Below are 56,144 nucleotides of genomic sequence, written 5' to 3' on the forward strand. Positions count from 1 at the left end.
GGTCCTTCACACCTGATGCCGGCAAAACGCGTGAACGCCAACCAAAGGCGGCAGCCAATCTAAGAGCCAGACACCAGGTGAAAAGGATTCAACCACCGCACTACGCGGCACCTCACCTTCACACTGAGGCAGCCAATCTAAGAGCCAGACACCAGGTGAAAAGGATTCAACCACCGCACTACGCGGCACCTCACCTTCACACTGACGCCCAATCTAAAGGTTGCGCTACACGCGACCGTGCCCACGACGTCCGTCGCGGGCCTGTCATCCCGCCGCAACCCGGAAACGGGCGGTCCAGGGCGGGTTCGCTGTCAGCGTGAGGCGCCCACCCACAAGGCCCCGCCCTGGTGAGTACCGTTGGGGGCATGGCTGACGTGCCTTTCGGCTTCTCCGCCGGCGACGACGACCCCGAGCGCGACAAGCGCAAGAAGGATCCCGACTCCGGATCCGGGGGGCCCGGCGACCCGTTCGGCATGGGGTTTCAAGGCGGATCCGAATTCGACATGTCCCAGCTGGGGCAGATCTTCAGCAAGCTCGGCGAGATGTTCAGCGGCGCCGGCAGCGCGATGGCCGGCGGCAAACAATCGGGACCGGTGAACTACGACCTGGCCCGCCAGTTGGCGTCGAGCCAGATCGGTTTCGTCGCGCCAATTCCGGAGAAGACCTCCGCGGCGATCGTCGACGCCGTGCACCTGGCCGAGACCTGGCTCGACGGCGTGACAGCACTTCCCGCGGGCACCAGCAAATCGGTGGCCTGGACGCCGACGGACTGGATCGACAACACCCTCGACAGGTGGGAGCGGCTGTGCGACCCGGTCGCCGAACAGATCTCCACGGTGTGGGTGTCGGCGCTTCCCGACGAGGCGCGCACCATGGCTGGTCCGCTGCTGTCGATGATGACGCAGATGGGCGGCATGGCGTTCGGCTCACAGCTAGGTCAGGCGCTGGGCAAGCTGTCGCGAGAAGTGTTGACCTCCACCGACATCGGGCTGCCCTTGGGCCCCAAGGGCGTGGCCGCGCTGATGCCCGATGCGGTCGAGTCGCTGTCGGAGGGTCTCGAGCAGCCGCGTAGCGAGATCCTGACGTTCCTGGCCGCCCGCGAGGCCGCACACCACCGCCTGTTCAGCCATGTGCCGTGGCTGGCCAGCCAGCTGCTCAACGCGGTCGAGGCGTTCGCCCGGGGGATGAAGATCGACATGAGCGGCATCGAGGAACTGGCGTCCGGCCTCAACCCTGCCGCGCTGACCGACCCGGCTCAGATGGAACAGCTGCTCAACCAGGGCATCTTCGAACCGAAGGCGACGCCGGAGCAGACCGCGGCGCTCGAGCGGCTGGAAACGCTGCTCGCGCTGATCGAGGGTTGGGTGCAGACCGTCGTCTCCGACGCGCTCGGCGACCGCATCCCCGGCACATCGGCGCTCGCGGAGATGCTGCGCAGGCGCCGCGGCACCGGCGGGCCCGCCGAGCAGACGTTCGCGACCCTGGTCGGCCTGGAGTTGCGTCCGCGCAAGATGCGCGAGGCCGCCGCGTTGTGGGAGCGGTTGACCGAGGCCGTCGGCTCCGACCGCCGCGACGCGGTGTGGCAGCACCCCGACCTGCTGCCCAGCGCAAAGGATCTCGACGAACCGGCCGGGTTCATCGACCGGATGATCGGCGGCGACACCAGCGGGATGGACAGCGCCATCGAGGAGGCGATCGCCGATCTCGAGAAAGACATCCAAAAACCTGAGAACGGCAAGGACGAAGACCGCTAGCTCGGTTCGGGTGTAGTCCGTCGCGCCCAGCGCCACCACGCGCACCCGAATCGCGCCTGTGGATAACCGGCGGTGACCGGGCCGGGGCGTGGCACGCTCGATCGATGACGCGCTATGCGTTGAGCGCCGCGACGCCGGTGCTGATGCGGCCCGACGGTGCCGTGCAGGTGGGCTGGGATCCGCGGCGCGCCGTCGTGATCCGTCCGCCGGCCGGACTGACCACGACGACGCTGGCCGACATGCTGCGTCGCCTGCAGTCCGGTGCACGGGTGGCCGACCTTGCGGCGCTCGCCCCCGACGGCGCGGTCGTCGAGAACCTGCTGAAATCGTTGGTCGACGCCGGTGTCGTCACCGTGGCCGCCTGCCGGCGTGGCCGTTCGGCCGCGGTCCGCATCCACGGGCGCGGGCCGTTGTCGGATCTGCTCGCCGCGGCGCTGCGTTGTTCGGGTGCGCGCCTGAGCCTCAGCACCCGTACCGACACCGGTGCGCCGTCGGAGCCGACCGATCTCGTGGTTCTCACCGACTACCTGGTGGCCGATCCGCGTATGGTGCGCGAACTGCATGCGGTCGGAGTCGCCCACCTGCCGGTGCGTGTGCGCGACGGTGTCGGACTGGTCGGGCCGCTGGTCCTTCCGGGTGTGACGAGTTGTTTGGCCTGCGCGGACCTGCATCGCAGCGACCGGGACGCGGCGTGGCCTGCCGTCGCGGCGCAGCTGCGCCACACCGTCGGCAGCGCCGACCGGGCCACGGTGCTGGCCACCGCGGCGCTGGCGCTCAACCAGGTCGACCGGGTCCTTGCCGCGGTGCATGGCGGCGTCGACGTCGACGACTCCTCCGAACCGCCGCCGACGCTGGACACCACGTTGGAGTTCGACGTCAACGTGGGTTCGGTGGTGGCACGGCGGTGGTCGCGCCATCCCCGCTGCGCATGTTGACATCGGCCGTTGGCAAGTCGTTGCGCTGCGGGCAACCGCGTCATGGATGATGGTCTGGTGAGTGAGATCAAGCGGGGCCGGGCCGCGCGCAACGCCAAGCTGGCGAGCTTGCCCGTCGGTATGGCCGGACGGGCCGCCTTGGGCTTCGGCAAACGATTGACCGGACGGTCGAAAGACGAGGTCAACGCCGAACTGATGGACAAGGCGGCTCAGCAGCTTTTCACCGTGCTCGGCGAGCTCAAGGGCGGGGCGATGAAGGTGGGTCAGGCGCTGTCGGTGATGGAGGCCGCGATCCCCGAGCAGTACGGCAAGCCGTACCGCGAGGCGCTGACCAAGCTGCAGCGCGAAGCCCCGCCGCTGCCCGCCGCCAAGGTGCACCGGGTGCTCAACGCGCAACTGGGCACCAAGTGGCGGGAGCGGTTCGCGTCGTTCGATGACCAGCCAGTGGCGTCGGCCAGCATCGGCCAGGTCCACAAGGCGGTGTGGTCGGACGGCCGCGAGGTCGCGGTCAAGATCCAGTACCCCGGCGCCGACGAGGCGCTGCGGGCCGACCTGAAAACGATGCAGCGCATGGTGGGCGTGCTCAAGCAACTGTCTCCGGGCGCCGACGTCGACAGTGTGGTCAAAGAGCTCATCGAGCGCACCGAGATGGAACTCGACTACCGGCTCGAGGCCGACAACCAGCGCGCGTTCGCCAAGGCCTACGAAGGCCACCCGCGCTTCGTGGTCCCCCGCATCGTGGCCAGCGCGCCCAAGGTCGTGATCCAGGAGTGGATCGAGGGTGTGCCGATGTCGGTGATCATCCGCGAGGGCACCCAAGAACAACGAGACCTGATGGGCACCAGGCTTTTCGAGCTGACCTACGACGCACCTCGCCGGCTCGAGATGATGCACGGGGACACCCATCCCGGCAACTTCATGCTGTTGCCCGACGAGAAGATGGGCGTCATCGACTTCGGCGCGGTGGCCCCGATGCCCGGCGGTATTCCGATCGAGATCGGTTTGGCGACGCGTTATGCGCTCAACGACGACTACGACAACCTGCTCACCACGATGCAGAACATCGGCTTCATCCAGAAGGGTGAGCAGGTGTCCAAGCGCGAGATGGACGACATGATGCGCCAGTACGTCGAACCGCTCGAGGTCGAGGTCTTCCACTACAACCGCAAGTGGCTGCAGCGGATCACGACCGCCAACATGCGTCCCGAGCGCGCCGCAGGCCAGATCAAAGCCGCCCGGCAGATGGACATCCCGGCCAAGCTCGCGATTCCGATGCGGGTGATCGCGTCCAACGTCGCGATCGCCTGCCAGCTCGATGCGCACGTTCCGGCCAGAAGGCTTGCCACCGAACTGATTCCGGGTTTCGCCGACGAAGCCGCCTGACGCCCCGCGCCCCCGTGCGCGTCGGATGCGCCCAGCCCGCCCTCGGTACGGATCGTGAATCTGACGACGCATTTCGTGGGTTGAGCGTCGCCAGATTCACAATCGAGCGCGCGCAGGTCGCCCCGTGTGCGGCTATGCGGCTGCCGGGTTCCCGACGCCGTTCTTGCGCGGCCGGCCACGTGGGCGCTTGCGCGCGATGACGGTGCCCCGTTCGAGGATCTCGCCGCCCCAAACACCCCACGGCTCTTGCCGTTCCAGCGCTGCGGCTAGGCACTCACGCCGGATCGGGCACCCTGCGCACAGCGCCTTGGCGCGTTCGAGTTCGACGGGATTCTCGGCGAACCACATATCGGGATCGCCCCTGTGACACGGCACCGCCAGCTTCGTCTTCTCTCGGCATGTCCCGAGTGACATGTCCAGTCCTTCCCTGGTCGTGGGTTTCGAATCTTTTCCTTGCTGGATCCGGGAACCAGGGCTTTGACGTGGTGTCCAAAAGACCAAGGCCACGGATCCGACTGCGGGTCCGTGGCCTTTTCGGCGAAATCGTGGGCTTACCTAGGTGGTGCCCCGATCGACGGACGACACAGTCGCGGCGGCGGCGCGGCGCTTGCGCTGCGGGGTGATGGCAGCGGCGGCACCGGCGGCGTGCGCGGCGGCGAACGCGGGATGCGCCGCAGCGGCGGCGACATGGAGGGTCCGCGTCATGCCAGCAACGGCTACGCCGGTGATCGCGTAGTTGCTACCCATGATCTCGGTCCCTCCTTTCGCACAAAAAGACACCCAAGCGGTGTGATGTTGAGGCTAAGCGTAACAGCGGCGGCTGACAATTGATTTTTTTGACCAGCGGGTTTGGCGCGATCTTTACGACGTTTGGCCGTGTGTGTCGCCGGCCTGTCCTCGCCCCGCCTACCGGGTCCGGCTCTTGACGAGGGCGAGCACGTCGGAGCCGTACTGCTCGAGCTTGCGTGCCCCGATGCCCGGGATCGCAACCAGCGCGGCGTCGTCGGTGGGCAGCGTCTCGGCGATCGCGATCAGTGTGTTGTCGGTGAACACCACATACGCCGGCACGCTCATCTCCTTGGAGGTGCGCAATCTCCAGTCCTTGAGGTCGCTGAGCAGCTGCTCGTCGATGTCGGACGGGCAGGTTTCGCAGCGGCGCAACATGATCGCGGCCGGTGCGGTCAACACGCTGTTGCACACCCGACAGCGGGGGGTGGCGCCGCGCGCACGTCGGGGTTTGGTCGGCGTATCGCTGGTGTTCGACGACTGCGGCGCGATGCCGTTGAGGAACCGCGACGGTTTGCGGCTCTGCCGTCCGCCGGGAGCCCGGGCGAGCGCCCAGCTGAGCGCCAAATGCACACGGGCCCTGGTGATTCCGACGTAGAGCAGCCGGCGTTCCTCTTCGACCGCCTCGCTGTCGGGACCGTGTGCGAGGGCGTGGGAGATGGGCAGCGTGCCGTCGGCGAGTCCGACCAGGAACACCGCATCCCACTCCAAGCCCTTCGCCGCGTGCAGCGAGGCGAGCGTGACGCCCTGCACGACCGGAGAATGGCGCGCGTCGGCGCGCTGGCGCAGTTCGGCGAGCAGTGCGCGCAGGTCGAGGGTGGGACGCAGCGCAACTTCCTCGTCGACGAGTTCGGCCAGCGATGTCAGCGCTTCCCATCGTTCCCTCGCCTTGGTGCCCGGCGGCGGCTCGACGGTGAGCCCGAGCGGTTCGAGCACCGTCCGCACGACCTCGGGTAGGGGTCCGTCGAGGTCGCGTTCGGCCGCGCGCTGCAACGCCACCAGCGACTGGCGGATCTCCTGACGGCTGAAGAACCCTTCACCGCCGCGCACCTGGAACGGGACGCCGGCTTCGGTGAGCGCCTCCTCGTAGACCTCCGACTGGGCGTTGATGCGGTAGAGCACCGCGATCTCGGCCGGTTCGGTGCCGGATTCGAGAAGCCGTTTGATGTTCTTGGCCACCGCCTTGGCCTCGGCGACCTCGTCGGGATATTCGGCGAACCTGGGCGCGGGGCCGGGATCGCGCTGCCCGACCAGGTGCAGCTTGCTGCCCGCCATCCGGCCGCGCGCACCGGCGATGACCCGGTTGGCCAGCGACACCACCTGCGGGGTCGAGCGGTAGTCGCGTTCCAGGCGGACCACCGCCGCGTCGGGGAAGCGCCGGGAGAAGTCGAGGAGGTAGCGGGGGGTGGCGCCGGTGAAGGAGTAGATGGTCTGGTTCGCGTCGCCGACGACGGTGAGGTCGTCGCGCTCGCCGAGCCAGGCGTCAAGCACCCGCTGCTGCAGGGGCGTCACGTCCTGGTACTCGTCGACGACGAAGCAGCGGTAGCGATCGCGGAACTCCTGGCCCACCGCGGCGTCGTTCTCGATTGCCGCGGCGGTGTGCAGAAGCAGGTCGTCGAAGTCGAGCAGCGTGGTCCCGTCGCTGCGGGCCTTGAGCGCCTCGTAGCCGGTGTAGACGGCGGCCACCTTCGCCGCGTCGAACGGGATGTCGCGGCCGACCTGTGCGACCGCGTCCGGATAGTCCTCGGGACTGATCAGCGACGCCTTGGCCCACTCGATCTCGCCGGCGAGGTCACGCACGTCGTCGGTGCTGGTCGACAGCCGGGCCCGGTTGGCGGCTTGGGCCACCACCGCGAATTTGGTGTCGAGGAGTTCCCACGTGGTGTTGCCGACGACGCGGGGCCAGAAGTACGACAGCTGGCGGCGCGCGGCGGCGTGAAACGTCATCGCCTGCACCGAACCGGTGCCGACGCCGCCGAAGGCCGCGTCGAGCGCACGCAACCGGGCCCGCATCTCACCGGCCGCGCGCTGGGTGAAGGTGACCGCGAGAACCTGCCCGGGAGCGACGTGGCCCGCCGCGACCAGGTGGGCGATGCGCCTGGTGATCGTGCGGGTCTTACCGGTGCCCGCGCCGGCGAGCACGCACACCGGACCGCGCGGGGCGAGCACTGCCTCCCGCTGCTCGTCGTCGAGGTCGTCGACGGTGTCCGGGCGGCTACCCACCGAAGCGACCTCTACCGACATGCGGTCCATCTTGGCAGGGGCCGGTGACAAATGACCGGTACGGCGTCGGGCATGTTCGGTTCATCGGATACGTTGAACGCCTTATGAGCGCAGCACAGACTCCCGTGATCATGTACACCACCACCTGGTGTGGCTACTGCGTGCGTCTGAAGAAAGCGCTGCAGGCCGAGGGCATCGCGTTCGCCGAGGTCGACATCGAGAAGGACCCCGCGGCTGCGGAGTTCGTCGCCAACGCCAACGGCGGCAACCAAACCGTGCCGACGCTGAAGCTGCCCGACGGTTCGACCTTGACGAACCCGACCGCGCGCGAGGTCAAGGCGAAGCTCGGCGGCTGAGCGATCAGTCGAGCGCGGCCCAGGACTCGATGATCTCCCGCGCGATCGAGATCGACCCGGGCAGCAGCAGCCGTGACGGCGAGTCGCTGCTCCAGTCGCCGTGGTCGAGGGCCTCGCGGATCTCGGCTCGGGTGAACCAGCCGGCCTCGCCGATTTCGCCGTCGTTGAACGACATCTCCTGCTCGGGGTCGCCGATGGCGTGGAACCCGACCATTAACGACCGCGGAAACGGCCACGGCTGGCTGCCCAGGTAGGTCACGTCGGTGACCGTCAGCCCGATCTCTTCGGAGATCTCGCGGGTCACGCAGGTCTCGAACGACTCACCGGCCTCGACGAAGCCGGCCAGGATCGAGAACAGCCGCTCGGGCCACACCGCCTGGCGGGCCAGCACCGCGCGGTCATGTCCGTCGTGCACCAGGCAGATGACCGCGGGGTCGATACGGGGAAACTCCTCGCGACCGCTCACGGGGTCGACCCGAGCCCAGCCGCCCCTGGCGGATTTGGTCGCGGAACCGTCCACGGGGCTGAACCGCGCGCCGTCATGCCAGTTGAGCAACGCCGTTGCGGTGGCGACGAGTTGCGCGCTGACGTCGTCGAACACCTGCCCGGCCCGACGCAGGTCGAGCACCTCGGTTTCGGTGTGGGGGTCCTCCGGTCCCTCGAGCGCACCACGGATCCCCCACACATGCCTGCCGTCGTTGAGCCGGCCGAGGAAGACCGCGTTCTCGGGCGGTCGATCGCCCAGCTTGGATGCCTCGCCGAGAACGACGCTGCCGTCGGCGATCAGCACCTGGTTGCGGCGGTCGACGCGCAGCACCAGCGCGTCGGGCCATCCGGCCATAGCGGCGTCGATATCGGTACGCAGGGCGTCGGCGCGGTCGGCGCCGACTCGGGACAGCAGCGGTACGTTGCGGAGACGAAACGGCGTCATCTTTCGGCAGTCACTCGGCATCCGCATTGCGGATGTAGAGCAGCCGATCGCCGGGCTCGACCGTGTCCACCTCCGGTGAGTCCACGCGCAGCAACTCGCCTCCGCGGACGACGCCGAGGACGATGTCGTGCAGGTGCCGTGGGGACCCGCCCACCTCTTTGGGCGTCACCTCCCGCTCGGCGATCGCGAAACCGGCGTCCGGCGTCAGCAGATCTTCCATGATCTGCACGACGCTGGGGGTCTGGGTGGCTATGCCGAGCAGTCGGCCAGCGGTTTCCGACGACACCACCGTCGAGTCGGCGCCCGATTGCTTGAGCAGGTGCTGGTTGTCGGACTCGCGGGCCGCGGCGATGATCTTGGCCTTGGGCGCCAGTTCGCGCGCGGTCAGGGTGACCAGCACCGCGCTGGCGTCGTCGTCGGTGGCGACGATGATCGACTTCGCGTGCTGAGCGCTGGCCAGGCGCAGAATGTCGGCCTTGGTCGCGTCGCCGTGGACAGTGACCAACCCGGCGCTGCGGGCCCGTTCGAGAGCACCCGCGTTCTCGTCGACGACGACGATGTCGGCGGGTGCGACCTCGTCACCGACCATCGCGGCGACCGCAGTCCTGCCCTTGGTGCCGTAGCCGATGACGACGGTGTGGTTGCGCACTTTGCTCCTCCATCGCTGGATCTTCAATGCCGCGCGCGACTGGCTGGTCAGCGTTTCGACGGTGGTGCCGATGAGAACGATGAGGAAGGCGACACGCAGCGGGGTGACCACCAGGACGTTGATCAACCGGGCTTCGGGGGTGAACGGGGTGATGTCGCCGTAGCCGGTCGTCGACAGCGAGACCGTCGCGTAGTACAGGCAGTCCAGGAACGACAACTGGTTGTCCTGAACGTCGCGGTAGCCGTCGCGGTCCAGATACACGATGAGCACGGCGGCCATCAGTGCCAGCGTCGCGTAGACGACGCGGCGGATGATCCGCTCGGTCGGGCTGATGAACGGTTCGGGGATCCGCAGGATGTCGACGAGCCGCGAGTCGGGCTGTGTAGTCAGGTCCTGCTCGATAGCGGCGAGCCGGCGCCGCAACCTACCTTTTGCCACGAGGACCCGTTACCGGTCCCGCAGGGGTGTGCACGCCACAATGTAATCATGACCTCTCCCCCGCCCGAACTGCAGCAAATGGCCAGCCCGTCGCGCGCCTACCGGATGGCGGCCGGCCTGCTGGGTATCGGGACGTTGCACTTCGTCGCGCCCAAGCCGTTCGACGACATCATTCCCGCCGAGCTGCCCGGCAGTCCGCGGTTCTACACATACGCCTCGGGCGTCGCCGAGCTCGGGGTGGCGGGCCTGCTGCTGGCGCCGAAGACGCGACGCTTCGGTGCGTTGGCCGCGGTAGCGCTGTTCGTCGCGGTGTTCCCGGGCAATGTCAACATGGTCCGGCTGTGGTGGGACAAGCCGCTGCCGATGCGGTTGGTCGCGATCGCGCGCCTGCCGCTGCAGATTCCGATGATCGTCCAGGCCGTGAAGGTCTACCGCGAGTCGTAAGCCTCCCAGGCCGTTAGGCCGCCTCCAGCAGGCCCGCGAGTTCGTCGACGCCGGGCAGGGTCTCGGGGGTGACGGTGACACCGCTGCGCACATAGTGAAACGCCGCCCGCACCGACTCGACCGGACATCCGTGCAGCGCGGCCCACGCCAACCGGTACACCGCGAGCTGAACCGCGTTGTGTTGTAGGGCTTCCGCGGTGCTCGGCGGCTCGCCCGTCTTCCAGTCCACCACGGTGGCTCCGCCGCCGTCGTCGACGAACACCGCGTCGATACGTCCCCGGACCACCCGGCCGCCGATCACCATGTCGAACGGCACCTCGACGTCGACCGGGGTGCGCGCCGCCCACGGCGACACCGCGAACGCCGCCTGCAACTCGGCGAGTTCCTCGGCCACGGCGGCGTCATGATCGACCGCACCCGGCAGGTCGTCGAGGTCGAACAACCGCTCGGCGTGATAGAAACGCTGCACCCAGTCGTGAAATGCCGTGCCCAGCACTGCATGTGGATCTGGACGCGTCGGCAGCCTACGGCGCAGCCGCTGCGCGACGGCTTCGGGGTTCTTGCCGAGCTCCACCATGGTGCTGACCGACACCTGTAGAGGAAGCGGCGGCGGCGACGGTTCGACGGCCCGGGTGCGTTCGGCGATGAGCGCGTCGACATCGGACTCCCACCCTTCTGCGGAGTCGAGGGGTTCGTCATCGTGGGCGTTCGCCATCGCCTCGGCCACAAGCGTCGCCCCGCGCGCCACGTCGGCGCGGCACACACCCGCAGGATCCGCGGGCCAGACGGCTTCGACCACCTTGTCCCGCAACGGGTTCGGTTCGCCATCGGGTGGGGCGGGTGCCCAGTGTTCGATCACACCGCAGGGCTCGCCCTCGTCGGCGGACTTGTCGATGATGTCTTTGAGCTCGCAGAGGAACTCCGACGGGCCGCGAGCCTTGCTCTCCGAGGCTCCCCAGTGGTGGCCCGACAGGAACAGGGTGTCCTCGGCGCGGGTGAGCGCCACGTAGAGCAAGCGGCGTTCCTCGTCGATGCGGCGCTGTTCGAGGCTTCTCTTGTGCTCGCCGATCACGTCGGACAATCGCTTGCGGTCGTTGACGTCGCTGGTGTCGAGCACCGGGACGCCGTGCTCGGAGAGCGTGGCCCGGTCGCCGCGCAGCAGCGGAGGGAGGTCGCCGGCGTCGGTCAGCCAGGTGCGGGCGGTGCCGGTCGAAGGAAAGACGCGGCCGCTGAGGTGCGGAACGGCGACCACCTGCCATTCGAGTCCCTTCGCCGCGTGGATGGTCATGATCTGCACCCGGTCGGCCGCGACAGACCCTGTGGCCGGGGCCAGGCCGTTCTCCACCTCTTCGGCGGCGTCGAGGTAGGCCAGCAGACTGGTGACATCGGCGCCGGGACGGTCGGCGAAGTCGGCCACCACATCGGCGAACGCGTCGAGATGTTCGGTGCCCGTCCAGCCCGCTGTGACGGGGCGGCGCGCGCGTACCTCGGTGTCGATGCCGAGCGCGCGGCGCACCTCCGCGACGAGTTCGGGAAGCGGGTGCGACAGATGCGCCCGTAAAGCGGTCAGCTCGCGGCCCAGCGCGATGATCCGCGCGTACCCCGTCGGCGAATATGCCGCAGACGCACCGGGATCGGTGACCGCTTCGGCGAGGCATGCGGAATCGGCGTCGGGTGCCGCCTGCGCGGCGATGCGTTCGGCGGCCCCGGCGGTGGCGTCGGTTCTGTCGTCGAGTTGTACAGCGCGCCGCCACAGCGCGGTGATGTCGCCGCCGCTCAGCCGCCAGCGCGGCCCGGTGAGGACCCGCATGGTCGCACTGCCCGCGCTCGGGTCGGCCATCGTCCGCAACATCGCCACCACGTCGGCGACCTCCGGCACACCGAGAAGGCCGGCCAGCCCGACGACTTCGACCGGCACCCCGCGGGCGATGAGCGCTTCGGCCATCGGGGCGGCGTCGGCGTTTCGGCGCACCAGCACGGCCGTCGTCGGCGCCGACACCCCGTCTTCGCGCGACCGCCCGAAGATGTCGGCGATATGGCCGGCCAGCCACTCCCGTTCGGCTGCAACGTCGTTCAGCAGGGCACACCGGATGGTGCCCAACGGGGCGTCCGGCCTGGGCAGCAGTGAGCGCACCGCCACCGAACGACGCCGCGCCTGCGCCGACACCGCGTTGGCCAGATACAGCGCACGCGGCGGATTGCGCCAGCTCGTGCGCAGTTCCAGGGTGGGCGCCGGCGTGCCGTCCGAACGGGGGAAGTCGGTGGTGAAGCGCGGCAGATTGGTGGCCGACGCACCGCGCCACCCGTAGATCGACTGGATGGGATCGCCGACCGCGGTCAGCGCGAGGTCGTCGTCGGCTCCGCCGCCGAACAACGACGACAAGGCGACCCGCTGCGCATGCCCGGTGTCCTGGTATTCGTCGAGCAATACCACCCGATACCGCTGGCGCAGTTGCTCACCCACGTGCGGGAAGTTCTCGGCCAGCCTGGCCGCCGACGCCATCTGCATGCCGAAGTCCATCACCTTGTCGGCCCGCATCCGCTGGTGCAGGGCGTCGATCAGCGGGACCAGCTCGGTGCGCTCGGTTTGGGTGGCCAGCAGCCGCAGAAGCCACTGGCTGGGGCCCCGGTCGCGTTGGTACGGACCGGCGGGCAGCGTATGCACCAACCGCTCGAGCTCGACGTGTGTGTCGCGCAACTGGTCGGTGTCGACAAGGTGCTCGGCGAGCTGACCTGCGAGCCGCAGCACCATCGACGTCACCGCCGCCGGTGTCTTCTCGGTGTGCAGTTCGGGGTGCCCGCACACCACGCGGAAGGCCAATTGCCACAGTTCGGTTTCGCTCAGCAGCCGGGTCTCGGGCTCGACCGGCAGCAGCAGGCCGTGCTCGCGCAGCAGGTTACCGGCGAAGGCGTGATACGTGCTTACGGTCGGTGGCTCGTCGGTGAAGGGAGTGCCGCCGAGAAGGCCGGCGCCCGCGAGCCGGGCCAGTCGGGTGCGGACCCGGCGCAGCAGCTGGCCGGCGGCCTTGCGGGTGAAGGTGAGGCCGAGAACCTCGCCGGGATGCGCGTACCCGTTGGCGACCAGCCACACCACCCGCGCGGCCATCGTCTCGGTCTTGCCCGCGCCGGCGCCGGCGATGACCACCAGAGGCCCGGGCGGGGCGGCGATCACGGCGGCCTGCTCCTCGGTCGGCGCGAAAAGGCCTAGGGCCGCGGCGAGTTCGTGTGGACTGTATCGCGCGGTCATGGCTGTCCTCCGGTCCCGGCCTGGGCGGGACACATCGTACGCACGGGACAATGGCTGCATCCGTCGTTGATCCGCGCGACGAACTCCGGGCCCTGGGTGGCCGCCGCTACCGCGCGCACCGTGTCGCGCCACTCGGTGCACTTCTCCGGGGTCAGCGCGTCCTGAGTGCGCTCGGTAGGCCCCGATGCGCAGGTTTTGCCGAGATAGACCAAGCGGCCACCACCCGGAGAGTCCCCTTGTCCCAGCAGACCTTCCGCGATGGCCAGCTGATACATCGCCAACTGGGCGTGGTTCTGCGCGTCATCCTTGGTCACCGGGCTCTTGCCGGTCTTGAGGTCGACCACGACGAGCCGGCCCTCGCTGTCGCGTTCGAGGCGGTCGACACGTCCGCGCACACGCACGTCGGGCCCACCGTCGCCACCCTCGATCACGACACCGTCGACACCGACCTCGCTGCCGACCTCGGTGAGCTGGCCGCGGGTCTGCGCGCGCCACTGCTCAAACGTCGCCAACATCGCACGGTGCCTGTCGAGTTCGTTATCGGCGTACCACCGCGACTCGAACGGCAGCTTGGGCCAGATCTTTTCGAGCTCGTTGACCATCTGGCTCTCGGTGCGCCCCGGATCGGCGACGAGGGCGTGCATCAACGAGCCGACCGCCGAGCGCACATCGCGACCGTCGGCGCCGCCGTGCCGCTCCAGCAGCCAGCGCAATGGGCAGTCGGTGAGCATCTGCAGCGTCGACGGCGACAATGTCACGGTGTGGCCGTCACCGCTCCACAATGGCTCCTCGCTGGACAGCGGAGTCATCGACTGCCACTGCGCCGGGTCGGCACCGGGCACGCCGGCGGCCGCCAGCCGCGCCAGCAGTGTTGCCGCGCAAGCCCTTGCGGTGTCGTCGACCGCATCGTCGGACGCGCACACCACGGCGCGCAGTCGGCCGACCAACGCTGCGGGGGCCAGTACGCGCGGTGTGCTGACCGGCTCGGTGAGCTCACAATCGCGGTCGTCCGATAATGCGGCCAACTCGTAGCAGAACGCCGACGGGAGCAGCGACTCGTCACCGCTATCGCTGTCGACTGCCGTCACCAGAAGACGGCTGCGGGCACGACCCATCGCGGCGATGAGCAACCGGCGTTCCTCCGCCAACAGCGGCGCCCGGGTCGACACCCTTGCAGCGTCCTGGGTGACGCCGTCGAGCAGGTCGACGAGCTGCTGGGTGGCCAACACCCCGCCACGCGGAACGGTGTTGGGCCACAGGCCTTCCTGCACACCGGCGATGACGACGAACTCCCAGTCGCGGCCCATCGCGGCGTGGGCGCTGAGCACGGCGACCGCTTCGGCATCCACGCGCTCGTCGCGGGCGGACGACCCGAGACCGGCGACATGGTCGAGCAACCCGCGCAGCGTCGCGCCCGCGGTGCGGTTCACGTACTGCTCGGCGACGTCGAAGAGCGCGGTGACGGCGTCGAGGTCCCGGTCGGCCTGCGCGCCGGACACACCGCCGCGTTCGCTCGCGGCCAGCCAGCGTCGTTGCAGCGCGCAGCGCTGCCAGGCCTGCCACAGCGTGTAGCGCGGATCGGCGCCCGACTCGGCACTGCGCCGGGCCGCCACCAGCACCTTGCGCACGCGATCCAAGGACCGGCCCAGGTTCTCGGGCAATCCGTCGACCCCGTGCTCCACCGCCTCGACCAGCAGATCGCCGAAGTCTCGTGGCGGTTGCGAGCCGTCGATGCGTCGCAGCGCGCGCCGGAGTTGGCGCAGCGACACCGGATCGACGCGGCCGATCGGTCCCGTGACGAGCGACACCGCCTGCTCGGCGTCGAGTCCCTGCGACGTTGCCGCCAGCACGGTGAGCAGCGCCTGCACGGCGGGTTGGTCGCCGAGCGGTGTCGCGGGCGACGACGTGTCCACCGGGACTCCGGCCGCGGCCAGTGTGCGGGCCAACGCCGCACCGAGGCGGGGCATCGAACGTACGACGACGGCCATCTGGGACCACGGGACGCCGTCGACGAGGTGCGCCCGTCGCAGCGCGTCGGTGATCATCGCCGACTCCGCGTGCGGAGAGGCGGCGATGCGCACGGCCAGCGCGCCTGTTGGGCCGGGCGCCCCGGTCAGCACGCGCCCCTCGTCGGCACCGGGCAGTCGTCGTGCGACGTCGGTGATGGCCTCGGCGATCGCGGGTGCGCAGCGGTGCGACCCGGTCAGCACGATCGCCGGCTCGTCACCGCGCAGCAGCGCCGGGTCGGCGCCGCGATAGCCGAAGATCGCCTGATTGGGATCACCTGCGAACACGGCGGTTTCGGCGCCCCGAGCCAGCACCCGGACCAAAAGCGCCGCCTGCGGATCGAGCTGCTGCGCATCGTCGACCAGAAGGATCTTGACGCGGCCACGTTCAGCGGCCAGCAGCTCGCCGTCGGTGCCCAACGCCTCCAGCGCCGCCCCGACCAGTTCGGCCGCTCCCAGTGCGGGGATGGTGGCCTGCGGTGCCGCCATGCCGACGGCCGAACGCAACAGCATGATCTGCTCGTAGGCCTGGGCGAACTGGCCGGCCGCCAGCCACTCCGCCCTGCCCGAGCGCCGCCCGATGCGCTGCAGTTCGACGGGATCGACCCCGCGTTCGGCGCAGCGGGCCAACAGGTCTCGCAGCTCGTTGGCGAAGCCGACCGTGCTCAACGCCGGGCGTAGATGGTGCGGCCATGCCGTCGCCGCGCGGTCGCCGTCCTCGATGTCGCCGGCGAGCAACTCCCGGATGATCCCGTCCTGTTCGGCGCTGGTGATCAGCCGCGGCGGCGGATCGCCGTTGCGCTGAGCGGCCAGCCGCAGCACCGCGAACGCATACGAGTGCACGGTGCGCACCAGCGGTTCGCGCACGACTGTGCGGGTGCCGGCCTGTAACAGCGTCGAGGTGATGCGCGCCCGCGCCTGCGCGCCGAGGCGCGCCGAACCGGTCAGCAGCAGAACCGATTCCGGATCGACGCCGGCGGCGATGTGCGCGACCGCCGTCTGGATCAGCAGCGAGCTCTTACCGGTGCCGGGCCCGCCGACCACACGGAAAACGCCGCGCGTGCCGGGATCGGTGAGCGCGTTCGGCGTGAGGTCGGTGTGCGGTGCGGACATGTGGGCATGACACCACGGGGGTCCGACAAGTGGCCGTCACCCGAGGCTGGCAGCATCGATAGCCGTGACCGAACTCCTGCACGTTCACCGCTACGGGCCTGCCGGGCCCGCACAAGTGTTGGCGATCCACGGCCTGACCGGGCACGGGCAGCGATGGCAGACGCTGGCCACCCGCCACCTGCACGAGTACGCGGTCGTCGCACCAGACCTCATCGGGCACGGCCGCGCATCCTGGGCGGCGCCGTGGTCGATCGACTCGAACGTCGCGGCGCTGGCCGCGCTGCTCGAGGGTCCCGCGGTGGTGGTCGGCCACTCCTTCGGTGGAGCGGTTGCGCTGAATCTGGCTGCCGCCCGGCCAGACCTGGTGTCGCGGATGATCCTGCTGGACCCGGCCGTCGGCCTGGACGGCGACTGGATGCGCCGAATCGCCGACGACATGTTCGCCTCCCCCGACTACACCGACCGCGCCGAGGCGCGCGCCGAAAAGGCGAACGGCTCATGGGGTGAGGTCGAGTCGGCCGAGCTGGATCGCGAGCTCGACGAGCATCTGATCGATCTGCCGTCCGGACGGGTCGGCTGGCGGATCAACATCCCGGCGATGATGTCGTACTGGAGCGAGCTCGCTCGCCCGGTCACGTTGCCTCCCAAGGGTATTCCCACGACACTCGTGCGGGCAGCGCGCACTGAACCACCGTATGCGACCGACGACATCGTCACGGCTCTGGTGCAGCGCCTCGGCGCGGACTTCACGTTGCTGGAGTGGGACTGCGACCACATGGTTGCGCAGGCCAGGCCCGCGGAGACGGCGGCGTTGATCCGCGAGCAGCTCGGCTCCTAGGGATGGCGCCGGTCACCGACGAGCAGGTGGAGGCCGTGCGCGCGCTTGTCGCCGCGATCCCGCCGGGCCGAGTGTCGACCTACGGCGACATCGCCGATGCCGCCGGGCTTTCCAGCCCGCGCATCGTCGGCTGGATCATGCGCACCGACTCGTCGGACCTGCCGTGGCATCGGGTGATTCGCGCGTCCGGTCGCCCCGCGCCGCACCTGAGCACTCGACAGCTCGAACGACTGCGCGCCGAGGGTGTGCTTGCCGACGACGGCCGGGTGAACCTGCGCGCCGTGCGCCACGAATTCTGAAGGTGTCGAGTGTGGGGTCGACGCACGCTCCGAGCGCCGCGCGCGTGCGGGTAACCCACGTTCGGCGGGGCGACGCTTAGAGCACCAGGCGGACCAGAGCCGCCGTCCGCGCGAGACCGGGGAACGCGGCGGCCGTCGACCGCGGATGAAGGGCGTGCACGGCGATGCGGAACATCAACGCGCGCAACAACATCTGCGACCACTCGGGAAGCGGACTCCAGCGTTCGATCAGCCCGTCGTCGGCCTCGCCCCAGGACAGCGCGTCCACCACGACGACACCGGCGGCCCACGACGCCGGCCGCCAGTACGGGATGATGTCGGTGATCCCGGGTGCGGCGGTGCCCGCGAAAAGAACTGTGCCGTAGAGGTCGCCGTGGACCAGCTGGCTGGGGCTCTTCGTCGGCTTACGCAGGGTGGCAAGCTGATTGAGCAGCTCGATCGAGCGTTGCCCGTCGGCCGACCCCGGCGACACCTTGGCACCCGGCGGCAACGAATGCAGCGGTCGTTCCTCCCAGGCGGCGCGGTCGGCCGCGATGAACACGTCCACGTCAGCCCACGGCGCGACCGGCGGCTGTGTCAGAAACCTCGGGCGTTCGAGTTTGGCCGTCGCCTCATGGAGTCGCACCGCGGCCGAGACCACCTCGTCGTGGCGGGGTTCCGGCGTCCCGGCGACAAAGGTGTCCGCGCGCCACCCGGCCACCACATACCGCCCGTCCGTCGAACGCACCGGACGCGCCAGGCGCACCCCGTCGACGAACAACGTCTCGCGGACCTTGGCCGACCATGCGGCGCGGGCGTGGTCGGCGACCATCGACACCACCACTTCGCCACAGCGCCAGCCGCCCTCCCAGCCCGGCCCGAGTGCAACGGGCTCAACACCGGTCAGGCCGAACGCGGCCAGCACATGATCCGGTGGCCGTTCGACAGTCACCACCTCAGCGTAAGCGGAGTTTCGGCAAACCAGCCGTTAGTACATCACCATGTCGGGTTCGAGTTGTTTACCCCACGCGACGATCCCGCCTTGCACATGCATCGCGTCGGAGAACCCGGCGTTCTTCGCGATCGCCAACACCTCGGCAGAGCGCACACCGGTCTTGCAGTAGAACACCGGCGTCCGGTCGGTGGGTAACTTGGCCAGCGCCTCGCCGGATTCGAAGGCGCCCTTGGGGATCAGCTCGGCGCCCTGAATGCGGTTGATGTCCCACTCGACCTGTTCGCGCACGTCGATCAGCGCCAACGGCTTGCCCGAATCGAGCAGCTCCTTGAGTTCGCGAGGGGTGATGGTCGCGTCGGCGGCGGCCTCGGCGGCGGCGTCGGACACCACGCCGCAGAACTCCTCGTAGTCGATCAGCTCGGCGATCTTCGGGGTCGACGGGTCCTTGCGGATCTTGATCGTGCGGTAGGTCATGTCGAGTGCGTCGTAGACCATCAGGCGGCCCAGCAGCGTTTCGCCGATGCCGGTGATCAGCTTGATGGCCTCGGTGCCCATCACCGATGCCACCGAGGCGCACAGGATGCCGAGCACCCCGCCCTCCGCGCACGAGGGCACCATTCCCGGCGGCGGCGGCTCGGGGTACAGGTCGCGGTAGTTCAGTCCTCGTTCATTGCCGCCCTCGTCGGCCGGGGCGTCCTCCCAGAACACGGAGATCTGGCCCTCGAACCGGTAGATCGACCCCCACACGTAGGGCTTGTGGGCCAGCACGGCGGCGTCGTTGACCAGGTAGCGCGTCGCGAAGTTGTCGGTGCCGTCCAGGATCAGGTCGTACTGCTCGAACAGCTCGACGGCGTTCTCGGGTTCGAGCCGGAACTGGTGCAGCCGCACGTCGACCAGCGGGTTGATGTCGAGAATCGAGTCACGCGCGCTTTCGGCCTTCGACCGGCCGATGTCGGACTGGCCGTGGATGATCTGGCGCTGCAGGTTGGACTCGTCGACCACGTCGAACTCGACGATCCCGATCGTGCCGACGCCCGCGGCGGCCAGGTACAGCAGCGTCGGCGAACCCAGCCCGCCGGCGCCGATGACCAGTACGCGCGCGTTCTTCAGCCGCTTCTGCCCGTCCAGGCCCAGGTCGGGAATGATGAGGTGACGGCTGTAGCGCGCCACTTCCTCGCGGGTGAGTTCGGCCGCCGGTTCTACCAGCGGCGGCAACGGTGTCGACACCGTGTTTCTCCTTGATCCACCTATTCAACGTCTATGACCATCACAGCAGTTACGACATTCAACAGCAACGAGCGGCGATCGCTTCCCCCAGGACCGTGGCCGCTCACCGTGGGCGAGCGACCGCTGTTGTACGCCCAGGCACGGCGTGTCGCTGCACAGACACGGTCACTCGCGGCAGGGGGAAGGAACTCAGGCGATCGGGTACGGCCAGGGGTTCGGTTTGCAGGTGTGATTGTCGGGCTGGACCGACTGCGGGTCGAAGCGCGCGGCGTCGTTGTTGTTGGTCGAGAAGGTCTGCTGCATCATGACCGGCGCGAGTTGGTCGTTGCCCCCGCACGGCTCGTGCCGTTGGTAACCGATCGCGTGGCCGACCTCGTGGTTGATCAGGTACTGCCGATACGAGCCGACGTCACCCTGAAACGGCACCGCACCGCGCACCCAGCGCGCCTCGTTGATGAACACGCGCGGCTGCCCGTCCCGGTAGGCCGGGTTGTAGCAGGAAGCCTCCAGCTGGATGTCGTAGCCGCAGCCCTCGCGCACGGTCATCGGCGTGCTCAACGACACCCGGAAGTCCGGTTCGATTCCTGACGTCCCGTCGATGCGGGTGAAGGCGAACTGCGGATTGTGGGTCCAGCTCTTGGGGTTGGCCAGCGTCTCGGTGACCATGCGGGCGAACGCCTCGTCGCCGCCGAATGTCGTGGTGTCGATCCCGTCCTCGACCTCGACGGTGTAGGTGAATACCTTCGCGGTGCCCTGGCCGACCTGCGAGGTCGCCCCGGGCACGACGTGCCACGTCTTGGCGCCGGCCTCGGTGAACGGGCCACCCTGGGGCAGGATTCCGGTCGGCAGGTCCGCGTCGAACTGGGTCAACCCCTTGGGCGGGGCACCGATGATCGCGGTGCTGGCCACGCCGATGGTCGGTGGGCCCTGCACCGGACCCTCGGCCTGCTTGGGTGCGGGCGCGCCGGTGCCGGTGATGGTCTGATAGACGACGACCGCGGTCAACACGATCAGGACGGGCAACGCATAGGCCCGCCAGCCGTAAGTGGAGACGAAGCGACCGAGCCACGACTGCTTGCGGAAGCCGCGGTGCTCATCGCGATTGGACCTCACCCGTCCCGAGCTCTCGGCGAGCGGATCGCGTTGGGCGCGCAACGGCTCGCGCCATTCGTTGCGCAGCGCGGGCACGCGGACACCCCCGCCGGGTTCGGGACCCATCTGTCCTCCTCGCGTACGGGAGTCGTAGGTCACCGCAACAGGATGACACAGGCCGACGTCCTCATACTTTCGGCGCGCCATCGACCGCCTCCAGCGCTGTGAGCCGCGCCTCACCTGCATGCTTTATCAACGGTAGTAAGGTCATTGCGATAACCGGTGCCCGTCGACGCAGATGAAGGATGTGATGAGCGATCTCGCCAACACCGCCGCGAGGAGAGGCGCGCAGCCTGGCGGCGAAGTGTTGAATCGGCGCGGCGGCAGGCTGCCGCGCGATGAGCGTCGAGGGCAGCTACTGGTCGCTGCCAGCGAGGTTTTCGTCGACCGCGGCTACCACGCGGCGGGCATGGATGAGATCGCCGAGCGCGCCGGGGTCAGCAAACCCGTTTTGTACCAACATTTCTCGTCCAAGTTGGAGCTCTACCTGGCGGTGCTTGCCAAGCATGTGGAGAACCTCGTCTCCGGTGTGCGCCAGGCGCTGCGCACGACCACCGACAACCGGCAGCGGTTGCGCGCGGCGGTCCAGGCTTTCTTCGACTTCATCGAGCACGACGGCCAGGGCTACCGGTTGATCTTCGAGAACGACTACGTCAACGAACCGCAGGTCGCCGCGCAGGTGAAGGTGGCCACCGAGGCGTGCACCGACGCGGTGTTCGACCTGATCAGCCGCGACTCCGGGCTCGAGGCGCACCGGGCCAGGATGATCGCGGTCGGCCTGGTTGCCATCAGCGTCGACTCCGCACGCTACTGGCTCAACAACGACCGCCCGATCTCCAAGGACGACGCGGTTGAGGGCACGGTCCAGTTCGCTTGGGGCGGACTGTCACACGTGCCGCTTACCCGGTCTTAGATCCGATCCCGACCCCGAAGCCGACGCGTCGGACATCGGCAGCGCCGATCTCCACGTAGGCGATCTTGGATGTCTGCACGAGGAAGCGCCGGCCCTTCTCGTCGGTCAGGGCCAGCACACCCGAATCGTTGGCCAGCGCCTCGGTGAACAACTGCTCCACCTCGCTGGGTGTCTGCGCGCTGTTGAAGCTCAACTCGCGCGGGCTGTCCGTGACACCGATCTTGACCTCCACGCCGTGGGCCCCTTTCGTTTTCGAAGAACTTGAGCCAAGGCTAGTGGACGACCCGCTGACCGACCGCACCACGCCGGTGAGTTCGCGGTCGGCGAAGCGCCGAGACCTACGGCGACCGAACCGAGTCCGGACCGTAACCAACACACCAGCCGCTGAACCTCATCTGTCACTTCCGCCTCGATAGCATCAGGCGCGGCAAGATCTTCTACGCTCGAGACGACACCGGGAAAACCCACATGAACAGGTCTTACACCGCGCACTCACCGTATTCGCTGGCCCCGACGGAGCGGATTCCCAGCTACTCCGATTACCCGGAGCCACCTGCCGAAGACTTCGACTACGACTACCCCGGTTCGCCCGAGTTCGAGGACTACGACGACTACGAGCAGTCCTACGACGAGGAGAGCATCGACCGGCGCTGGATGTGGGTCGCCGGCATCGCCGGGGTGATCCTGTTCATCGCGATCGGCACCACCGGCATCATCCTCGGCGGAGGCGACAGCGGTTCGGTGTCGGCCACCGCGACATCGGACGCGCCGGCGCCGTCGAGCGCTCCCGCCACCACCGCGCCGAGCGCCGGAACGGCTGCGCCCATCGTCCCCTCGCTGCCGCCGGAGACCGTCACGACGGTCACCCCGAGCGCCGAGACGACCCCACCACCCGCACCGAGCACGACGGCGCAGGCAGCCGTTCCGCCGCCCGCACCGCCGTCACCGCGCACCGTGACCTACCGGGTGACGGGTAACCGCCAGCTGCTCGACCTGGTGACCGTGATCTACACCGACGGCCAGGGCGCGCTGCGCACCGACGTCAACGTCGCGCTGCCCTGGGTCAAGCAGGTGGTGCTGGACCCGGGCGTGGAGCTGAAATCGGTCACCGCGACCAGCGTCGGCGGTCAGCTGAACTGCAGCATCCTCGACGCCGCGGGCACTCTGATCGCCGCGCAGAACAACAACTCGATGATCGCCACCTGCACCCAGTAGGTCAGGCGAGGCCCAGTTCCTCCATCCGGGAGGCGTGTGTCCGCTGGAGCCGGTCGAAGAACTCGGTCATCTGGGTCAGACCTTCACCGCTGGCCAGCACCAGGTCGACGAGCTCGTCGTGATCGGCCATCACGAACTGCGCCTGGGTGATGGCCTCACCCAGGAGCCGCCGCGACCACAGCGCGAGCCGGTGGCGCTGCCGGTCGCTGGCCGTCACCGCCGCGCGCACCTCGGCGACGACGAACTGGGAGTGGCCGGTCTCCGACAGCACCGCGCGCACCACGTCGGCGACCTCGTCGGGCAGGGCGTGGGCGATCTCGAGGTAGAAGTCGGCCGCAAGTGCGTCACCGACATAGGTCTTGACCAGCGCCTCCAGCCAGGTGCTCGGGGTGGTCAGCCGGTGGTAATTCTCGAGGGCGGACGCGTATTTCGTCATCGCGGGCACGACGTCGATTCCGCGGTGCTCGAGCGCGTCGCGCAGCACCTCGTAGTGGTTCATCTCCGCGGCCGCCATGCTCGCCATGTTGATGCGCCCGCGAAGGTTCGGCGCCATGCGCGCTTCGTCGGTGAGGCGGTAGAACGCCGCCACCTCGCCATAGGCCAGCAGCGCGAAAAGCTCGTTGACGCCGGGGTGGTCGGCCGACACATCCGAGGTCGCCGAGTCGGTCTGCCCGGGTGCCGGAGGCGTCGTGTTCATGGGCCCAACAATAAACGCCCGCGGCGGGTGGCTCGTCGAGCGAGCGCCGCCAGGTACGATGGGTGCGGGCGGTGGCATTTCAAGGCGTCTGCAAGACATTTGCAGAGCCCGCCGCGACCCAAAGAAATGTGCGTGCACGCAGTCGGTCCGCCTACCTCAGTGCAGGGCCTTGGTCTTCACAGGCCAGCTTTTGTCGAACTCGTGCGCGCGTGGAAGCCATGAGGACGACAACTGAAAGGCCTCGTTTCGCGTATGACGCATCTCAATCCCACATTTGCTGAACTGGGAGTTCGCGACGAAATCGTTCGCGCTCTCGCCGAGGACGGCAAGCAGCATCCCTTCGCCATCCAAGAGCTGACCATGCCGATGGCATTGGCCGGCGACGACCTGATCGGCCAGGCCCGCACCGGTATGGGCAAGACGCTGGCATTCGGCGTGCCCCTGCTCCAGCGGATCACCACCGACCCCGACCGCCCCCTGACGGGCGTCCCGCGGGCCTTGGTGGTCGTACCCACCCGCGAGCTGTGTCTGCAGGTATACGGCGACCTGGCGGCCGCCGCGAAGTACCTGACCGTCGGCGACCGCAAGCTATCGGTCACGTCGATCTACGGTGGTCGGCCCTACGAAGGACAGATCGAGGCGCTCGAGAAGGGCGTCGACGTGGTCGTCGGCACACCGGGCCGCCTGCTCGACCTGGCCCAGCAAGGGCACCTGAAGCTGGGCGGACTGTCCATGCTGGTGCTCGACGAGGCCGACGAGATGCTCGACCTGGGCTTCTTGCCCGACATCGAACGGATCCTGCGCCAGATCCCCGACAACAGGCAGTCGATGCTGTTCTCGGCGACGATGCCCGACCCCATCATCACGCTGGCCCGGACCTTCATGAACCAGCCGACGCACATCCGGGCCGAGGCCCCGCATTCGGCGGCCACCCACGACACCACCGAGCAGTTCGCCTACCGCGCGCACGCCCTGGACAAGGTGGAGATGGTCGCCCGCATCCTGCAGGCCGAGGGTCGGGGCGCGACGATGATCTTCACCCGCACCAAGCGCACCGCGCAGAAGGTCTCCGACGAACTGGCCGAGCGCGGCTTCAAGGTCGGCGCCGTGCACGGTGACCTCGGTCAGGGCGCGCGCGAGAAGGCGCTCAAGGCGTTCCGCACCGGCGAGATCGACGTCCTGGTCGCCACCGACGTCGCCGCCCGTGGCATCGACATCGACGACGTCACCCACGTGATCAACTATCAGATCCCCGAGGACGAGCAGGCCTACGTGCACCGCATCGGCCGCACCGGGCGCGCCGGCAAGACCGGTGTCGCGGTGACCCTCGTCGATTGGGACGAGTTGGCGCGCTGGACGATGATCGACAAGGCGCTGAACCTCGGCTGCCCCGATCCCGCCGAGACGTATTCGAGCTCACCGCACCTCTACAGCGAGCTCGGCATTCCCGCCGATACCTCCGGCACCGTCGGCGAGCCCGTGAAGGTGCAGAGCAGCAGGCGCGCCCCGGCCGAGAAGTCCGACGACCGCCCCGCGCGCAACCGCAACCGCACGCGTCGCCGCACCCGCGGCGGCAAGTCGGTCGCCGGTCACCCGGACGCGTCCACGACGTCGTCCGATCAGGCTTCCGGGGAGACGGGCGAGGGGTCCGGCGATACGGCTCCTGCCAAGCGCAGGCGCAGGCGCCGACCCCGCAAGGCTCCGGCCAGCACCGGCTAGTCCACCGCCTCCCCGCGATGGTCAAACCCGAACGCCGCACGCGCACCGATGTGATGGTGGCGCTGGCGATTGGCGTCGTGGTCGCGGTGACGGCCGGGCTGGTGTGGTGGACCAGCGACGCGCGGGCCACGATCAGCAGGCCCGCGGACGGCCCGGTTCCGGCACTGACCCCCGCCAAGGCGGTTCCGCAATCGCTGCGCCAGGTGTGGAGCGCACCCAGCGCGGCCACCACGATGCCGCTGGTCGTCGGCGGTGCGGTGGTGACCGGCGACGGACGGGCCGTGGAGGGCCGCGACCCCGCGACCGGGACCACGCTGTGGAGTTACGAGCGTGATCTCGACCTGTGCGGGGTCAGCTACGTCTACCAGTACGCGGTCGCCGTCTACCCCGACACCCGCGGCTGTGGCCAGGTCAGCACGATCGATGCCAAGACCGGCATGCGCGGTCCGGCGCGGTCGTCCTACGCCGACCCCTCGGTGACCCTGTCGTCGGACGGCACCGCCGTGCTCTCGGCGGGTGAGAACCGGCTCGAGTTGTGGCGTTCCGACATGGTCCGAATGCTGAGCTACGGCGCCCTGGATGCGCGCATCAAGCCGGATGTCCCCTCGCAGCCGCTGTGCCGGCTGGTGTCCGCACAAGCGAGTTCGAGCGCGGTGTCGGTGCTCGAGGCATGCCCGCGGCAGCCCGATCTGCGCCTGACGCTGCTGCGGCCCTCCGATGAGGAGGACACCCCGGAGTTGAGGTATGTCCAGCAACCGGGTGTCGCACCGAATTCAGGCGCGCGCGTGGTGGCCGTGGCCGACACGATGACCGCGGTCTACGTGCCCACACCCAAACCCGTGGTGAACATCGTCGACGAGACGGGCGCGACGGTCGCCACCACCCCGGTGCCAAGCCCGCCGTCGCCGCAGGCGACGATGTCGCGGGCGGGCGACCTGATCACCTGGTGGACCGGCGACAGCGTAATGGTGTTCTCCGCCAACGGATTCGAATACCGCTACACCGTCACGCCGGAGGGCCGGAACAAGCCGCTGGGGCCGGCGACGATCATGGCGGGGCGGTTGCTGGTCCCCGTCACCGACGGCTACGACGTGTTCGACCCCGCGACCGGGCGGGGTGAACGCCACATTCCGCTGACACGGCCGCCGAGCGCGGCGCCGGTGGTGCCCGCGGTGGCCGGTTCGATGGTGATCGAACAGCGCGGCGAGGAACTGGTGGCGCTCGGCCAGTCGTGACTCGGGTCCACTACCAGTCGCGCAGCGATCGGTAACGCACCGAAATCGCTATATGTCTGGGGCGAACGTCGGCATCGGCTTGCCGTTCTTCCAGTGCTTGAGCAGCGCGGTGGCCAACTCGCGGTAGGCGGCGGCGCCCTTGTTCTTGCGGCTGGCCAACACCGACGCGCCCGAGGCGCTGGCTTCGGCGAACCGGACGGTGCGCGGGATCGGGGGCGCCAGCACCGCCAGGTCGTAGCGGTCGGCGACGTCGAGCAGCACGTCGCGGCTGTGGGTCGTGCGCGAGTCGTACAACGTTGGCAACGCACCCAGCAGCTTCAGGTCGGCGTTCGTGATCGCCTGGACATCGGCGATGGTGCGCAGGAACTGCCCGACGCCGCGGTGCGCCAACGTCTCGCATTGCAGCGGCACGATCACCTCGTCGGCGGCGGTCAACCCGTTGAGCGTGAGCACGCCGAGCGAGGGCGGACAGTCGATGAGCACGACGTCGTAGTCGGACCGGCCCGATGAAGACGACGCACCAGCTCCTCGGCCTGATGTCGCCGGCGTTCCGGCTCCGCGGCCGAGCTTGGCCAGCGCCCTCTTGAGCGCGTACTCGCGCCCGGCGCGCATCAACAGCATGGCCTCGGCTCCCGCCAGGTCGATGTTGGCGGGCAGCAGTGTCATCCCCTCGGGCGTCTCCAGCAGGGCGACGTCGGGTTCGACCTCGCCGAGCAGCACTTCGTGGATCGACACCGCCAGCTTGTCCGGGTCGTGGCCCAGGGAGAACGTCAGGGACCCCTGCGGGTCGAGGTCCACGAGCAGGACCCGCTGACCCGTCTCCTGAATCGCCGCACCCAACGACGCCACCGTCGTCGTCTTGGCTACCCCACCCTTTTGATTGGCGACCGCAAGTACTCGCGTCACGGTGCCCATCGTTGCATGGCCCGGGACACCGCGACCGACCGTGCGGCAGAATCAGTGAGCGTGGCCCTTTTGGAGCACCGCCTGATCCTGCTTCGTCATGGCGAAACGGAGTGGTCGAGAAGCGGTCGGCACACCAGCCACACCGATCTCGAACTGACCGCGGCCGGCGTGGAACGCGCCAAGCTGGCCGCCGAAGCGCTGGCCGAACTCGAGCTGGACGACCCGCTGGTGCTGTCCAGCCCATTGCGGCGCGCGATGCAGACCGCCGAACTGGCCGGGCTGAACATCGACGAGGTGTCGCCGCTTCTGCGGGAATGGGACTACGGCCGCTATGAGGGGCTGACGACGCCCGAGATCCGCGAAACCGTCCCCGACTGGCTGATTTGGACGCACGGCGCCGACGGCGGCGAGAGCGTGGAGACGGTCACGCAGCGCGCCGACAGCGCCCTGGAGTCGGCGCTGAGCAACATGACGTCGCGCGACGTCGTATTCGTGGGCCATGCGCACTTCTCCCGCTCGATGATCGCGCGTTGGGTCGAACTGCCGGTGTCCGACGGGATCCGGTTCGCGATGGCGGCCGCGTCGCTGGCCGTCCTCGGATTCGAGCACGCAATGCGCCAGATCATCGCGCAGGGACTGACCGGCCATCAGGATCCGTGTAAACCACGGTGACCCGCGAACCGTCCTTCGTCCTGGCCTCCCGCGGCGCCGTCGTCGCGGAGGGGGTGCACACCGCGTTCCCGAAGGTCGCCGAGGCGCGAGCCGCGCTGGCATCGCACAGCGCCCCGATCATCGTGGGGGCGTTGCCTTTCGATATGACCAAACCGGCGGCGCTGATCCGCCCGCAGAGCGTCCAGTTCCTCGACGCGCTGCCGGACTGGCCGCTACGCCCGATGCCCGGCGTACAGATAGCCGAGGCGCTGCCGGATCCCGACGAACACCGCGCGCGGGTCGCCAGCGCCGTCGACCGGCTCAACAGCCCGTCGAGCGGACTGCACAAGGTCGTACTCGCCAGGGCCCTTCGGCTGGCCGCCGACGGACCGCTGGACGCGCGCACCGTCCTGCACCGGCTCGTCGGCGCCGATCCCGCGGCCAACGGGTACCTCGCCGACCTGACCGCCGCGGGCGGCGGTTACTCCGGAAGCGTGCTGGTGGGCGCAAGCCCCGAACTGCTGGTGGCCCGCCGCGGCGATCAGGTGGTCTGCGCACCGTTCGCGGGTTCGGCTCCGCGCTCCCCCGACCCCGACACCGACGAGGCGAACGGCGCCGCGCTGGCCGCCTCAGCGAAGAACCTTCGCGAGCACCAGTTCGTGGTCGACACGATCCGCGACGCGCTCGAGCCGCTGTGCGCCGACCTCGAGGTGGCCGCCGAACCGGCGCTTCGCAAGACCGACTCGGTGTGGCATCTGGCCACCCGCATCACCGGCACACTTCGCGAAAGATCGATCACCGCACTGGACTTGGCCATCGCGCTGCACCCGACGCCTGCGGTCGGCGGCGTGCCCACCGCCGATGCGGCCGACCTGATCGCCGAGCTCGAAGGCGACCGCGGTTTCTACGCCGGTGCGGTCGGCTGGTGCGATCAACGCGGCGACGGCCGGTGGGTGGTGTCGATTCGCTGCGCTGCGCTGTCGGCGGATCGCCGGACGGCCGAGGCATATTCGGGCGGCGGCATCGTCGCCGAATCCGATCCCGACGACGAACTGGCGGAAACCACAACCAAATTCACCACAATCCTCGCTGCGCTTGGCGCCGCGACGTGACCGAGCTGATCCGCAGGGTGCGCCCCGGTGACGAGCGCGAGCTGACCGCGATGGTCCACGAACTCGCCGAGTTCGAACACGCCTCGCACGAGTGCACCGTGACCGAAGACCAGATGCGCCGAGCGCTTTTCGACGAACCGGCCGCCGTCGCGGGCCACATCGCCGAGGTCGACGGACAGGCCGCCGCGGCCGCGCTGTGGTTTCGCAACTTCTCCACATGGGACGGTGTCGCCGGCATCCACCTCGAAGACCTCTACGTGCGCCCGCAGTTCCGCAGGCGCCGGTTGGCCCACAAGTTGTTGGCAACCCTGGCACGGGAGTGCACCACGCACGGTTACACCCGGTTGTCGTGGGCGGTGCTCGACTGGAACGTCAATGCGATCGCGCTCTACGACGCCGTCGGCGGCAAACAACAGACGGACTGGATCACTTACCGCGTCTCGGGGCCCGAACTGTCGGCGCTGGCCGCAGAATCGCCGTGAGTCCCCACCCACTCCAGGGTCGAGGGACTGAACAGCAGCGCCAGCGTCACCATCGCCACCACGCCGATGGGCGCGGCGTACAACCACTGGTGCGAACCGACGCCCATGTAGTAGACGACCGGTAGGAGCAGCAGTTGGGCGAACACGGCGATGCCACGCCCCCACCGCCTGCCCGTCCACAACGCCCATGCCGCGGCCAGCACACCGGCGCCCATGATCGCGAACCACAGCGCCGTGCCGTATTTGTTCAGCCCGGACTCTTCGGCCCTGCCGAACCCGCTCACCACATAGACCAGCGCCGCGACCAGGGCAGCCGCGCCCTCCACGGCGACCAGGACAGCGGCTTGGCGCACCGTCGTCGGAGATGGAACGATCACGCCCTCGAGCGTAGAGGGGCGCGCAGAACCGGTTCAGTAGGCTCAGACCCCGTGCGCGCCGTGCTGATCGTGAACCCGAATGCGACGTCAACGACTCCGGCCGGCCGTGATCTGTTGGCCCATGCGCTGGAGAGTCGGGTGAAGCTGACCGTCGCGCACACCGATCACCGCGGACATGCCATCGAGATCGCCCGCGACGCGGCACGTGACGGCGTCGACGTCCTGATCGTGCACGGCGGCGACGGCACGGTGAACGAGGTCGTCAACGGCATTCTCGAGGTCGGGGGGCCCGGTGCCGCAGCGCCCGCCGTCGGCGTGGTGCCCGGCGGGTCGGCCAACGTCTTCGCGCGCGCCCTCGGCATCAGCCCGGACCCGATCGAGGCGACCAATCAGCTGATCGACCTGCTGTCGGAGTACCGCCGCCGCAAGTCGTGGCGGCGCATCGGGCTGATGGACTGCGGTGAACGCTGGGGCGTGTTCACCGCAGGGATGGGCGTCGACGGCGACGTGGTGGCCGCCGTCGAGGCGCAGCGCGCGAAGGGCCGCGTCGTCACCGCTTCGCGCTACATCCGCGTCGCCATCCGCGAGATGCTGGCCAGCACCCGTAACGAACCGTCGCTGACCGTGCACCTGCCCGACCGCGAACCGGTCGGCGGCGTGCACTTCGCGTTCGTGTCCAACGCCAGCCCCTGGACGTACGCCAACGCCCGCCCCGTGTGGACGAACCCGATGACGACCTTCGAGACCGGCCTGGGTGTTTTCGCCACGACCAGCATGAATGTGTGGGCCAACCTGATGCTGGTGCGGCGGATGCTGTCCAAGAAAGCGCGCATCGAGGCCAAGCATCTGATCCGTGACGACGACCTGCCGTGGCTGCAGGTGACCAGCGAGGCGCCGGTCGCCTGCCAGATCGACGGCGACTACGTCGGATTACGCGATTCGATGATGTTCACCGCCGTCCCCGACGCGCTCGGCGTGTTGGCGCCTGCACCAGTAGAGGCCCCTGACCTGCGGTGATGGACTGGCGGCGTACCATTTCGGGCGCAGTTGGATCGAGTCTAGTACAGACGAGTCTGCGGCGTGCGAAGCCACCCGGCTAGTGACATTGCGCACTTGTTAACTCGCGAGTATTGACATCTGTCCAGCCTGTGAAAGCATCGAAGCAACGTTGCAGAAACATTCAATGTGCACGCGTTAAACAGCCGAAGAATATGCCGTGCGCCGTGCTGCGCACAGGTGACGTATCTGACGAGGAGTTTGATCTAATGGATTGGCGCCACAAGGCGGTCTGTCGCGATGAGGATCCGGAACTGTTCTTCCCGGTGGGAAACAGCGGCCCGGCGCTCGCCCAGATCGCTGACGCGAAGCTCGTCTGCAACCGCTGCCCCGTGACCACTGAGTGCCTGACCTGGGCTTTGGAGTCCGGACAGGATGCCGGTGTCTGGGGCGGTATGAGCGAGGATGAGCGTCGCGCACTCAAGCGTCGTAATGCTCGCACCAAGGCCCGCAGCGGAGTCTGAGCACTACCCGAACCAAACAAGATACGGCCCCGACATTCGTCGGGGCCGTATCTTTCTGTAAATGCAATAACGGCCGATTTACGACACGAAAGGTCGATTTGCGAATTGCGAAGTTTGCTACTGCGCGAGTCGACGCTGCCGGCCCAGCGGCACCCGCAGCACCACATCGGTTCCGCCGTCCTGTCCCTCGCGCATGCCCAGCGACCCGTCCAGTTCGGCCGACACCAGCGTCCGCACGATCTGCAATCCGAGCCGGTCGGCCTTCTCCAGGCTGAACCCGTCGGGTAGTCCCCGGCCGTCGTCGTGGACGACCACATCCAGCCACCTGGCCGAGCGCTCGGCGCGGATGGTGACACTGCCCTCGCGCACGCCGGGGTCGAAGGCGTGCTCGATGGCGTTCTGCACCAGCTCGGTGATCACCATGATCAGCGCGGTGGCGCGGTCGGCGTCGAGCACACCGAGATCGCCGACCCGGTGGATGCGGATCGGACTGTCAACGGCGGCAACATCATTCATCATCGGCAGGATCCTGTCGACCACCTCGTCGAGGTTGACCTCCTCGTCCACCGACATCGACAGCGCATCGTGGACCAACGCGATCGAGGAGACCCGTCGCACCGATTCCATCAGCGCCTCGCGGCCTTCGTCGTTGTTGGTGCGCCGGGCCTGCAGGCGCAGCAGCGCCGCGACGGTCTGCAGGTTGTTCTTCACCCGGTGGTGGATCTCGCGGATCGTGGCGTCCTTCGACAGCAGGGCGCGGTCGCGGCGCTTGACTTCTGTCACGTCGCGGATCAGCACCGCTGCGCCCACCGGTTGGCCGTGCACGACGAGCGGGAGCGTACGCATCAGCACGGCCGCACCACCGGCGTCGACCTCCATGCGCATGCTCGATCCGCCGGCCAGCGAGTCGCGCACATGGTTGGCCAGTTCCTGCGCCTCGAACGGGTCCCCGATGAGCGGGCGTGTGACGGTGACCAGGTTGTGCCCGCCGAGTTCGGCGGCCAGCCCCATCCGGTGATAGGCCGAGATCGCATTGGGGCTCGCGAAGGTGACCACACCCGTCTCGTCGAGACGGATGAACCCGTCGCCGACGCGTGGGCTCGAGCGCGACATCGCGATGTCCCCCACGTTGGGGAAGGTGCCCTCCGACAGCATGTGCAGAAGGTCGCCTGCGCAGTCGAGGTAGGCCGACTCCAGCGGGCTGGCCTTCCTGGACTCCAATGCGGTCTGATGCGTCAGCACCGCGACCACCTCGTCCTTGTACCGGACCGGAACGGCTTCGACGTTGAGCCCTGGTGAAACCTGTTGTCCCGCACCGTCTCCCACGACGATTTCACCCGCTGCGAACGCCGTGGCCACGAGTGGCATCGCGTCGGCGTCGGCCAGCGTGCTGACCGCGTCGGCCAGCAGTACCGTCGGCGCGGTGTTCGGCCGCACCTGCGCGACGCAGACCAGGGCGCCGTCGTCGCGGCGCACCCACATCAGGTAGTCGGCGAAGGACAGGTCGGCGAGCAGTTGCCATTCGCCGACCACCGCATGCAGGTGGTCGACCGCATTGCCGGGCAGCATGGTGTGCTCGGCGAGCAGATCACCGAGGGTGGACATCGGGGGTTACTTCCGGTGGTTCACACGGACGCGGTGATCAGCTGATCACCGCGATGAGGTCGCCGGCCTGGATGACGTCGCCAACCGAAACGCTGACCTTGCTCACGGTGCCCGCCACCTCGGCCAGCACCGGGATCTCCATCTTCATCGACTCCAGCAGCACCAGGGTGTCCCCCTCGCCGATCTGATCGCCCTCGCTCACCACGACCTCGAGCACACTGGCCACGATCTCAGCGCGAACGTCCTCGGCCATCATCACCCCATTACTTTCCGCTGCTGTATGCGTTTCGGCCTACATCGAACCACACGACCGGCTTGTCAGCGCTGTCGCCGGGCCATGAGACAATGGTCCGAACGCGCCCGCCGAGCACGGGCCGAGAAATCCCCAGAGCATTCGGAGGTAGACCATGGCCAAGCGTGGCCGTAAGAAGCGTGACCGCAAGCACACGAAGGCCAACCACGGTAAGCGGCCCAACGCCGGTTCGAAGTCGGTGCGCTAGCGCCTAGGTGTGATCCTCGGCGCTAACCGCGCCGGATGATGGTGGTGCGGCTGATCTCGATGCGCAGCCGCTCGCGCAGGCTCTCCGGCGCCTTCTCGCCGCCGCATTTCTTCGCGATCAGGCTCTTGACCCGCTCCTCGACGCCGTAGTGGCGCAGGCATGCGGGGCACTCCTCGAGATGATGCCGCAGCTTGTCGCGGGTTTCGGGGGTGCATTCACCGTCGAGCAGCGTCCACACCTCGGCAATGACCGCGGCGCATTCGGGATGCTCGGGGTCGATGGGACCGACGGGGGGCTGCCATCGCTCTTCGTCAGAGAACGAGCTCACGACGAGACCTCCTCGGGTGTGTCCATCTGCTGTCCCCGAATGAACCCGCGGTCGCGGGCCACGTCGGCCAGCAGCTCGCGGAGCTGGCGCCTGCCCCGGTGTAACCGGGACATCACCGTGCCTATCGGCGTGTCCATGATCTCGGCGATCTCTTTGTAGGGGAAGCCCTCGACGTCGGCGTAATAGACCGCCATCCGAAAATCCTCCGGCAGCGCCTGCAGCGCTTCCTTGATCTCGTTGTCCGGCAGCGACTCGAGCGCCTCCACCTCGGCCGAGCGCAGGCCGGTCGAGGAATGCTCGGCGTTGGCCGCGAGCTGCCAGTCGGTGATCTCCTCTGTGGGGTACTCCGCCGGCTGACGCTGCTTCTTGCGGTAGCTGTTGATGTAGGTGTTGGTGAGGATGCGGTACAGCCACGCCTTGAGGTTGGTGCCCTCCCGGAACGACCGGAAGCCGGCGTACGCCTTGACCATGGTTTCCTGCAGCAGGTCCTCGGCGTCGGCGGGGTTGCGCGTCATCCGCAACGCACCGCCGTACAGCTGGTCGAGCAGCGGAATCGCGTCACGCTCGAAGCGCGCGGTGAGCTCGGCGTCGGTCTCCTGAGGTTCCGGAGCCTCCTGCGCCGAATCTCGGGTTGACCCGTCGGAGTCGGTCATGGTGGGGAACACCGTCCCTTCTGTCGCGGTGCCAGCGAATAAACCCGGCAGATCGACCGGGAGCACTGGAAAGTCCATAGCCAGCGTTGGCACCTGACCCCCTCCGCTCATCCTAGAGGTTGAGACCGACATGTTTTCTGCCCGGCGAACTCCTGTCGCGGTGCAGCCATCGTCAACAACAGCGGCACCGGCCCCGATTGTTCCCCGAAGCCCGACGTTAGAGCGTCGCACTAGGCTGGCGCGGTGGCACGCGCAGCAACTCCGGCCATCGCCGCGCTGGTGGCCGCCGGTGTTACGCATGAGGTTCTGCGCTACCGCCACGATCCGCGCCAGCCGTCGTTCGGCGAGGAAGCCGTGGAGGCGCTTGCCCGGTCCGAGGGTGTGGCGCCTGAACAGATCTTCAAGACGCTGGTGCTGGCGTTGCCGACAGGTCTCGGCGTCGCCGTGGTGCCGGTTCCTGCCAAGCTTTCGTTGAAGGCGGCCGCGTCCGCGCTCGGCGTGCCCAGGGCCACCATGGCCGAACGCGCGGCCGCCGAGCGGTCGACGGGTTATGTGATCGGCGGTATCTCCCCGCTTGGGCAGCGGACGCCGCTGCCGACGGTGATCGACGAGACGGCGCTGCTGCGGGACCGGGTGCTGTGCAGCGCAGGCAAGCGCGGCTTGGAGGTCGCCGTGGCCCCGCAAGACCTGATCCGGCTGACCGGCGCGGTGACCGCAGACATCTGCGCGTGAGCGTCCGGCGCCTGTTTTCGCGAAACGGCATTCCAGCAGCGAAAGTTCGAGTGCGGACCGGCCTGAACGCAATTTCGCGGCGGATAGGGTGAGACCATGTCGCTTAATGGGAAAACCATGTTCATCTCCGGCGCGAGCCGCGGCATCGGCCTGGCGATCGCCAAGCGCGCCGCGGCCGACGGCGCCAACATCGCGCTGATCGCGAAGACGGCTGAACCCCACCCCAAGCTGCCCGGCACGGTGTACACCGCGGCCAAGGAGCTGGAGGACGCGGGCGGGCAGGCGCTGCCGATCGTCGGCGACGTCCGCGACGGTGACTCTGTGAATGCAGCGGTCGCCAAGACCGTCGAGCAGTTCGGCGGCATCGACATCTGCGTCAACAACGCCTCGGCGATCAACCTCGGTTCGATCGAGGACGTCCCCTTGAAGCGGTTCGACCTGATGAACGGCATCCAGATCCGCGGTACCTACGCGGTGTCACAGGCTTGCATCCCCCACATGAAGGGCCGCGAGAACCCGCACATCCTGACGCTGTCGCCGCCAATCCGGCTGGAGTCGCAGTGGCTCAAGCCGACTGCCTACATGATGGCGAAGTTCGGGATGACGTTGTGCGCGTTGGGAATCGCCGAGGAGATGCGCGACGCCGGTATCGCGTCGAACACGCTGTGGCCCCGCACGCTGGTGGCGACCGCGGCCGTGCAGAACCTGCTGGGCGGCGACGAGGCGATGGGCCGCGCCCGTAAGCCCGACGTCTACGCCGACGCCGCCTACGTAATCCTCACCAAGCCGGCCCGCGAGTACACCGGCCAATCTCTGCTCTGCGAGGACGTGCTGCTGGAGTCCGGCGTGACCGACTTGTCGGTGTACAACTGCGTGCCCGGCGCGGAACTGGGCGTCGATTTGTGGGTGGACACTCCGAACCCGCCCGGGTACACGGGTCCGTAGTCAGCCGATGACGCACGGGCGCCCGAATCGCGCCCGCACGCCGGTCGTGAACAGTGCCCGCAGCATCGGCCCGGCGGGGATGACGCCGGCGGCGGCGACGAGATCGTCGCGCACATCGATGATTTCGGCGCCACACAGGGGCCACGGGTCGTGTTCGTTCGGCACCCACCACGTGCGGCCGGCCTTGCGGGTGTGCGCACCCCAGCGCGCGGTCAGCCACACCTCCAGCGGCGTGGGCGTCACTTCGCCGCCGACACGTACGGTCAGGACGCTGCGCAGTCCGCGGCGCGGCCACCGCCGCCGGCTGGTGTACGTGACCGTGGCCGCGGTCCTTTCGATGCGCATCTTCGCCCACGCATAGGGAATTCCGAGGGTGAGCCGGAGAGTCGGAACGACCGCAAGCCGCTCGGTCTCCAACGAACGGAACACCACCCCGTGGCGGCCCGATTCGTCGATCGAGTACAGCCGGACGTTGGTCTCGGCGAAGGTGCCGAGGTACGGCAGCGGAACGGTCCGCCCGATCGTCGTGCCGCGCATCCGCAACGGCACCAGGCCGACGTAGGTGAATCCGTCACTGAAGACGTCGGGGCGGGTGCCTGGCGGGCAGAGCGAGGCGACCGTCTCCGGACGTACCGGCCAGTGGACGAACGTGAGGTCGCACCAACGTTGTTCGGAGAAGACCGGTCGTGGCACCGCGCCGGCGACGACGGGGTATCCCGCCAGTGCGTCGTCGGGTAGGCCCGTCATCGGCCCATCGTGACACCGCTGTCAAGGGGTCGTCAGGGAACGCAGAGTTCAATGCCGAACAGGTTGGCAGGCCAGAATACCGCCGTCACCATGAACGCGCCGATGTCCGACCCGGCCGGGATCCGCGTGCGCAGCGCGGTGTCGATCAACTGCACCTGCTCGGCGTCGAAGAAGGCCCACACCAGGCCGATCAGCAGGTACGGAATCGACAGCCACATGGCTGCCTCGATCATCGCCTCGACGCTGACCCGGCGACTGAGCAGGCGGCGCAACGCCGTCATACCAGTGCCTTGTGCATACGGACCCGGCGGCGCACGTCGGCGAGCAGCACGTAGCTACCGCCCTGGCGAAGGAACACCGGCATGAACCTGTTGACGAAAGCGACTGTGAGGAAGAGCCATTCGAACAGGAACTGGGCAAATGCGTTCCACCGCAGGCCCATCTGTTCGCGGAACACCGGGGCGAGGAATCCGGTGGTCAGGAACTTCAGCAACGGCCGAAACGGCAGTCCCAGCAATGGGTTGATCATGCGCAGGTTCAGCATGTGCATCAGGTGTTCGCGGACCCGGTCGTCGATCTTCACCCGCTCGCACGCGGTGCGCCAGTAGTCGTCGAACTCGGCGCGCGTCGGCGGCCACTGATCTTCGGTGACCTGCAGGGTTGTGCCCAGCGGCCATGCGGAGCGGTAGAACTGCTCGGCCTGCTCCGGTGTCATCTCACCGCGCAGCAGCTGATAGGTGTCCTCCAGCCCGACGAAGAGACAAGCGGCGACCCACATCTGCAGGTCGCGGTCGAACGCGTTGTACCGCACCGGGCTCTCGGCGGTCGACTTGACGTGCCGGTGTGCGCTGTTGACCGCCTCCCGGAACGCCGCGCGGTCATCGGGAGTCCCCAGCACCGAGACCGCGAGGTACTGGAACGTCGTGCGCGCCCGCTTCCACGGGTGTTTGAGCAGGTTTCCCGAGTCGACCTTGCTCTCCGCGACGCCGTAGCCGACCTCCGGCCAGGACAGCTGCATGACGACGTTGGCGGCGCCCCCGGCGAACGCCCAGAAGTCCATCGCCTCGGCGGCGGTGACCTCGGCGTCGGGGTCCCATCGGGCGGTGCGCCGTCGAACGGAAATCCGGTTGCGGTTCGTCATCCGACGCACACCGCCGAGAAGACCAGCGCCGGCCAGAACGCGACGGAACCGACCAGCTGTATGAACCAGGCCAGTCCGCTGCCGTCGAGCCGGTCCAGGCGCAGGGCGGTCCAGCCGATACCGACGACGACGTAGGGTGCGGCGAGGATGAGCCCGGTGCCGATCCACTCGGCGAGGGTCATTTCGAAGCTCAAGAGCTTCCTCACCGCAGTGACCATGCCTGACCCCCTCATCTGACCCATCCGGCACTATGTTAATGCCCATTCTGACGTGATCAGGCAGATGCGGGAAATCTCGAGCGCGGCACGGGGGTGCCGGTGCCGGTTCAGGAGAGCATCGAGCGCACGCTGTCGGCGAACGCCGCGGTGGTGAAGCACGTCGGTTCGGCGAACTCCTCCAGGGTGAGGGCATCGGACCAGTCGGCGTCGGCGGCCGCCCGCAGCAGGGGCTTGCTCATCGCAACGGCGTGCGGCGGGAGCACGGCGATGCGCGAACACCAGTCGTCGGCGGCCGCGAGCAGACGGTCGTGATCGACGACCTCCTGCACCAGGCCGAGCCGTTGGGCCTCCCGGGCGTCGATGTGTTCGCCGCGCAGATAGTAGGCCAGCGCGCCCTGGTAGCCCAGCCGCCGGGTCAGCGCCCAACTGGTGCCGACCTCGGGGATCAGTCCCAGCTTGGCGAATGCGGGCACCACGACGGCGCGTTCGCTGGCGATCACGAGATCACAGGTCAGCGCCCAGGCCAGCCCGACGCCTGCCGCTGCGCCGTTGAGCGCGGCGACGAAAATCGTGTCCGATCCGGCGATCAGCCGCGCGATACCCCCGAACTCGCGGCGGATCCAGCGCCAGATGTCGGCAGCGCCCTCCGGTGCGTCGAGTTGGTCGATCGCGGCGTCCATCATGCGGAGATCGCCTCCGGCGCTGAAGCCCGGGTCCGTGCCGGTGAGCACGACCGAACGCACGTCGGGGTCGGCGTCCAGGTCGGTCAGCGCTCGCCGCAGTTGGCGCACGAGCGGGCCGGACAGCACGTTGAGCCGTCGTGGCTCGTCGAGCGTGACGACGGCCCTGTCCCCGCGGTGCTCGACGCGCACGCGAAGCGGCGCATCGGCCTCGTCGCCGCTGGTCACCATGTTCCGGTACAGCGAATCGGTCATGACGGGATCTCCTCGGTGTCGTTGGCGCGCAACGCTTTCCACGCAGCGTCGGCAAAGGTCTCGATGGTGCCCGGCGGTATCCGCTTGGCCGCTCCGGCGATCCAGTACCGGCTGTACTCCTGGGCGGGGCCGAGCCACAGCGCTGCCGTGACTCCCGCGCGCATCGGCTGTAGCGCGCCGTAGCCGTGGTGCGGACGCCACCAGTCTTTGATGGCTGCGAAGAAGGCGTCGTTGTGTGCGCGCAGTTCTGCGCTGTCGAGCCGGGGGCCGAGCAGCAGACCGGCCTCGCCGCGATGCGCCGAGATCCACCGCAGGTGATAGGTGACGCCGCCGCGGATGCCGCCCTCGGCGGTGTCGTGTCCGCGCAGCGTGGTGACGAACCCGGCCTGGTATTCGCTGAGCAACTCTGCGAAGACAGCGGCGGCGAGTGAAAGTTTGTCGGGGAAATGGTGATACAGCGCACCAACGCTCACTTCGGCCTCGCGGCGCACCTCGTCGAGGGTGGCCGAGAGCGCGCCGTCGGACGCGAAGCGGCGGCGCGCGACGGCAAGCAACCGGCTCCGCGCATCGGGACGCGTCCGCGATGACACGAGGATTACTCTAACTGAACCGAGGAATCCTCTGTCAAGGGTCAGGTGGCCTGGTAGAGGATGCCCCGCCCGACCGCTTCCCGCACGACGGGCAGCGCGGCCCGCGCCAGCGCGTCGGCGTCGACACCGTGAACGGTTGCGAGCAGGTCGATCAACGTCCCCAGCGGCACCTCGCCCCGGCAGCCGGCCAACAACGCCCGCCCGATCTCATCGACGCCGATGACCGCGCCTGGCCCACCGGGGCGGCGCACGGCCGCGCCGACGACCTGCCAGCCGTCGGGCCCCGGCAGCGACAGTTCGTCGAGGAACACCGGCGCCGTCGACAGCCTCGCCGCGAGCAACTGCTCGTCGGACGTGTCGTGCAGGTACTCCCGGCGCGCGAAGAACGCGTCGACCTCGTCTCCGGTGACGGCCTCGTCTACGCCGGTGATCTCCTCGAGGATGTGCTCAGGCGGGCGATGCTCACCGAATCGTGGTGCACGCAACGCGATCACGCCCATACCGACGCCGGTGATGCCCTCGTCGGCGAACCAGTCGAGCCACTGCCCTCCGCGGCGCGCCGCTTGCTCTGGATCCTCTCCGGCGTCGGCCGTCCACAGCGACACGTAGCTGACCGGATCGGCGAGCTCACGCTGCACGACCCACGCGTGCAAACCGCTGCCCGCCAACCACCCTCGCACCCGGTCGCGCCAGTCGTCTCGGCGGACGATCCAGTTGGCCATGACCAGCGCCGTGCCTCCCGGCTCCAGGTGAGCACCTATTTGCTCGATCAGGTTGCGGCACAGGGTGTCTCCGGCAAGACCCGAGTCGCGGTAGAGGTAGTCGCGGTCGCCGGCGCCCACCACGAACGGCGGATTGGAGACGATGAGGTCAAAGCGCTCACCGACGATCGGCTCGAACAGGCTGCCGCGCCGCAGATCCCAAGACATGCCGTTGAGCCGCGCGGTCACCGCCGCGAGTGCGAGCGCCCGCTCGTTGGTGTCGGTGGCCACGACCTGCGCGCAGTGCCCGTTCAGGTGCAGCGCCTGCACTCCGCAGCCTGTGCCGATGTCGAGGGCACGAGCGACAGGCCTGCGCACGACGGCGCGGGCCAGCGAGACCGACGCACCGCCGATACCGAGGACGTGGTCGCGGTGCACCGGTCCAGAGCACATCGAGGCGTCCAGGTCGGAGACGACGAAGAAGTCGTTGACGCCGTCGCTGTGGGGCCGGACGTCCAGTGCGGCGCGCACGGTCCCCTCCGCCGCCCACTCCAGCACGCCGTTCGTCACGAGTGCGTCGATATCGGGGCCGAGCGCGAGGACGACGCGGTCGGCGGGTTCGGTGGAGCCCAGCAGGAACAAACGCACGAGCACCGCCAGGCGTCGCTGCTGTGCTGTCCCGGCGGCGAGGACGCGATCGGTGGCCCTTAGGGCCGGCCACCACACTCCGCTGGCGAACGCGGCGTCGGCGTCCTCGCCGAGCAGCCCGGCAACCGCGTCGGTCGTGTACCCCGCGCTGCGCAGGTCGGCGGCCAGCGCGTCGACGACGGCGACATCGGACAGCGGGCCGGGCGGATCCGGCTGCGTCAAAGCAGGGTGCCTTGTTCGGCCTGGGGTTCGACGGGCTCGATCAGCTCGGGGCCGTTGTTGCGGACGCTGTTCACCAGCCGGGACACTTCTCGGATCTCGATGCGGTCCAGGTCGCCGTGGCCGCGTAACAGCCCCTCGTCGATCGGCGCGTCGGGGTTCAGCCAGCGGTCCCAGTCGCGTTCGCTGATGGTCAGCGGCATGCGGTCGTGGATGTCGGCCAGCGGCCCGGCGGCGTCGGTGGTGATGATCGTGCAGCTGAGCAGCGGTTTGACGTCTTTGGGAGCGTCTTTCGGCCGCCACGTCGACCACAGACCCGCCATGAACAGCGGCTCGCCGTCGCCCGCGTACATGAAGAAGGGCGTCTTGGCCCCCTGGTCGCCCTGCCATTCGTACCAGCCGTCCATCGGCACCAGGCAGCGCTTGCTCTTGGCCGAGTTGCGGAAGGCCGGCGAGGTGGTCAGCTTGTCCGAGCGGGCGTTGATCAGCAGCGGCCCCTTGGTCTCGGGGCTGCCGTCCTCTTTGGACTTCACCCACGGCGGCACCAGGCCCCAGCGCATCGAGCGCAGCCGCCGGGTGGCGTCGTCGTCGGGTTCACTGTGGCGCTGGACCACGGTGCTGACAGTCGTGGTCGGCGCGACGTTGTAGTTCGGCGCCGACGCGTTTTTACCGCCGGAGGTGGCCGCCGTGGTCTCGTCGATCGCCTTGATCTTCTCGGCCAATAGCGCCGGGTCAGTGGTCACCGCGAAACGTCCACACATGAATCCCATGGTGGCACGGCGAGCCGACAGGGGAAGATGGAGCGGTGAGCGCGCCCGCAGACCAAGAACGCCAGGCCTGGCCTGCACCGTCGACGACGGCTCCGGTGCATGCCACTGTCACCGTGCCCGGCTCGAAATCGCAGACGAACCGGGCGTTGGTGTTGGCGGCGCTGGCCGCGGCGAACGGCGATTCGACGATCAGCGGGGCGCTGCGCAGCCGCGACACCGACCTGATGATCGGGGCGCTGCGTGCGCTCGGTGTGACGGTCGAGGGCCGCGCCGACGAACTGTCCGTCAGCGGCGCGATCGCGCCGAGCGATGGCGCGCGCATCGACTGCGGACTGGCAGGCACGGTGTTGCGGTTCGTGCCACCGGTGGCCGCCCTGGGCACGGCGACGGTCACATTCGACGGGGACGAACAGGCCCGTACCCGTCCCATCGCGCCGCTTCTGGACGCGTTGCGCGGCCTCGGGGTCGACATCGACGGCGACGGACTTCCGTTCGCGGTGCGGGGCGCCGGATCGGTCACCGGCGGGACGGTGGAGATCGACGCCTCGGCCTCGTCACAGTTCGTGTCCGGGCTTTTGCTGTCGGGAGCGGGCTTCCGCGAGGGGCTGACCGTCGTACACACCGGCGAATCGGTCCCCTCCGCACCGCACGTGGCGATGACGGTCGCGATGCTGCGCGACGCCGGCGTCGACGTCGACGACGGCCGCGACAACCAGTGGCGGGTGTCGCCGGGGCCCGTGGCCGCCCGCCATTGGGACATCGAGCCCGACCTGTCCAACGCGGTGCCGTTCCTGGCGGCCGCGGTGGTCAGCGGAGGCAGCGTGCGGTTGACGGGCTGGCCGCGGCTCAGCACGCAACCGGCCGACGCCATCATCTCGATCCTCAAGAAGTTGGGATCGGTTGTGCAACATGGTGATAGCTACCTTGAAGTGTGTGGCGCCGAAGTGTACGGCGGTATCGACGTTGATCTGCACGAGGTCGGCGAGCTCACGCCCGCCGTCGCTGCGCTGGCGGCATTGGCCTCCCCCGGCTCGGTGTCGAAGCTGTCAGGTGTCGCGCATCTGCGTGGACACGAGACCGACCGGCTCGCAGCACTTTCGGCGGAGATCAACGGTCTCGGCGGTCAGTGCGAGGAGACCGAGGACGGGTTGGTGATCACGGCCCGACCGCTGCACGGCGGGCTGTGGCGGTCCTATGCCGACCACCGGATGGCCACCGCGGGCGCGATCGTGGGGCTTCGGGTGGCCGGCGTCGCGGTCGAGGACATCGACACCACCATCAAGACGTTGCCCGGTTTCCCGCAGTTGTGGGCCGACATGCTCGCGGGGCAGACGGCGGAGGTCGACCCCGCTTGAGCCGACGCGAGTACGACGAGTCCGATGTCCGGGTGCGGCCCGGCCGAGGCTCGCGGCCGCGGACCAAGATTCGGCCCGATCACGCCGACGCGCAGGAAGCGATGGTGGTGACCGTCGACCGTGGGCGGTGGGGATGCGCGCTCGGCGGCGACCCGGACCGCCGCGTGGTCGCGATGCGGGCGCGCGAACTGGGCCGCACCCCGATCGTCGTCGGCGACGAGGTGGGAATCGTCGGCGACCTGTCCGGCCGGCCCGACACGCTGGCCCGCATCGTCCGACGCGGTGAACGGCGAACGGTGTTGCGCCGCACCGCCGATGACACCGATCCGACCGAGCGGGTCGTCGTGGCCAACGCCGACCAACTGCTGATCGTCGTCGCGCTGGCTGATCCGCCGCCGCGCACCGGGCTGGTCGAGCGCGCGCTGATCGCGGCCTATGCCGGCGGGCTCGAGCCGATCCTGTGCCTGACGAAGACCGATCTCGCTCCGCCCGAACCGTTTGCGGCGCACTTCGCCGATCTTGATCTGACGATCACCACGGCGGGTCGCGACGATCCGCTCGACGCGGTGGCCCCGATGCTGGCCGACCGGGTCACGGTGCTGCTCGGGCATTCGGGGGTCGGGAAGTCGACGCTGGTGAATCGCCTTGTCCCACGGGCTGAACGGGCCACCGGCGAGGTGACCGACATCGGAAAGGGCAGGCATACGTCGACCCAGTCGGTCGCGCTGCCGCTGGACTTCGGCGGATGGGTGATCGACACGCCCGGCATCCGGTCGTTCGGACTGGCACACATCGAGCCCGACGATGTGCTGCTCGCGTTTTCAGATCTGGCCGAAGCGATCAAGGACTGCCCACGTGGTTGCGGTCACATGGGCTCGCCCGCCGATCCGGAGTGCGCGCTCGACACGTTGACCGGCCCCACGTTCGACCGCGTCGCCGCCGCCCGTCGGCTGCTGGCCGCCCTCCACGAGTCAGACTGGTAGCGCGCGCCTCTAACCCCCTACCCACCGTTGCGCGAGCGTGCGCGTCTGCATCCGACACGCCGCGGATTTACGGCACTTCTCGCACGCCCGTCGTCGACGAGAGTGCGTGAAGTGCTGTCGACGCGGGATGGCTCGGCGCCGGACGCACGGTCACCGCGGCGCCAACGTGCGCAAAGTGTCGAGAATGCGCGGCGTGTCGTGCGCAAGCACGCACGCTCGCGCAAACCGGAAGGAGGGGGCTAGGCGGCGGCCAGTTTGGCTGCGCGCTTCTCCCGGCGACGGGCCCGCACGGCCGCGATCGACGACTTGAGACCACGCCGTTGGGTCGGCTCCAGTTCGGCGAACATCCGCTCGCTGCGCGTCTCCGGCGCATTGTCAGCGGTGTCGCGCAGATACTTGTCCGGCAGCGACAGTTTGGCGATGGTCCGCCACGTCTTGCCGTACTGCACCAGGAACGAACCCGTCGTGTAGGGCAGGTCGTACTTGTCGCACACCTGCTGCACCCGAACCGAGATTTCGTGCAGACGGTTGCTCGGAAGGTCCGGATACAGATGGTGCTCGATCTGATGGCACAGATTGCCGCTCATGAACCGCAGCACCGGGCCGCCCTCGAAGTTGGCACTGCCCAGCATCTGTCGCAGATACCACTGGCCCTTGCTCTCACCGACCATGTCGGTCTTGGTGAATTTCTCTGCGCCGTCAGGGAAGTGGCCGCAGAAGATGACCGCATTCGACCAGACGTTGCGGATCACGTTGGCGACCGCGTTCGCCGTCAGCGTCGACCGGTATGTCGCACCGGGCGACAGCGAGGTCAATGCGGGGTAGGCAACGTAGTCCTTGACCAACTGCGCGCCCGCCTTGGCGGCGAACTCGCGTGCCCGGACCTTGCTTTCGTCGCGGTTGTCCCTGCCCTTGAAGATCTTGCCCAACTCCACGTGCTGCAGGCCGACGCCCCACTCGAAGCCGAGCGCGAGAATCGTGTTGTACAGCAGGTTTCCGAGGTTGAACGGCTTCCACTTCGTGTCCCGGGTGACCCGCAACAGGCCGTAGCCCACGTCGTCGTCCATGCCCAGGATGTTGGTGTACTTGTGATGCATGAAGTTGTGCGTGAAGCGCCAATGCTTGGACGAGCCACTCATGTCCCACTCCCATGTCGAGGAGTGAATCTCGGGATCGTTCATCCAATCCCACTGCCCGTGCATGACGTTGTGGCCGATCTCCATGTTCTCGATGATCTTGGCCACGCCCAGGGTGACGGTTCCTGCCCACCATGCCGAGCGGCGCGAGCTTGCCGCCAGCATCAGGCGGCCCGCGACCTCCAGCGCACGCTGGCCGGCGATGGTGCGACGGATATAGCGCGCGTCGCGCTCACCGCGGGAGTCTTCGATGTCCTGCCGGATCGCATCCAGTTCTACCGCCAGACTCTCGATGTCCGCGCCAGTCAGGTGCGCGAATTCGGGAACGTCAGTGATTGCCATCGTCAAGCCTCCTCTCGCGTGCCTACGTTACCGTAACCTACGTACCCGTAGGTTACCGGCCAGTAAACCTCAGACATCGAGCACGCAATCGCCGGATGCCGCGGAGATACAGGTCTGTACCCGGCTGCCCGGCTCGTGCTCGACGCCGGTGCGCAGGTCACGGACGTGGCCCTCGACCAGACCCACCACACATGACTGGCAGATACCCATCCGGCAGCCGAACGGCATCTGGACCCCGACCTGCTCCCCGGCGTCCATCAGCGGAGTCGCGGCGTCCACGGTGGCCGTCTTGCCGCTGCGCGCGAACTCGACGGTGCCGCCCTGCCCGTGCACGGCGGCCTTGGACACCGCGAAACGCTCGAGGTGCAGGCGTTCGCCGAGGCCGGCGCTCGACCAGCACCGCTGGGCGGCATCGAGCATGCCCTCGGGACCACACGCCCAGGTCTGTCGCTCGCGCCAGTCGGGCACCTCGTCGTCGAGGCGCGACAGGTCCAGCCGGCCCTGGGTGCGCGTCGCGCGTGCCCGCAGTCGGTAGGAGTGGTGCGCGCGGGCCAGCTCGGCGAGTTCGGAGGCGAACATGACATCGGATTCGGTTGGCGCAGAATGCAAGTGGACGATATCGGTGATCTGGTCGCGGCGGACCAGGGTCCGCAGCATCGAGATCACGGGCGTGATACCGGAGCCGCCGGTGAGGAACAGCACCTTCGCCGGGGCGGGGTCGGGCATGACGAAGTTGCCCTGCGGCGCGGCCAGCCGCACGATCGTGCCGGGCGCCAACCCGTCGACCAGATGCGTCGACAGGAACCCTTCTGGCATGGCCTTGACCGTGATGGTGATGGTTCGGGTGGTGCGCGACGGCGCCGAGGTCAGCGAATAGGACCGCCAGCGCCAACGGCCGTCGATCTGCACGCCGATTCCGATGTACTGGCCGGGCTGGTAGTCGAACGAGAAGCCCCAGCCCGGCTTGATGACCAGCGTCGCCGAGTCCTCGGTTTCGCGCCGGACGCTCAGCACCCGGCCGCGCAACTCACGCGCCGACCACAGCGGGTTGGCGAGTTTGAGGTAGTCGTCGGGCAGCAGCGGCGTGGTGATCCGTCCCACGATGGTCCGCAGCGCGTGCAGGCCCGGGTGCTTGGTCCCGGCGACCGTCGGCTTCACCGTGTCGGCGACATTGGCCGACACCTTGATGGAGTTCTTGGCCATGAACCTACGGTACCGTAACCTACGCTGCCGTATCCAGCCGAGATCAAGGCCGATGCGGGCTCAGAGCAGTTCAAGCAGGAACGGCAACTCCTGCGGCGCGTACCAGGCCAGGTCGTGGTCCTGGGCATCACCGACGACGAAGTCGGCATCCTCGTCGCCGAGGTCCGCGTCGTCGACGGCCTCGATCGCGGGCAACACCGCGGACTCGGCCTCGGCATTGTCGACATAGGCGGCGATGACGTCCTCGAAGGCGACCGGACCGGCCAACCGCACCACCGCGTCATCGAGATCGGGGCGCGGCGTCACGTCGTCGACCTCGGCCTCCACCACTGCGCGGCGCGGCGGCAGGTCGCCCACCCCTTCGCTCCCGAGCAGGCGCAGCGACGCCAGCGCGGCTTCCCGGCGCGCGACCTCGGCGAGTTCTTCGTCGTCGCCCTCGGCGTAGGACTCGCGCAGGGCGGGCGTCACCGCGAACGCCGTACCGCTGCGGGCATGGAGCACCCGGTCGGCCACGAGCTGCTGCAGCATGGTCAGGGTCGCGGGGATGTAGACGCGCACCAGGCGAGATTAGTCGTCAGGCGATTTCTCGCTCGCCGGATCCTTCTCCACCGAGATGACGAAATCGTCACCGTGCTCCGTGACACCGTGGATGACCGCGCTGTCGACGGCCTCTTCGGCATACTTCTTTCGCACCATCATCGGGTCGCGGCGCAGGTCCTTGACCAACCCCACGGCCAGGCCGACCATCACCACGACGAACGGCAGCGCCGCGATGATGGTGATGGACTGCAACCCGGTCAACGCGTCCTCCCCGCCGACCAGCAGCATCACCGCAGCGACGGCGCCGGTGGCTACACCCCAGAAGATCACGGTGGCTCGACCGGGTCTGATCGTGCCGCGTTCGGACAGCGATCCCATCACCACCGACGCGGCGTCCGCGCCGGAGACGAAGAAGATCGCCACCAGCACCATCACCAGCACGCTGGCGATGGTCGCGATCGGATACTGCTCGAGCAGGCCGAACAGCTGAGCCTCGATGCTGCCTTCGCCGGCGAGGTCGGTGCCCTCCTGCTGTACGCGGATCGCCGACCCGCCGAACACCGCGAACCACACCAGTGACACCAGGCTCGGCACCAACAACACTCCGGTGACGAACTGACGGATGGTGCGCCCCCGCGAGATCCGCGCGATGAACATGCCGACGAACGGCGTCCACGACACCCACCACGCCCAGTAGAAGATCGTCCACGACTGCAGCCACACGTTGACCGCGGAGCCCTCGGCGCCGGTGCGCGCCGACATCATCGCGAAGTCGGCCATGTAGCTGCCCAGCGATGTCGGCAGCAGGTTGAGGATGAAAACCGTTGGCCCGACGACGAATACGAAGAACGCAAGCACCATCGCCAGCACCATGTTGATGTTGGACAGCCACTGGATGCCGCGCGCGACCCCGGAGACCGCCGACAGCACGAACGCGATCGTGAGCACCGTGATGATGACGACGAGGATGGTGTTGCCCGTTTCCCCGATACCGCCGACGATCTGCAGGCCGCTGCGGATCTGCAGCGCACCCAGACCGAGTGAGGCGGCCGAGCCGAACAGCGTGGCGAAGATCGCCAGCATGTCGATGACCTTGCCCCACGGTCCGTTGGCGCGCGAGCCCAGCAGCGGTTCGAACGCCGCGCTGATCAGCTGCAGCCGGCCCTTGCGGTAGACGCCGTAGGCGATCGCCAGGCCGACCACCGCGTAGATCGCCCACGGGTGCAGCGACCAGTGGAACAGCGTGGTGGCCATCGCGGTCTGCACGGCCTCGGTGTTGCCCGGCTCGCCGGTGCCCGGTGGCGGTGTCGCGTAGTGCGACAGCGGCTCGGCCACCCCGAAGAACATCAGCCCGATCCCCATGCCGGCGCTGAACATCATCGCGACCCACGACACCCCGTGGAACTCGGGTTCCTCGTCGTCACGACCGAGCGGGATGGCGCCGAAGCGACCGATCGCCAGCCACAGGATGAACACCACGAAACCGGAGGCCGTCAGCACGAACAGCCACCCGGTGTTGTCCATCACCCACGTCAGCGCGCTGTCCGAAGCGGAGGCCAGCGACTCCGTGCTGACGAAGCCCCACACCAGGAAGGCAATCGCAATGACCGCGGTGACCCCGAAGACGACCCAGTCCACGCCGCGCGAGCGGGTGAACGCGTCATCATGTGGCGGCAGGTCGAGTGCCGGGTGGGGTACGACGGAATCGGTCGGCGATCGAAATGCGCGCTGTGTGGCGGACCTGGCTTTTCCTGGCGTCTCGTTCTCTGCGCTCGTGGTCATGGTGACCCAATTCGACCCCGCTGGCGGTGAGAGAGTCAATCCCGCAAACGCACAGCAGGTGTTATTGGGCCGCTTCTAGCAGTTCTTCCATCGATTCGCGCAGCAGACTCGGCAAAACATCGACGTCGCTCATGGCGTCGCGGTCGGCATTGATGCCGAAGTAGACCATGCCGTGGTAGGACGTCACCCCCAGCGCCAGCACCTGGTTGCTCAAGAGCGGCGGTACCGCGTAGGTCTCCAGCAGTTTGGTGCCCGCGATGTACATCTGATGCTGTGCACCCGGCACGTTGGTGATCAGCAGGTTGAACTGGCGCGCCGAGAACGTGGTCGCCACCCGGATGCCCATCGCGTGCAGGGTCGGCGGGGCGAACCCGGACAGCGTCACGATGGTTCTCGCGTCGACCAGGCTCGCGGCGGTGGACGCCGATTCGGTGGCGTGGGCGATCTGCGAGAGCCGCACCACCGGGTTGCCCTCACCGACGGGAAGGTCGACGAGGAACGGCGTCACCTCGCTGATGGCCTGACCCGGGCCGGTCGCGTCGAGTTCGGCATCCGGATACACCGACATGGGCGCCATCGCCCGCACCCTCGCGGTCGAGGTCACCGGTTCACCGCGCGACATCAGCCAATTGCGTAACGCGCCGGCCACCACGGCCAGCACCACGTCGTTGACGTCGCAGTCGTAGCGGGCGCGCACCGCGCGGAAGTCCTCGAGCCGTCCGCAGGCGACGGTGAACCGCCGGTTGCGCGACACTGTGGTGTTCAGCGGGCTGCTCGGCGCGGTGCCGCGCGCCACGGTGCGGGCCACCTCGAGGGCGCGGCGGCCCATGTCGACCAACTGGCCAGCGTTGGTGGCGACGTCGACGACGGCGTTGCGGACCGCAGTGATCTGCTCGGCGGGCCGGGTGATCCACTCACCGAGCGCACCGAGCAGCAACTGCCGATCGCTGGGCTCGCGCAACGGGATCCAGATGTCCTCACCGAACTCCGGCGGCTTCTGGGTGCGGTCGGCGATGACGTGGCCGATCTCGAGGGCCGTCATGCCGTTCACCAACGCCTGGTGCGACTTCGTGTAGATCGCGAGGCGGTTCTTGGCCAGGCCTTCGATCAGGTACATCTCCCACAGCGGCCGCGACCTGTCCAGCGGCCGGGACCCCAGCCGCGCAATGAGTTCGTGCAACTGGGCGTCGCTGCCCGGCGACGGCAGCGCGGAGCGACGGATGTGGTAGGTGATGTCGAAGTCGCGATCGTCCACCCACACCGGGCGCGCCAGGCCCAACGTCACCTCACGCACCTTCTGCCGGTAGCGGGGTATCTGTGGCAGCCGCTGTTCGACGGTGGCCAGCAGGGTCTCGTAGCTCAGGCCGCTGCGGGGCTTGCGAAGGATCGCCAGCGAACCCACGTACATCGGCGTCGACGTGTTCTCCAGGCGGTAGAACGACGCATCCGCCGTCGACAACCGGGTGACCATCGCGACGTCGCCCCTCCCCTGTACTGCCCGCGGTCCGACCGCGGGCGCCGAAGTCCCCGCCACGCTATAGGCAAACCCCGCGGATGCGCATCACGGGTGCTTATCGCTGTCTGGGAGCCCCCGCGGACCGTGCGATCATGGTGGTGTCTGCCAACTCTCCAGCAGACGGGTCCTGTCTCGTCGAGTCGCTGGAGAACGCGTTGTGACATCCTTCCGCACCCCTGCCGAGGCCGCGTCCGGCCCCGACCAACAGCGACCGGCTGCGCTGGTGGCACCGGTCATCGACTGTGAACCGCCTCCCCTCGGTGTCGGCGCCTGTCCGCCACCGTCGCCAAAAGCGCTGCGCCGCCGACCATCCGCCGGTGTACACACTCGGCGCCCGCAAATGCCGATCCCCGCCGAGCCCGCCCCGCCGCGCGCGGCGGTCGCCTTCGCCGATGCGGCGTTGCGCAGGGTGCTCGAGGTGATCGACCGGCGGCGCCCCGTCGCCCAGTTGCAACCGCTGTTGGCACCGGCGCTGATCGAAACCGTGCTCACGCTGACCCGCCACCCGCACTCGACCGTCGCCACCCTGCGCCGGCTCAGGGTGCGCGTGACCGATGACGACGGTCCTGCCGCGGAGGTATTCGGCACTTACAGTCGCGGACAGCGCATCCGCGCTATCGCGGCGCGCATCGCTTACGACGGCCGGCGCTGGCGGGTGGTCGCGCTGCAGATCGGTTGAGCGCTAGCCTGCTCGCGTGCAGGGAGACTCGATCAGCGTGCAGCGCGTCATCAAGGCGCCCCCGGACGCGATCTTCGCGTTACTCGCCGACGCCGGCAGGCATCCGGCCTTCGACGGCTCGGGCACCGTCGCTCACACATCCGGCGAGAAGTCTCAACCTCTGTCTGCCGGTGCGACATTCGGCATGGCGATGCGCGGAAGGCCCGAGTCGGTGTTCCTTGGATACCGGACCACCAACACCGTCGTCGAGTTCGAACCGGACCGCCGCATCGCGTGGAAGACGACGATGGGTCCCCTCGGGCTGATCGGCGGGCGCATCTGGCGTTACGAGCTCGAACCGACACCGGAGGGCACGCTGGTGCGCGAAACCTGGGACGTATCCGAGGACCGGCAACGCCTGCTGCTCAAGAGGGGCGGCGCACCCAAGCAAGCCGAAGACGGGATGCGCGCCACGCTGCGCCGTATCGCCGCGCTCGTCGAGCCCTCTTAACGCCTGCGCATCGCCTTCTGCTCGCGGGCCTGCTGGCGCGCGGCTTCGCGCCGCTGCTTGCGGGTGCCGCCGCTGGGCGCAGCCTGCCGCGGGGCGCCACTGCCGTTGCCCGACCGCTGCACCTCGGCCGACCCGTCCTCCGACGGCCCGGTGTAGGTCAGCGGACGCGACTCGTCGTCGATTCCCTTGGCGCGCAGGCCCGTTCCCGTCGGTCGTTCCTTGGTCGCCACCCCACCTTGGGCTTGTGCGGCGGCGGCCTCGGCGAACTCGCTCAGACCGGACGGCGGTGCGACCGGGGCGACGGTCGGCTGCGGCGCGGGTTCGACCGCGACGTTGAACAGGAACCCGACCGACTCCTCCTTGAGCCCCTCGAGCATTCCGATGAACATGTCGTAACCCTCGCGCTGGTACTCGACCAGCGGATCGCGCTGCGCCATCGCCCGCAGGCCGATGCCCTCCTTGAGGTAGTCCATCTCGTAGAGGTGTTCGCGCCACTTGCGGTCCAGCACGTTGAGCAGCACATTGCGCTCCAACTGGCGCATCGCGCCCTCGCCCGCGATCTCCTCGATCTGCTTCTCCCGCTCGGCGTACGCGCGGTCGGCGTCGGCGATCAACGCCTCCAGCAGCTCCTCGCGCGTCAACTCGCCGGGCTCACCGATCGCGTCGGAGTCGATCAGGTCGTGGTGGTCGATGCCCACGGGGTAGAGCTGCCGCAGCGCGGTCCAGAGCTGTTCGAGATCCCAGTCCTCGGAATAGCCTTCAGCCGTGGCACCGTCGACGTAGGCGGTGATCACGTCGACGAGCATGTTGCGGGCCTGTTCGGCGAGGTTCTCGCCCTCGAGGATGCGCCTGCGCTCGTCGTAGATGACGACGCGCTGCTTATTCATCACCTCGTCGTACTTGAGGACGTTCTTGCGGACCTCGAAGTTCTGCTGCTCAACCTGCGTCTGCGCGCTCTTGATGGCGCGGGTGACCATCTTCGCCTCGATCGGCACGTCGTCGGGCAGGTTCAGCCGGGTCAGCAACGACTCCAGGGTGGCGCCGTTGAACCGTCGCATCAGCTCGTCACCAAGCGACAGGTAGAACCGGGATTCGCCAGGGTCGCCCTGGCGGCCGGAGCGGCCGCGCAGCTGGTTGTCGATGCGGCGGGACTCGTGCCGTTCGGTGCCCAGCACGTACAGGCCGCCCGCGGCGATGACGTCCTCGGACTCGCGCGCGCACTCGGCTTTGACCGCGGACAGCGTCTCGTGCCAGACCTTCTCGTACTCGTCCGGGGTCTCCACCGGGTCCAGGCCGCGTTCGCGCAGCCGCTTGTCGGTGAGGAAGTCCGGGTTGCCGCCGAGCACGATGTCAGTACCGCGGCCCGCCATGTTGGTCGCGACGGTGATCGCGCCCAGCCGGCCGGCCTCGGCGATGATCGAGGCCTCCTGCTCGTGGTACTTCGCGTTGAGCACATTGTGCGGGATCCTGCGCTTGGTGAACTGGCGAGACAGGTACTCCGAGCGCTCCACGCTGGTGGTGCCGATCAGGACCGGCTGGCCCTTCTCGTAGCGCTCGGCGACGTCGTCGACGACCGCGATGTACTTGGCCTCTTCGGTCTTGTAGATCAGGTCGGATTGATCGGCGCGGATCATCGGCTTGTTGGTCGGGATGGGAACCACACCGAGCTTGTAGATCTCGTGCAGCTCGGCCGCCTCGGTCTGCGCGGTGCCGGTCATACCTGCGAGTTTGTCGTAGAGGCGGAAATAGTTCTGCAGCGTGATCGTGGCCAGCGTCTGGTTCTCGGCCTTGATCTCGACGCGCTCCTTGGCCTCGATGGCCTGGTGCATGCCCTCGTTGTAGCGACGGCCCACCAGCACGCGACCGGTGAACTCGTCGACGATGAGCACGTCGCCGTCGCGCACGATGTAGTCCTTGTCGCGCTGGAACAGCTCCTTGGCCTTGAGCGCGTTGTTCAGGTAGCTGACCAGCGGCGAGTTGGCCGCCTCGTAGAGGTTGTCGATACCCAGCTGGTCCTCGACGAACTCGACGCCGAGTTCGTGCACGCCGACGGTGCGCTTGCGGATGTCGACCTCGTAGTGGACGTCCTTTTCCATCAGCGGCACGATCCTGGCGAACTCCGTGTACCACTGCGACGCGCCGTCGGCGGGGCCGGAGATGATCAGCGGGGTGCGGGCCTCGTCGATGAGGATGGAGTCGACCTCGTCGACGATCGCGAAGTTGTGTCCGCGCTGGACCAGGTCGTCCAGGGAGTGCGCCATGTTGTCGCGCAGGTAGTCGAAGCCGAATTCGTTGTTCGTGCCGTAGGTGATGTCGGCGGCGTAGGCGGTTCGCCGCTGGTCGGGGGTCATCTGCGCCAGGATCACGTCGACCTCCAGGCCGAGGAACCGGTGCACGCGGCCCATCCACTCGGCGTCGCGCCTGGCCAGGTAGTCGTTCACGGTGACGATGTGCACGCCCTTGCCCGACAGCGCGTTGAGGTAGGCCGGGAGCACGCCGGTCAGCGTCTTGCCTTCACCGGTCTTCATCTCCGCGACGTTTCCGAAGTGCAGCGCCGCGCCGCCCATCAACTGCACCTTGAACGGCTTCTGGTCGAGCACCCGCCAGGCCGCCTCGCGGGCGACGGCGAACGCTTCGGGCAGCAGGTCGTCGAGGCTTTCGCCGTTGTCCACGCGCTTTTTGAACTCGTCGGTCTTGCCCCGCAGTTCAGCGTCGGTCAGCTTCTCGACGTCGCCCTCCAGGGAGTCGACGTAGTCGGCCACCCCCTTGAGGCGTTTGACCATCCGGCCCTCGCCGAGACGCAGCAACTTTTGCAGCACGCTAGTTCCCCTATGGGTTTGGAAGTCTTGAGCTCAACCCATGGTAGGGGACATGCGCCCTGAACCCGGCCCAGCTGCGTCAGGCCAGGCGAAATAGTGGTCGGCCCGGCTCAGGCGAGCCGAATCAAGCCGTAGTCGTAGGCGTGCCTGCGGTAGACCACGGACGGCAGGTCGCTCTCCTTGTCATGGAAAAGGAAGAAGTCGTGGCCTACCAGTTCCATCTGCGACAGCGCGTCATCGACGGTCATCGGGGTGGCCGGATGCTCCTTGATCCGCACGATGCGTCCGGGCTCGTGCTCGTCGAGCGCCGCGCCGTCGTGTTCGGCCGGCGTCGCTGTCAGCGGCTCGGGTGGTGCGGTGACCGCGGTGGCCTTGGCGACCGATACCGGGGTTTTGTCGCCGTAGTGGATCTTGCGGCGATCACGCGCACGGCGCAGCCGCTCGGCGAGCTTGTCCACCGCTGATTCCATCGCGCCGTAGAAGCTGTCGGCACAGGCTTCGGCGCGGACCACGGGGCCGCGGCCGCGCGCGGTGATCTCCACGTGTTGGCAGTACTTGCGTTGACGTCGGTTCCGCTCGTGATCGAGCTCGACGTCGAACAGATAGATCGAGCGGTCGAATCGTTCCAGGCGTGACAGTTTCTCTGCGACGTACGTGCGGAAGTGGTCGGGGATCTCGACGTTGCGACCGGTGACCGCGACTTCGGCGCGCGGTCGGGCTTCGGGCGTTTCGTCCTCGATCACCATCGTTCGGGAGTCCAGGGATTGGCTTGACATGCTTGGCAACTCGTTTCTTCGGCGTCCGCACGCGTGAGCGTGCCCGGGTTGTCGTGATCCGCACCGACGGGGCTTTGCATGTCTCGCCGCTCGCCGGTGCAAGGTGTCGTCTACTCACCTCCTACCGCGTCGGCGATGCTGGCGCTTCGTATCTGAGCGCCGGCCGTGAGTCATTCACGGGTGTTGAAGCCGACGGTAGCCGCGTTCACCCGGTAGTGCCAGTGAATCCGGGTACCTGTTTCCAGTTCT

Annotated in this window: 56 protein-coding genes; 23 read left to right on the forward strand and 33 right to left on the reverse strand. The window is 68.3% G+C overall.

Annotation, left to right across the window (positions count from 1 at the left end):
* Window positions 1-365 precede the first annotated feature (365 nt).
* The 3 genes from CEX88_RS16530 (at window position 366) to CEX88_RS16540 (ending at window position 4,072) form a co-directional block, all read left to right on the forward strand.
* Window positions 366-1,754, forward strand: a complete 1,389-nt coding sequence (locus tag CEX88_RS16530) for a zinc-dependent metalloprotease (RefSeq protein ID WP_094294313.1) — start codon at window positions 366-368, stop codon at window positions 1,752-1,754.
* Window positions 1,755-1,858: 104 nt separating this feature from the next.
* A complete protein-coding gene (locus CEX88_RS16535) occupies window positions 1,859-2,689 on the forward strand; it encodes a cyclodehydratase (protein WP_094294314.1) in 831 nt (276 codons plus the stop codon).
* Between the two features lie 42 nt (window positions 2,690-2,731).
* Entirely contained in the window at window positions 2,732-4,072 is a 1,341-nt protein-coding gene (locus CEX88_RS16540) for a macrolide-binding ATPase MABP-1 (RefSeq protein ID WP_094294315.1), read from the forward strand.
* 132 nt (window positions 4,073-4,204) lie between these two features.
* On the opposite strand, the gene CEX88_RS16545 is transcribed toward CEX88_RS16540, so the two are convergent.
* The 3 genes from CEX88_RS16545 to CEX88_RS16555 all read right to left on the reverse strand — a co-directional run bounded on the left by CEX88_RS16545 (window position 4,205) and on the right by CEX88_RS16555 (window position 7,102).
* Entirely contained in the window at window positions 4,205-4,486 is a 282-nt protein-coding gene (locus tag CEX88_RS16545; protein WP_066848851.1) for a WhiB family transcriptional regulator, read from the reverse strand.
* A gap of 141 nt (window positions 4,487-4,627) precedes the next feature.
* Entirely contained in the window at window positions 4,628-4,819 is a 192-nt protein-coding gene (locus CEX88_RS16550; RefSeq protein ID WP_064426864.1) for a hypothetical protein, read from the reverse strand.
* Window positions 4,820-4,978: 159 nt separating this feature from the next.
* Window positions 4,979-7,102 carry an ATP-dependent DNA helicase UvrD2 gene (locus CEX88_RS16555; protein WP_094294392.1) on the reverse strand — a complete coding sequence of 708 codons (2,124 nt, stop codon included), beginning with the start codon at window positions 7,100-7,102 and terminating at the stop codon, window positions 4,979-4,981.
* Between the two features lie 83 nt (window positions 7,103-7,185).
* Between CEX88_RS16555 and CEX88_RS16560 the strand changes: the two genes are divergently transcribed.
* A complete protein-coding gene (locus tag CEX88_RS16560; RefSeq protein ID WP_064417252.1) occupies window positions 7,186-7,437 on the forward strand; it encodes a mycoredoxin in 252 nt (83 codons plus the stop codon).
* A 4-nt stretch (window positions 7,438-7,441) separates the two neighbouring features.
* Here the strand turns inward: CEX88_RS16560 and nudC are convergent, their stop codons facing one another.
* Window positions 7,442-8,368 carry an NAD(+) diphosphatase gene (gene nudC, locus CEX88_RS16565; RefSeq protein WP_094294393.1) on the reverse strand — a complete coding sequence of 309 codons (927 nt, stop codon included), beginning with the start codon at window positions 8,366-8,368 and terminating at the stop codon, window positions 7,442-7,444.
* Window positions 8,369-8,378: 10 nt separating this feature from the next.
* Complete coding sequence (locus CEX88_RS16570) at window positions 8,379-9,455, reverse strand: potassium channel family protein (RefSeq protein WP_068196893.1); 1,077 nt, start codon at window positions 9,453-9,455, stop codon at window positions 8,379-8,381.
* Window positions 9,456-9,503: 48 nt separating this feature from the next.
* On the opposite strand from CEX88_RS16570, the gene CEX88_RS16575 reads away from it, so the two are divergent.
* Window positions 9,504-9,899: a DoxX family protein gene (locus CEX88_RS16575; protein ID WP_064394341.1), complete on the forward strand. Its 396-nt coding sequence runs from the start codon at window positions 9,504-9,506 to the stop codon at window positions 9,897-9,899.
* A gap of 13 nt (window positions 9,900-9,912) precedes the next feature.
* On the opposite strand, the gene CEX88_RS16580 is transcribed toward CEX88_RS16575, so the two are convergent.
* Together CEX88_RS16580 and CEX88_RS16585 are read right to left on the reverse strand one after the other, a co-directional pair.
* Window positions 9,913-13,146 (reverse strand): ATP-dependent helicase, encoded by a 3,234-nt coding sequence (locus CEX88_RS16580; protein WP_094294316.1) that lies wholly within the window; start codon window positions 13,144-13,146, stop codon window positions 9,913-9,915.
* Window positions 13,143-16,265 carry an ATP-dependent helicase gene (locus CEX88_RS16585; protein WP_094294317.1) on the reverse strand — a complete coding sequence of 1,041 codons (3,123 nt, stop codon included), beginning with the start codon at window positions 16,263-16,265 and terminating at the stop codon, window positions 13,143-13,145. The genes CEX88_RS16580 and CEX88_RS16585 overlap by 4 nt, the downstream gene beginning before the upstream one ends.
* A gap of 64 nt (window positions 16,266-16,329) precedes the next feature.
* On the opposite strand from CEX88_RS16585, the gene CEX88_RS16590 reads away from it, so the two are divergent.
* Window positions 16,330-17,103: an alpha/beta fold hydrolase gene (locus tag CEX88_RS16590; protein ID WP_094294318.1), complete on the forward strand. Its 774-nt coding sequence runs from the start codon at window positions 16,330-16,332 to the stop codon at window positions 17,101-17,103.
* Between the two features lie 2 nt (window positions 17,104-17,105).
* Window positions 17,106-17,402, forward strand: coding sequence for an MGMT family protein (locus tag CEX88_RS16595; protein WP_068196881.1), 297 nt, complete (start codon window positions 17,106-17,108; stop codon window positions 17,400-17,402).
* Window positions 17,403-17,478: 76 nt separating this feature from the next.
* Here the strand turns inward: CEX88_RS16595 and CEX88_RS16600 are convergent, their stop codons facing one another.
* The 3 genes from CEX88_RS16600 to CEX88_RS16610 all read right to left on the reverse strand — a co-directional run bounded on the left by CEX88_RS16600 (window position 17,479) and on the right by CEX88_RS16610 (window position 20,781).
* A complete protein-coding gene (locus tag CEX88_RS16600; protein WP_066849755.1) occupies window positions 17,479-18,333 on the reverse strand; it encodes a TIGR02569 family protein in 855 nt (284 codons plus the stop codon).
* Window positions 18,334-18,369: 36 nt separating this feature from the next.
* Complete coding sequence (gene moeZ, locus CEX88_RS16605) at window positions 18,370-19,563, reverse strand: adenylyltransferase/sulfurtransferase MoeZ (RefSeq protein WP_094294319.1); 1,194 nt, start codon at window positions 19,561-19,563, stop codon at window positions 18,370-18,372.
* A gap of 189 nt (window positions 19,564-19,752) precedes the next feature.
* On the reverse strand, window positions 19,753-20,781 hold the full coding sequence (locus CEX88_RS16610) for a DUF3152 domain-containing protein (RefSeq protein WP_064426867.1): 1,029 nt from the start codon (window positions 20,779-20,781) through the stop codon (window positions 19,753-19,755).
* Window positions 20,782-20,965: 184 nt separating this feature from the next.
* Here CEX88_RS16610 and CEX88_RS16615 point away from each other — a divergent pair, with 184 nt between their 5' ends.
* The gene (locus tag CEX88_RS16615) at window positions 20,966-21,628 is read left to right on the forward strand and encodes an HTH-type transcriptional activator FasR (protein ID WP_064394435.1); all 663 of its coding nucleotides are present in this window, start codon (window positions 20,966-20,968) and stop codon (window positions 21,626-21,628) included.
* Here CEX88_RS16615 and CEX88_RS16620 read toward each other — a convergent pair.
* Window positions 21,615-21,860, reverse strand: a complete 246-nt coding sequence (locus CEX88_RS16620) for a DUF3107 domain-containing protein (RefSeq protein ID WP_094294320.1) — start codon at window positions 21,858-21,860, stop codon at window positions 21,615-21,617. The two genes, CEX88_RS16615 and CEX88_RS16620, sit on opposite strands and share 14 nt — an antisense overlap.
* A 236-nt stretch (window positions 21,861-22,096) precedes the next feature.
* On the opposite strand from CEX88_RS16620, the gene CEX88_RS16625 reads away from it, so the two are divergent.
* Window positions 22,097-22,843 carry a hypothetical protein gene (locus tag CEX88_RS16625; RefSeq protein WP_094294321.1) on the forward strand — a complete coding sequence of 249 codons (747 nt, stop codon included), beginning with the start codon at window positions 22,097-22,099 and terminating at the stop codon, window positions 22,841-22,843.
* A gap of 1 nt (window position 22,844) precedes the next feature.
* Here the strand turns inward: CEX88_RS16625 and CEX88_RS16630 are convergent, their stop codons facing one another.
* Window positions 22,845-23,540, reverse strand: coding sequence for a ferritin-like fold-containing protein (locus CEX88_RS16630; RefSeq protein ID WP_094294322.1), 696 nt, complete (start codon window positions 23,538-23,540; stop codon window positions 22,845-22,847).
* 252 nt (window positions 23,541-23,792) lie between these two features.
* Between CEX88_RS16630 and CEX88_RS16635 the strand changes: the two genes are divergently transcribed.
* Window positions 23,793-25,259, forward strand: a complete 1,467-nt coding sequence (locus CEX88_RS16635) for a DEAD/DEAH box helicase (protein ID WP_066848875.1) — start codon at window positions 23,793-23,795, stop codon at window positions 25,257-25,259.
* Between the two features lie 17 nt (window positions 25,260-25,276).
* Window positions 25,277-26,494 carry an Rv3212 family protein gene (locus CEX88_RS16640; RefSeq protein WP_094294323.1) on the forward strand — a complete coding sequence of 406 codons (1,218 nt, stop codon included), beginning with the start codon at window positions 25,277-25,279 and terminating at the stop codon, window positions 26,492-26,494.
* A gap of 48 nt (window positions 26,495-26,542) precedes the next feature.
* Here the strand turns inward: CEX88_RS16640 and CEX88_RS16645 are convergent, their stop codons facing one another.
* Window positions 26,543-27,409, reverse strand: a complete 867-nt coding sequence (locus CEX88_RS16645) for a ParA family protein (protein ID WP_094294324.1) — start codon at window positions 27,407-27,409, stop codon at window positions 26,543-26,545.
* Window positions 27,410-27,415: 6 nt separating this feature from the next.
* Here CEX88_RS16645 and CEX88_RS16650 point away from each other — a divergent pair, with 6 nt between their 5' ends.
* The 3 genes from CEX88_RS16650 to CEX88_RS16660 are packed head-to-tail and all read left to right on the forward strand — an operon-like array spanning window position 27,416 to window position 29,645.
* Complete coding sequence (locus CEX88_RS16650; protein ID WP_420799227.1) at window positions 27,416-28,072, forward strand: acid phosphatase; 657 nt, start codon at window positions 27,416-27,418, stop codon at window positions 28,070-28,072.
* Window positions 28,069-29,163, forward strand: a complete 1,095-nt coding sequence (locus CEX88_RS16655; protein ID WP_066848883.1) for an isochorismate synthase — start codon at window positions 28,069-28,071, stop codon at window positions 29,161-29,163. Before CEX88_RS16650 ends, CEX88_RS16655 begins: the two co-directional genes overlap by 4 nt.
* Window positions 29,160-29,645 carry a GNAT family N-acetyltransferase gene (locus CEX88_RS16660; protein ID WP_094294325.1) on the forward strand — a complete coding sequence of 162 codons (486 nt, stop codon included), beginning with the start codon at window positions 29,160-29,162 and terminating at the stop codon, window positions 29,643-29,645. The genes CEX88_RS16655 and CEX88_RS16660 overlap by 4 nt, the downstream gene beginning before the upstream one ends.
* Here CEX88_RS16660 and CEX88_RS16665 read toward each other — a convergent pair.
* Window positions 29,594-30,022, reverse strand: a complete 429-nt coding sequence (locus CEX88_RS16665; protein WP_094294326.1) for a hypothetical protein — start codon at window positions 30,020-30,022, stop codon at window positions 29,594-29,596. The genes CEX88_RS16660 and CEX88_RS16665 overlap by 52 nt on opposite strands.
* A gap of 51 nt (window positions 30,023-30,073) precedes the next feature.
* On the opposite strand from CEX88_RS16665, the gene CEX88_RS16670 reads away from it, so the two are divergent.
* Window positions 30,074-31,039, forward strand: a complete 966-nt coding sequence (locus CEX88_RS16670; protein ID WP_094294327.1) for a diacylglycerol/lipid kinase family protein — start codon at window positions 30,074-30,076, stop codon at window positions 31,037-31,039.
* Between the two features lie 248 nt (window positions 31,040-31,287).
* Window positions 31,288-31,542 (forward strand): transcriptional regulator WhiB1, encoded by a 255-nt coding sequence (gene whiB1 / locus CEX88_RS16675; protein ID WP_014208822.1) that lies wholly within the window; start codon window positions 31,288-31,290, stop codon window positions 31,540-31,542.
* Window positions 31,543-31,659: 117 nt separating this feature from the next.
* Here whiB1 and CEX88_RS16680 read toward each other — a convergent pair whose 3' ends face one another.
* Together CEX88_RS16680 and CEX88_RS16685 are read right to left on the reverse strand one after the other, a co-directional pair.
* Window positions 31,660-33,147 (reverse strand): sensor histidine kinase, encoded by a 1,488-nt coding sequence (locus CEX88_RS16680; RefSeq protein ID WP_066848901.1) that lies wholly within the window; start codon window positions 33,145-33,147, stop codon window positions 31,660-31,662.
* Window positions 33,148-33,184: 37 nt separating this feature from the next.
* Window positions 33,185-33,400, reverse strand: a complete 216-nt coding sequence (locus tag CEX88_RS16685; RefSeq protein WP_043414713.1) for a biotin/lipoyl-binding carrier protein — start codon at window positions 33,398-33,400, stop codon at window positions 33,185-33,187.
* Window positions 33,401-33,554: 154 nt separating this feature from the next.
* Here CEX88_RS16685 and CEX88_RS26610 point away from each other — a divergent pair, with 154 nt between their 5' ends.
* The gene (locus CEX88_RS26610) at window positions 33,555-33,647 is read left to right on the forward strand and encodes a 50S ribosomal protein bL37 (RefSeq protein WP_090355725.1); all 93 of its coding nucleotides are present in this window, start codon (window positions 33,555-33,557) and stop codon (window positions 33,645-33,647) included.
* 22 nt (window positions 33,648-33,669) lie between these two features.
* Here the strand turns inward: CEX88_RS26610 and rsrA are convergent, their stop codons facing one another.
* On the reverse strand, window positions 33,670-33,927 hold the full coding sequence (gene rsrA / locus CEX88_RS16695) for a mycothiol system anti-sigma-R factor (RefSeq protein ID WP_231984608.1): 258 nt from the start codon (window positions 33,925-33,927) through the stop codon (window positions 33,670-33,672).
* A 44-nt stretch (window positions 33,928-33,971) separates the two neighbouring features.
* The gene (locus CEX88_RS16700; RefSeq protein ID WP_066848906.1) at window positions 33,972-34,628 is read right to left on the reverse strand and encodes a sigma-70 family RNA polymerase sigma factor; all 657 of its coding nucleotides are present in this window, start codon (window positions 34,626-34,628) and stop codon (window positions 33,972-33,974) included.
* A gap of 243 nt (window positions 34,629-34,871) precedes the next feature.
* Here CEX88_RS16700 and CEX88_RS16705 point away from each other — a divergent pair, with 243 nt between their 5' ends.
* Together CEX88_RS16705 and CEX88_RS16710 are read left to right on the forward strand one after the other, a co-directional pair.
* Window positions 34,872-35,360 carry an aminoacyl-tRNA deacylase gene (locus CEX88_RS16705; protein ID WP_066848911.1) on the forward strand — a complete coding sequence of 163 codons (489 nt, stop codon included), beginning with the start codon at window positions 34,872-34,874 and terminating at the stop codon, window positions 35,358-35,360.
* Window positions 35,361-35,456: 96 nt separating this feature from the next.
* Entirely contained in the window at window positions 35,457-36,305 is an 849-nt protein-coding gene (locus CEX88_RS16710) for an SDR family oxidoreductase (protein ID WP_094294328.1), read from the forward strand.
* On the opposite strand, the gene CEX88_RS16715 is transcribed toward CEX88_RS16710, so the two are convergent.
* The 8 genes from CEX88_RS16715 to CEX88_RS16750 all read right to left on the reverse strand — a co-directional run bounded on the left by CEX88_RS16715 (window position 36,306) and on the right by CEX88_RS16750 (window position 42,265).
* A complete protein-coding gene (locus CEX88_RS16715) occupies window positions 36,306-37,052 on the reverse strand; it encodes a YqjF family protein (protein WP_094294329.1) in 747 nt (248 codons plus the stop codon). It lies immediately after the preceding gene.
* A gap of 32 nt (window positions 37,053-37,084) precedes the next feature.
* Window positions 37,085-37,333: a hypothetical protein gene (locus tag CEX88_RS16720; RefSeq protein WP_066848917.1), complete on the reverse strand. Its 249-nt coding sequence runs from the start codon at window positions 37,331-37,333 to the stop codon at window positions 37,085-37,087.
* A complete protein-coding gene (locus CEX88_RS16725; RefSeq protein WP_094294330.1) occupies window positions 37,330-38,193 on the reverse strand; it encodes an oxygenase MpaB family protein in 864 nt (287 codons plus the stop codon). Before CEX88_RS16725 ends, CEX88_RS16720 begins: the two co-directional genes overlap by 4 nt.
* Window positions 38,190-38,399, reverse strand: coding sequence for a hypothetical protein (locus CEX88_RS16730; RefSeq protein ID WP_094294395.1), 210 nt, complete (start codon window positions 38,397-38,399; stop codon window positions 38,190-38,192). Before CEX88_RS16730 ends, CEX88_RS16725 begins: the two co-directional genes overlap by 4 nt.
* 119 nt (window positions 38,400-38,518) lie before the next feature.
* Window positions 38,519-39,346, reverse strand: coding sequence for an enoyl-CoA hydratase/isomerase family protein (locus tag CEX88_RS16735; RefSeq protein WP_094294331.1), 828 nt, complete (start codon window positions 39,344-39,346; stop codon window positions 38,519-38,521).
* Window positions 39,343-39,936, reverse strand: a complete 594-nt coding sequence (locus CEX88_RS16740) for a TetR/AcrR family transcriptional regulator (RefSeq protein WP_094294332.1) — start codon at window positions 39,934-39,936, stop codon at window positions 39,343-39,345. The genes CEX88_RS16735 and CEX88_RS16740 overlap by 4 nt, the downstream gene beginning before the upstream one ends.
* Window positions 39,937-39,977: 41 nt before the next feature.
* A complete protein-coding gene (locus tag CEX88_RS16745; RefSeq protein ID WP_094294333.1) occupies window positions 39,978-41,507 on the reverse strand; it encodes a DUF7782 domain-containing protein in 1,530 nt (509 codons plus the stop codon).
* Complete coding sequence (locus CEX88_RS16750) at window positions 41,504-42,265, reverse strand: SOS response-associated peptidase (RefSeq protein WP_094294396.1); 762 nt, start codon at window positions 42,263-42,265, stop codon at window positions 41,504-41,506. Before CEX88_RS16750 ends, CEX88_RS16745 begins: the two co-directional genes overlap by 4 nt.
* A gap of 44 nt (window positions 42,266-42,309) precedes the next feature.
* Here CEX88_RS16750 and aroA point away from each other — a divergent pair, with 44 nt between their 5' ends.
* Together aroA and rsgA are read left to right on the forward strand one after the other, a co-directional pair.
* A complete protein-coding gene (aroA, locus tag CEX88_RS16755) occupies window positions 42,310-43,629 on the forward strand; it encodes a 3-phosphoshikimate 1-carboxyvinyltransferase (protein ID WP_094294334.1) in 1,320 nt (439 codons plus the stop codon).
* Window positions 43,626-44,612 carry a ribosome small subunit-dependent GTPase A gene (gene rsgA, locus CEX88_RS16760; protein ID WP_094294335.1) on the forward strand — a complete coding sequence of 329 codons (987 nt, stop codon included), beginning with the start codon at window positions 43,626-43,628 and terminating at the stop codon, window positions 44,610-44,612. The genes aroA and rsgA overlap by 4 nt, the downstream gene beginning before the upstream one ends.
* 239 nt (window positions 44,613-44,851) lie before the next feature.
* Here rsgA and CEX88_RS16765 read toward each other — a convergent pair whose 3' ends face one another.
* The 5 genes from CEX88_RS16765 to CEX88_RS16785 all read right to left on the reverse strand — a co-directional run bounded on the left by CEX88_RS16765 (window position 44,852) and on the right by CEX88_RS16785 (window position 51,086).
* Window positions 44,852-46,090, reverse strand: coding sequence for a fatty acid desaturase family protein (locus tag CEX88_RS16765; protein ID WP_094294336.1), 1,239 nt, complete (start codon window positions 46,088-46,090; stop codon window positions 44,852-44,854).
* A 69-nt stretch (window positions 46,091-46,159) separates the two neighbouring features.
* Window positions 46,160-47,293 (reverse strand): ferredoxin reductase, encoded by a 1,134-nt coding sequence (locus CEX88_RS16770; protein ID WP_094294337.1) that lies wholly within the window; start codon window positions 47,291-47,293, stop codon window positions 46,160-46,162.
* 60 nt (window positions 47,294-47,353) lie between these two features.
* On the reverse strand, window positions 47,354-47,854 hold the full coding sequence (locus CEX88_RS16775; RefSeq protein ID WP_420799228.1) for a DUF6912 family protein: 501 nt from the start codon (window positions 47,852-47,854) through the stop codon (window positions 47,354-47,356).
* A gap of 6 nt (window positions 47,855-47,860) precedes the next feature.
* Window positions 47,861-49,615, reverse strand: a complete 1,755-nt coding sequence (locus CEX88_RS16780; protein WP_094294339.1) for a BCCT family transporter — start codon at window positions 49,613-49,615, stop codon at window positions 47,861-47,863.
* A gap of 61 nt (window positions 49,616-49,676) precedes the next feature.
* Window positions 49,677-51,086: a WS/DGAT/MGAT family O-acyltransferase gene (locus tag CEX88_RS16785; protein ID WP_094294340.1), complete on the reverse strand. Its 1,410-nt coding sequence runs from the start codon at window positions 51,084-51,086 to the stop codon at window positions 49,677-49,679.
* A gap of 202 nt (window positions 51,087-51,288) precedes the next feature.
* On the opposite strand from CEX88_RS16785, the gene CEX88_RS16790 reads away from it, so the two are divergent.
* A complete protein-coding gene (locus tag CEX88_RS16790) occupies window positions 51,289-51,810 on the forward strand; it encodes an Rv3235 family protein (protein WP_094294341.1) in 522 nt (173 codons plus the stop codon).
* A 16-nt stretch (window positions 51,811-51,826) separates the two neighbouring features.
* Window positions 51,827-52,300, forward strand: coding sequence for an SRPBCC family protein (locus CEX88_RS16795; RefSeq protein WP_068196804.1), 474 nt, complete (start codon window positions 51,827-51,829; stop codon window positions 52,298-52,300).
* Here CEX88_RS16795 and secA read toward each other — a convergent pair.
* Window positions 52,297-55,119, reverse strand: a complete 2,823-nt coding sequence (gene secA, locus CEX88_RS16800; protein WP_094294342.1) for a preprotein translocase subunit SecA — start codon at window positions 55,117-55,119, stop codon at window positions 52,297-52,299. The two genes, CEX88_RS16795 and secA, sit on opposite strands and share 4 nt — an antisense overlap.
* Before the next feature lie 110 nt (window positions 55,120-55,229).
* Complete coding sequence (hpf, locus tag CEX88_RS16805) at window positions 55,230-55,865, reverse strand: ribosome hibernation-promoting factor, HPF/YfiA family (RefSeq protein WP_197696866.1); 636 nt, start codon at window positions 55,863-55,865, stop codon at window positions 55,230-55,232.
* Between the last annotated feature and the right edge of the window lie 279 nt (window positions 55,866-56,144).

The sequence above is a fragment of the Mycobacterium neumannii genome (genome assembly GCF_002245615.1).
GTDB classification, from domain to species: Bacteria; Actinomycetota; Actinomycetes; order Mycobacteriales; family Mycobacteriaceae; genus Mycobacterium; species Mycobacterium neumannii_A.

What these genes read in the sequence shown, in the direction of transcription:
- CEX88_RS16530 (WP_094294313.1), top strand. Translation starts at nt 366, where the DNA reads ATGGCTGACGTGCCTTTCGGCTTCTCCGCCGGCGACGACGACCCCGAG.
- CEX88_RS16535 (WP_094294314.1), top strand. Translation starts at nt 1,859, where the DNA reads ATGACGCGCTATGCGTTGAGCGCCGCGACGCCGGTGCTGATGCGGCCC.
- CEX88_RS16540 (WP_094294315.1), top strand. Translation starts at nt 2,732, where the DNA reads ATGGATGATGGTCTGGTGAGTGAGATCAAGCGGGGCCGGGCCGCGCGC.
- CEX88_RS16545 (WP_066848851.1), bottom strand. Translation starts at nt 4,486, where the DNA reads ATGTCACTCGGGACATGCCGAGAGAAGACGAAGCTGGCGGTGCCGTGT.
- CEX88_RS16550 (WP_064426864.1), bottom strand. Translation starts at nt 4,819, where the DNA reads ATGGGTAGCAACTACGCGATCACCGGCGTAGCCGTTGCTGGCATGACG.
- CEX88_RS16555 (WP_094294392.1), bottom strand. Translation starts at nt 7,102, where the DNA reads ATGTCGGTAGAGGTCGCTTCGGTGGGTAGCCGCCCGGACACCGTCGAC.
- CEX88_RS16560 (WP_064417252.1), top strand. Translation starts at nt 7,186, where the DNA reads ATGAGCGCAGCACAGACTCCCGTGATCATGTACACCACCACCTGGTGT.
- nudC (WP_094294393.1), bottom strand. Translation starts at nt 8,368, where the DNA reads ATGACGCCGTTTCGTCTCCGCAACGTACCGCTGCTGTCCCGAGTCGGC.
- CEX88_RS16575 (WP_064394341.1), top strand. Translation starts at nt 9,504, where the DNA reads ATGACCTCTCCCCCGCCCGAACTGCAGCAAATGGCCAGCCCGTCGCGC.
- CEX88_RS16580 (WP_094294316.1), bottom strand. Translation starts at nt 13,146, where the DNA reads ATGACCGCGCGATACAGTCCACACGAACTCGCCGCGGCCCTAGGCCTT.
- CEX88_RS16585 (WP_094294317.1), bottom strand. Translation starts at nt 16,265, where the DNA reads ATGTCCGCACCGCACACCGACCTCACGCCGAACGCGCTCACCGATCCC.
- CEX88_RS16595 (WP_068196881.1), top strand. Translation starts at nt 17,106, where the DNA reads ATGGCGCCGGTCACCGACGAGCAGGTGGAGGCCGTGCGCGCGCTTGTC.
- CEX88_RS16610 (WP_064426867.1), bottom strand. Translation starts at nt 20,781, where the DNA reads ATGGGTCCCGAACCCGGCGGGGGTGTCCGCGTGCCCGCGCTGCGCAAC.
- CEX88_RS16615 (WP_064394435.1), top strand. Translation starts at nt 20,966, where the DNA reads ATGAGCGATCTCGCCAACACCGCCGCGAGGAGAGGCGCGCAGCCTGGC.
- CEX88_RS16625 (WP_094294321.1), top strand. Translation starts at nt 22,097, where the DNA reads ATGAACAGGTCTTACACCGCGCACTCACCGTATTCGCTGGCCCCGACG.
- CEX88_RS16630 (WP_094294322.1), bottom strand. Translation starts at nt 23,540, where the DNA reads ATGAACACGACGCCTCCGGCACCCGGGCAGACCGACTCGGCGACCTCG.
- CEX88_RS16635 (WP_066848875.1), top strand. Translation starts at nt 23,793, where the DNA reads ATGACGCATCTCAATCCCACATTTGCTGAACTGGGAGTTCGCGACGAA.
- CEX88_RS16640 (WP_094294323.1), top strand. Translation starts at nt 25,277, where the DNA reads ATGGTCAAACCCGAACGCCGCACGCGCACCGATGTGATGGTGGCGCTG.
- CEX88_RS16645 (WP_094294324.1), bottom strand. Translation starts at nt 27,409, where the DNA reads ATGGGCACCGTGACGCGAGTACTTGCGGTCGCCAATCAAAAGGGTGGG.
- CEX88_RS16650 (WP_420799227.1), top strand. Translation starts at nt 27,416, where the DNA reads ATGGCCCGGGACACCGCGACCGACCGTGCGGCAGAATCAGTGAGCGTG.
- whiB1 (WP_014208822.1), top strand. Translation starts at nt 31,288, where the DNA reads ATGGATTGGCGCCACAAGGCGGTCTGTCGCGATGAGGATCCGGAACTG.
- CEX88_RS16680 (WP_066848901.1), bottom strand. Translation starts at nt 33,147, where the DNA reads ATGTCCACCCTCGGTGATCTGCTCGCCGAGCACACCATGCTGCCCGGC.
- CEX88_RS16685 (WP_043414713.1), bottom strand. Translation starts at nt 33,400, where the DNA reads ATGGCCGAGGACGTTCGCGCTGAGATCGTGGCCAGTGTGCTCGAGGTC.
- CEX88_RS26610 (WP_090355725.1), top strand. Translation starts at nt 33,555, where the DNA reads ATGGCCAAGCGTGGCCGTAAGAAGCGTGACCGCAAGCACACGAAGGCC.
- CEX88_RS16700 (WP_066848906.1), bottom strand. Translation starts at nt 34,628, where the DNA reads ATGACCGACTCCGACGGGTCAACCCGAGATTCGGCGCAGGAGGCTCCG.
- CEX88_RS16710 (WP_094294328.1), top strand. Translation starts at nt 35,457, where the DNA reads ATGTCGCTTAATGGGAAAACCATGTTCATCTCCGGCGCGAGCCGCGGC.
- CEX88_RS16715 (WP_094294329.1), bottom strand. Translation starts at nt 37,052, where the DNA reads ATGACGGGCCTACCCGACGACGCACTGGCGGGATACCCCGTCGTCGCC.
- CEX88_RS16720 (WP_066848917.1), bottom strand. Translation starts at nt 37,333, where the DNA reads ATGACGGCGTTGCGCCGCCTGCTCAGTCGCCGGGTCAGCGTCGAGGCG.
- CEX88_RS16725 (WP_094294330.1), bottom strand. Translation starts at nt 38,193, where the DNA reads ATGACGAACCGCAACCGGATTTCCGTTCGACGGCGCACCGCCCGATGG.
- CEX88_RS16735 (WP_094294331.1), bottom strand. Translation starts at nt 39,346, where the DNA reads ATGACCGATTCGCTGTACCGGAACATGGTGACCAGCGGCGACGAGGCC.
- CEX88_RS16750 (WP_094294396.1), bottom strand. Translation starts at nt 42,265, where the DNA reads ATGTGTGGACGTTTCGCGGTGACCACTGACCCGGCGCTATTGGCCGAG.
- CEX88_RS16765 (WP_094294336.1), bottom strand. Translation starts at nt 46,090, where the DNA reads ATGGCAATCACTGACGTTCCCGAATTCGCGCACCTGACTGGCGCGGAC.
- CEX88_RS16770 (WP_094294337.1), bottom strand. Translation starts at nt 47,293, where the DNA reads ATGGCCAAGAACTCCATCAAGGTGTCGGCCAATGTCGCCGACACGGTG.
- CEX88_RS16780 (WP_094294339.1), bottom strand. Translation starts at nt 49,615, where the DNA reads ATGACCACGAGCGCAGAGAACGAGACGCCAGGAAAAGCCAGGTCCGCC.
- CEX88_RS16785 (WP_094294340.1), bottom strand. Translation starts at nt 51,086, where the DNA reads ATGGTCACCCGGTTGTCGACGGCGGATGCGTCGTTCTACCGCCTGGAG.
- hpf (WP_197696866.1), bottom strand. Translation starts at nt 55,865, where the DNA reads ATGGTGATCGAGGACGAAACGCCCGAAGCCCGACCGCGCGCCGAAGTC.